The sequence below is a fragment of the Paenirhodobacter sp. CAU 1674 genome, assembly GCF_029222945.1.
In the GTDB taxonomy this organism is placed as follows: domain Bacteria; phylum Pseudomonadota; class Alphaproteobacteria; order Rhodobacterales; family Rhodobacteraceae; genus Rhodobacter.
Genome location: NZ_JARHUH010000006.1, coordinates 171,418 through 226,255 on the forward strand (window position 1 = coordinate 171,418; position 54,838 = coordinate 226,255).

At 65.4% G+C, this 54,838-nt stretch carries 56 protein-coding genes and 2 riboswitches (2 of these 58 running past the window's edge); of the genes, 34 read left to right on the top strand and 22 right to left on the bottom strand.

Annotated elements, in window-relative coordinates; translation table 11 throughout:
* The 3 genes in view from P2G62_RS10405 to P2G62_RS10415 are tightly spaced (each overlapping or abutting the next) and all read right to left on the bottom strand, a layout consistent with a single transcriptional unit that may run on beyond the window.
* On the bottom strand, window positions 1-200 hold the 5' portion of the coding sequence (locus P2G62_RS10405) for an ABC transporter ATP-binding protein (RefSeq protein WP_275734830.1). Its footprint begins 721 nt before the window's first position; only the first 200 of its 921 coding nucleotides appear in the window; it begins with the start codon at window positions 198-200; the stop codon falls past the left edge of the window.
* Window positions 190-1,149, bottom strand: a complete 960-nt coding sequence (locus P2G62_RS10410) for an HlyD family efflux transporter periplasmic adaptor subunit (protein WP_275734831.1) — start codon at window positions 1,147-1,149, stop codon at window positions 190-192. The genes P2G62_RS10405 and P2G62_RS10410 overlap by 11 nt, the downstream gene beginning before the upstream one ends.
* On the bottom strand, window positions 1,146-1,799 hold the full coding sequence (locus P2G62_RS10415; RefSeq protein WP_275734832.1) for a CerR family C-terminal domain-containing protein: 654 nt from the start codon (window positions 1,797-1,799) through the stop codon (window positions 1,146-1,148). Before P2G62_RS10415 ends, P2G62_RS10410 begins: the two co-directional genes overlap by 4 nt.
* 134 nt (window positions 1,800-1,933) lie before the next feature.
* On the opposite strand from P2G62_RS10415, the gene gpmI reads away from it, so the two are divergent.
* Genes gpmI through P2G62_RS10435 form a run of 4 tightly spaced genes read left to right on the top strand, consistent with a single transcriptional unit; the run spans window position 1,934 to window position 6,498 of the window.
* Window positions 1,934-3,454 (top strand): 2,3-bisphosphoglycerate-independent phosphoglycerate mutase, encoded by a 1,521-nt coding sequence (gpmI, locus tag P2G62_RS10420; RefSeq protein ID WP_275734833.1) that lies wholly within the window; start codon window positions 1,934-1,936, stop codon window positions 3,452-3,454.
* Window positions 3,454-4,584, top strand: coding sequence for a peptidoglycan DD-metalloendopeptidase family protein (locus P2G62_RS10425; protein WP_275734834.1), 1,131 nt, complete (start codon window positions 3,454-3,456; stop codon window positions 4,582-4,584). Before gpmI ends, P2G62_RS10425 begins: the two co-directional genes overlap by 1 nt.
* A gap of 18 nt (window positions 4,585-4,602) precedes the next feature.
* Entirely contained in the window at window positions 4,603-5,961 is a 1,359-nt protein-coding gene (locus P2G62_RS10430) for a S41 family peptidase (protein ID WP_275734835.1), read from the top strand.
* A gap of 51 nt (window positions 5,962-6,012) precedes the next feature.
* On the top strand, window positions 6,013-6,498 hold the full coding sequence (locus tag P2G62_RS10435; protein ID WP_275734836.1) for an RNA pyrophosphohydrolase: 486 nt from the start codon (window positions 6,013-6,015) through the stop codon (window positions 6,496-6,498).
* On the opposite strand, the gene cobS is transcribed toward P2G62_RS10435, so the two are convergent.
* From cobS to cobU, 3 genes are read right to left on the bottom strand one after another with little or no spacing between them, the layout of a single operon-like run.
* Window positions 6,495-7,241 (bottom strand): adenosylcobinamide-GDP ribazoletransferase, encoded by a 747-nt coding sequence (gene cobS, locus P2G62_RS10440; RefSeq protein WP_275734837.1) that lies wholly within the window; start codon window positions 7,239-7,241, stop codon window positions 6,495-6,497. The two genes, P2G62_RS10435 and cobS, sit on opposite strands and share 4 nt — an antisense overlap.
* Window positions 7,238-8,245, bottom strand: coding sequence for a nicotinate-nucleotide--dimethylbenzimidazole phosphoribosyltransferase (gene cobT, locus P2G62_RS10445; protein WP_275734838.1), 1,008 nt, complete (start codon window positions 8,243-8,245; stop codon window positions 7,238-7,240). Before cobT ends, cobS begins: the two co-directional genes overlap by 4 nt.
* A complete protein-coding gene (gene cobU, locus P2G62_RS10450; RefSeq protein WP_275734839.1) occupies window positions 8,242-8,745 on the bottom strand; it encodes a bifunctional adenosylcobinamide kinase/adenosylcobinamide-phosphate guanylyltransferase in 504 nt (167 codons plus the stop codon). Before cobU ends, cobT begins: the two co-directional genes overlap by 4 nt.
* A gap of 67 nt (window positions 8,746-8,812) precedes the next feature.
* Here cobU and P2G62_RS10455 point away from each other — a divergent pair, with 67 nt between their 5' ends.
* The 4 genes from P2G62_RS10455 to cobD are packed head-to-tail and all read left to right on the top strand — an operon-like array spanning window position 8,813 to window position 12,070.
* Window positions 8,813-9,388, top strand: a complete 576-nt coding sequence (locus P2G62_RS10455) for a histidine phosphatase family protein (RefSeq protein ID WP_275734840.1) — start codon at window positions 8,813-8,815, stop codon at window positions 9,386-9,388.
* The gene (locus P2G62_RS10460; protein WP_275734841.1) at window positions 9,385-10,170 is read left to right on the top strand and encodes a propanediol utilization protein; all 786 of its coding nucleotides are present in this window, start codon (window positions 9,385-9,387) and stop codon (window positions 10,168-10,170) included. Before P2G62_RS10455 ends, P2G62_RS10460 begins: the two co-directional genes overlap by 4 nt.
* Complete coding sequence (cbiB, locus tag P2G62_RS10465) at window positions 10,167-11,105, top strand: adenosylcobinamide-phosphate synthase CbiB (protein ID WP_275734842.1); 939 nt, start codon at window positions 10,167-10,169, stop codon at window positions 11,103-11,105. Before P2G62_RS10460 ends, cbiB begins: the two co-directional genes overlap by 4 nt.
* Entirely contained in the window at window positions 11,105-12,070 is a 966-nt protein-coding gene (cobD, locus tag P2G62_RS10470; RefSeq protein WP_275734843.1) for a threonine-phosphate decarboxylase CobD, read from the top strand. Before cbiB ends, cobD begins: the two co-directional genes overlap by 1 nt.
* On the opposite strand, the gene P2G62_RS10475 is transcribed toward cobD, so the two are convergent.
* Window positions 12,050-13,495 carry a cobyric acid synthase gene (locus tag P2G62_RS10475; RefSeq protein WP_275734844.1) on the bottom strand — a complete coding sequence of 482 codons (1,446 nt, stop codon included), beginning with the start codon at window positions 13,493-13,495 and terminating at the stop codon, window positions 12,050-12,052. The two genes, cobD and P2G62_RS10475, sit on opposite strands and share 21 nt — an antisense overlap.
* Window positions 13,496-13,767: 272 nt before the next feature.
* Window positions 13,768-14,397, bottom strand: a complete 630-nt coding sequence (cobO, locus tag P2G62_RS10480) for a cob(I)yrinic acid a,c-diamide adenosyltransferase (RefSeq protein WP_275734845.1) — start codon at window positions 14,395-14,397, stop codon at window positions 13,768-13,770.
* Between the two features lie 38 nt (window positions 14,398-14,435).
* Window positions 14,436-14,658, top strand: a riboswitch (cobalamin riboswitch).
* A gap of 94 nt (window positions 14,659-14,752) precedes the next feature.
* Here cobO and P2G62_RS10485 point away from each other — a divergent pair.
* From P2G62_RS10485 to cobJ, 7 genes are read left to right on the top strand one after another with little or no spacing between them, the layout of a single operon-like run.
* Entirely contained in the window at window positions 14,753-15,106 is a 354-nt protein-coding gene (locus P2G62_RS10485; protein ID WP_275734846.1) for a DUF1636 domain-containing protein, read from the top strand.
* A gap of 3 nt (window positions 15,107-15,109) precedes the next feature.
* Complete coding sequence (cobW, locus tag P2G62_RS10490) at window positions 15,110-16,144, top strand: cobalamin biosynthesis protein CobW (protein WP_275734847.1); 1,035 nt, start codon at window positions 15,110-15,112, stop codon at window positions 16,142-16,144.
* The gene (cobN, locus tag P2G62_RS10495; protein WP_275734848.1) at window positions 16,144-19,380 is read left to right on the top strand and encodes a cobaltochelatase subunit CobN; all 3,237 of its coding nucleotides are present in this window, start codon (window positions 16,144-16,146) and stop codon (window positions 19,378-19,380) included. Before cobW ends, cobN begins: the two co-directional genes overlap by 1 nt.
* Entirely contained in the window at window positions 19,377-20,510 is a 1,134-nt protein-coding gene (gene cobG / locus P2G62_RS10500) for a precorrin-3B synthase (RefSeq protein ID WP_275734849.1), read from the top strand. The genes cobN and cobG overlap by 4 nt, the downstream gene beginning before the upstream one ends.
* Entirely contained in the window at window positions 20,510-21,139 is a 630-nt protein-coding gene (locus tag P2G62_RS10505; RefSeq protein WP_275734850.1) for a precorrin-8X methylmutase, read from the top strand. Before cobG ends, P2G62_RS10505 begins: the two co-directional genes overlap by 1 nt.
* A 3-nt stretch (window positions 21,140-21,142) precedes the next feature.
* Entirely contained in the window at window positions 21,143-21,883 is a 741-nt protein-coding gene (locus P2G62_RS10510) for a precorrin-2 C(20)-methyltransferase (RefSeq protein ID WP_275734851.1), read from the top strand.
* On the top strand, window positions 21,880-22,620 hold the full coding sequence (gene cobJ, locus P2G62_RS10515; RefSeq protein WP_275734852.1) for a precorrin-3B C(17)-methyltransferase: 741 nt from the start codon (window positions 21,880-21,882) through the stop codon (window positions 22,618-22,620). The genes P2G62_RS10510 and cobJ overlap by 4 nt, the downstream gene beginning before the upstream one ends.
* On the opposite strand, the gene P2G62_RS10520 is transcribed toward cobJ, so the two are convergent.
* On the bottom strand, window positions 22,590-23,348 hold the full coding sequence (locus P2G62_RS10520) for a cobalt-precorrin-6A reductase (protein WP_275734853.1): 759 nt from the start codon (window positions 23,346-23,348) through the stop codon (window positions 22,590-22,592). The genes cobJ and P2G62_RS10520 overlap by 31 nt on opposite strands.
* Here P2G62_RS10520 and cbiE point away from each other — a divergent pair.
* The 7 genes from cbiE (at window position 23,347) to cobF (ending at window position 29,523) form a co-directional block, all read left to right on the top strand.
* The gene (gene cbiE, locus P2G62_RS10525) at window positions 23,347-24,537 is read left to right on the top strand and encodes a precorrin-6y C5,15-methyltransferase (decarboxylating) subunit CbiE (RefSeq protein WP_275734854.1); all 1,191 of its coding nucleotides are present in this window, start codon (window positions 23,347-23,349) and stop codon (window positions 24,535-24,537) included. The two genes, P2G62_RS10520 and cbiE, sit on opposite strands and share 2 nt — an antisense overlap.
* Window positions 24,534-24,911 carry a cobalamin biosynthesis protein gene (locus P2G62_RS10530; RefSeq protein WP_275734855.1) on the top strand — a complete coding sequence of 126 codons (378 nt, stop codon included), beginning with the start codon at window positions 24,534-24,536 and terminating at the stop codon, window positions 24,909-24,911. Before cbiE ends, P2G62_RS10530 begins: the two co-directional genes overlap by 4 nt.
* Window positions 24,908-25,696 carry a precorrin-4 C(11)-methyltransferase gene (gene cobM / locus P2G62_RS10535; RefSeq protein WP_275734856.1) on the top strand — a complete coding sequence of 263 codons (789 nt, stop codon included), beginning with the start codon at window positions 24,908-24,910 and terminating at the stop codon, window positions 25,694-25,696. The genes P2G62_RS10530 and cobM overlap by 4 nt, the downstream gene beginning before the upstream one ends.
* Entirely contained in the window at window positions 25,693-27,015 is a 1,323-nt protein-coding gene (locus tag P2G62_RS10540; RefSeq protein WP_275734857.1) for a cobyrinate a,c-diamide synthase, read from the top strand. Before cobM ends, P2G62_RS10540 begins: the two co-directional genes overlap by 4 nt.
* Window positions 27,012-27,758, top strand: a complete 747-nt coding sequence (gene cobA, locus P2G62_RS10545) for a uroporphyrinogen-III C-methyltransferase (protein WP_275734858.1) — start codon at window positions 27,012-27,014, stop codon at window positions 27,756-27,758. The genes P2G62_RS10540 and cobA overlap by 4 nt, the downstream gene beginning before the upstream one ends.
* A 20-nt stretch (window positions 27,759-27,778) precedes the next feature.
* A riboswitch (cobalamin riboswitch) is annotated at window positions 27,779-27,998 on the top strand.
* A 31-nt stretch (window positions 27,999-28,029) separates the two neighbouring features.
* Window positions 28,030-28,695 carry an energy-coupling factor ABC transporter permease gene (locus tag P2G62_RS10550; RefSeq protein WP_275734859.1) on the top strand — a complete coding sequence of 222 codons (666 nt, stop codon included), beginning with the start codon at window positions 28,030-28,032 and terminating at the stop codon, window positions 28,693-28,695.
* 63 nt (window positions 28,696-28,758) lie between these two features.
* Complete coding sequence (cobF, locus tag P2G62_RS10555; protein ID WP_275734860.1) at window positions 28,759-29,523, top strand: precorrin-6A synthase (deacetylating); 765 nt, start codon at window positions 28,759-28,761, stop codon at window positions 29,521-29,523.
* Here cobF and P2G62_RS10560 read toward each other — a convergent pair.
* Window positions 29,511-31,058, bottom strand: a complete 1,548-nt coding sequence (locus P2G62_RS10560; RefSeq protein ID WP_275734861.1) for a hypothetical protein — start codon at window positions 31,056-31,058, stop codon at window positions 29,511-29,513. The genes cobF and P2G62_RS10560 overlap by 13 nt on opposite strands.
* Window positions 31,059-31,235: 177 nt before the next feature.
* On the opposite strand from P2G62_RS10560, the gene P2G62_RS10565 reads away from it, so the two are divergent.
* Window positions 31,236-32,327: a GSCFA domain-containing protein gene (locus P2G62_RS10565; protein WP_275734862.1), complete on the top strand. Its 1,092-nt coding sequence runs from the start codon at window positions 31,236-31,238 to the stop codon at window positions 32,325-32,327.
* The gene (locus P2G62_RS10570; protein WP_275734863.1) at window positions 32,317-32,985 is read left to right on the top strand and encodes a hypothetical protein; all 669 of its coding nucleotides are present in this window, start codon (window positions 32,317-32,319) and stop codon (window positions 32,983-32,985) included. The genes P2G62_RS10565 and P2G62_RS10570 overlap by 11 nt, the downstream gene beginning before the upstream one ends.
* Here P2G62_RS10570 and nadC read toward each other — a convergent pair.
* The 7 genes from nadC to P2G62_RS10605 form a co-directional block, all read right to left on the bottom strand.
* A complete protein-coding gene (gene nadC, locus P2G62_RS10575) occupies window positions 32,982-33,827 on the bottom strand; it encodes a carboxylating nicotinate-nucleotide diphosphorylase (protein WP_275734864.1) in 846 nt (281 codons plus the stop codon). The genes P2G62_RS10570 and nadC overlap by 4 nt on opposite strands.
* Window positions 33,824-35,383, bottom strand: coding sequence for an L-aspartate oxidase (locus tag P2G62_RS10580; RefSeq protein WP_275734865.1), 1,560 nt, complete (start codon window positions 35,381-35,383; stop codon window positions 33,824-33,826). Before P2G62_RS10580 ends, nadC begins: the two co-directional genes overlap by 4 nt.
* The gene (gene nadA, locus P2G62_RS10585; RefSeq protein WP_275734866.1) at window positions 35,380-36,432 is read right to left on the bottom strand and encodes a quinolinate synthase NadA; all 1,053 of its coding nucleotides are present in this window, start codon (window positions 36,430-36,432) and stop codon (window positions 35,380-35,382) included. Before nadA ends, P2G62_RS10580 begins: the two co-directional genes overlap by 4 nt.
* Window positions 36,433-36,555: 123 nt before the next feature.
* Window positions 36,556-37,257 (bottom strand): DNA polymerase III subunit epsilon, encoded by a 702-nt coding sequence (gene dnaQ, locus P2G62_RS10590; protein WP_275734867.1) that lies wholly within the window; start codon window positions 37,255-37,257, stop codon window positions 36,556-36,558.
* A complete protein-coding gene (gene coaE, locus P2G62_RS10595) occupies window positions 37,250-37,846 on the bottom strand; it encodes a dephospho-CoA kinase (RefSeq protein WP_275734868.1) in 597 nt (198 codons plus the stop codon). The genes dnaQ and coaE overlap by 8 nt, the downstream gene beginning before the upstream one ends.
* A complete protein-coding gene (locus P2G62_RS10600) occupies window positions 37,843-38,682 on the bottom strand; it encodes a shikimate dehydrogenase (RefSeq protein WP_275734869.1) in 840 nt (279 codons plus the stop codon). Before P2G62_RS10600 ends, coaE begins: the two co-directional genes overlap by 4 nt.
* On the bottom strand, window positions 38,679-39,278 hold the full coding sequence (locus P2G62_RS10605) for a Maf family nucleotide pyrophosphatase (protein ID WP_275734870.1): 600 nt from the start codon (window positions 39,276-39,278) through the stop codon (window positions 38,679-38,681). Before P2G62_RS10605 ends, P2G62_RS10600 begins: the two co-directional genes overlap by 4 nt.
* Before the next feature lie 398 nt (window positions 39,279-39,676).
* On the opposite strand from P2G62_RS10605, the gene hemJ reads away from it, so the two are divergent.
* From hemJ to P2G62_RS10640, 7 genes are all read left to right on the top strand, one after another.
* A complete protein-coding gene (gene hemJ, locus P2G62_RS10610; RefSeq protein WP_275734871.1) occupies window positions 39,677-40,138 on the top strand; it encodes a protoporphyrinogen oxidase HemJ in 462 nt (153 codons plus the stop codon).
* Between the two features lie 124 nt (window positions 40,139-40,262).
* Window positions 40,263-41,534 carry a transcription termination factor Rho gene (gene rho / locus P2G62_RS10615; protein WP_275734872.1) on the top strand — a complete coding sequence of 424 codons (1,272 nt, stop codon included), beginning with the start codon at window positions 40,263-40,265 and terminating at the stop codon, window positions 41,532-41,534.
* 30 nt (window positions 41,535-41,564) lie between these two features.
* The gene (mnmE, locus tag P2G62_RS10620; protein WP_275734873.1) at window positions 41,565-42,848 is read left to right on the top strand and encodes a tRNA uridine-5-carboxymethylaminomethyl(34) synthesis GTPase MnmE; all 1,284 of its coding nucleotides are present in this window, start codon (window positions 41,565-41,567) and stop codon (window positions 42,846-42,848) included.
* Window positions 42,849-42,851: 3 nt separating this feature from the next.
* Window positions 42,852-44,723 (top strand): tRNA uridine-5-carboxymethylaminomethyl(34) synthesis enzyme MnmG, encoded by a 1,872-nt coding sequence (gene mnmG / locus P2G62_RS10625; protein WP_275734874.1) that lies wholly within the window; start codon window positions 42,852-42,854, stop codon window positions 44,721-44,723.
* Window positions 44,720-45,352 (top strand): 16S rRNA (guanine(527)-N(7))-methyltransferase RsmG, encoded by a 633-nt coding sequence (rsmG, locus tag P2G62_RS10630; RefSeq protein ID WP_275734875.1) that lies wholly within the window; start codon window positions 44,720-44,722, stop codon window positions 45,350-45,352. The genes mnmG and rsmG overlap by 4 nt, the downstream gene beginning before the upstream one ends.
* A complete protein-coding gene (locus P2G62_RS10635) occupies window positions 45,345-46,160 on the top strand; it encodes an AAA family ATPase (RefSeq protein ID WP_275734876.1) in 816 nt (271 codons plus the stop codon). Before rsmG ends, P2G62_RS10635 begins: the two co-directional genes overlap by 8 nt.
* Window positions 46,161-46,163: 3 nt before the next feature.
* Window positions 46,164-47,054, top strand: a complete 891-nt coding sequence (locus P2G62_RS10640; protein WP_275734877.1) for a ParB/RepB/Spo0J family partition protein — start codon at window positions 46,164-46,166, stop codon at window positions 47,052-47,054.
* Window positions 47,055-47,087: 33 nt separating this feature from the next.
* On the opposite strand, the gene hemW is transcribed toward P2G62_RS10640, so the two are convergent.
* Genes hemW through rph form a run of 4 tightly spaced genes read right to left on the bottom strand, consistent with a single transcriptional unit; the run spans window position 47,088 to window position 49,946 of the window.
* Window positions 47,088-48,245 carry a radical SAM family heme chaperone HemW gene (hemW, locus tag P2G62_RS10645; RefSeq protein ID WP_275734878.1) on the bottom strand — a complete coding sequence of 386 codons (1,158 nt, stop codon included), beginning with the start codon at window positions 48,243-48,245 and terminating at the stop codon, window positions 47,088-47,090.
* Window positions 48,242-48,628: a RidA family protein gene (locus P2G62_RS10650; protein WP_275734879.1), complete on the bottom strand. Its 387-nt coding sequence runs from the start codon at window positions 48,626-48,628 to the stop codon at window positions 48,242-48,244. The genes hemW and P2G62_RS10650 overlap by 4 nt, the downstream gene beginning before the upstream one ends.
* Complete coding sequence (gene rdgB, locus P2G62_RS10655; RefSeq protein WP_275734880.1) at window positions 48,628-49,236, bottom strand: RdgB/HAM1 family non-canonical purine NTP pyrophosphatase; 609 nt, start codon at window positions 49,234-49,236, stop codon at window positions 48,628-48,630. Before rdgB ends, P2G62_RS10650 begins: the two co-directional genes overlap by 1 nt.
* Entirely contained in the window at window positions 49,233-49,946 is a 714-nt protein-coding gene (rph, locus tag P2G62_RS10660; protein WP_275734881.1) for a ribonuclease PH, read from the bottom strand. The genes rdgB and rph overlap by 4 nt, the downstream gene beginning before the upstream one ends.
* Before the next feature lie 108 nt (window positions 49,947-50,054).
* On the opposite strand from rph, the gene hrcA reads away from it, so the two are divergent.
* Window positions 50,055-51,119, top strand: a complete 1,065-nt coding sequence (gene hrcA / locus P2G62_RS10665) for a heat-inducible transcriptional repressor HrcA (protein ID WP_275734882.1) — start codon at window positions 50,055-50,057, stop codon at window positions 51,117-51,119.
* 71 nt (window positions 51,120-51,190) lie between these two features.
* Window positions 51,191-51,673: a nucleotide exchange factor GrpE gene (locus P2G62_RS10670; protein WP_345799266.1), complete on the top strand. Its 483-nt coding sequence runs from the start codon at window positions 51,191-51,193 to the stop codon at window positions 51,671-51,673.
* A gap of 58 nt (window positions 51,674-51,731) precedes the next feature.
* Here P2G62_RS10670 and mutS read toward each other — a convergent pair whose 3' ends face one another.
* Window positions 51,732-54,377, bottom strand: a complete 2,646-nt coding sequence (mutS, locus tag P2G62_RS10675) for a DNA mismatch repair protein MutS (RefSeq protein WP_275734884.1) — start codon at window positions 54,375-54,377, stop codon at window positions 51,732-51,734.
* A gap of 112 nt (window positions 54,378-54,489) precedes the next feature.
* Here mutS and P2G62_RS10680 point away from each other — a divergent pair, with 112 nt between their 5' ends.
* On the top strand, window positions 54,490-54,838 hold the 5' portion of the coding sequence (locus P2G62_RS10680) for an NADP-dependent malic enzyme (protein ID WP_275734885.1). The gene runs 1,919 nt beyond the window's last position; only the first 349 of its 2,268 coding nucleotides appear in the window; it begins with the start codon at window positions 54,490-54,492; its stop codon lies beyond the right edge, outside the window.

A 54,838-nucleotide genomic window follows, 5' to 3' on the forward strand; every position in this document is an offset into this window, starting at 1 on the left:
CCCAGAACGCGGCCCTCGCCGCCATCGGGCGTCAGCAGCCCGCACATCATGCGGATCGTCGTGGTCTTGCCCGAACCGTTCGGCCCCAGAAAGCCCACGATTTCACCCTGTGCGACCGACAGCGAGACGTGATCGACCACGGTGCGGGTGCCGAACCGCTTGACCAGATCGGTGACGATGATCGCGGGTTCAGCGGCCATTGCCCGCGCCCGCAAAATCCACATCGACGATCTGCCCGGGCTTCAGCGCACTGTCGCCCACGGGCTGCGCCTCGACCAGATAGACCAGCTTCTGACGGTTCTGCAGTGAATAGATCACCGGCGGGGTGAACTCGGGACCATCCGCGATATAGGTGACCTGCGCGCGCAGCCCCGGCGCGCAACTGTCGCAGCGCACCGCAAGCTCGTCCCCCACCGCCAGCTCGGCCAGCCGGGCTTCGGGGATGTAAAGCCGCAGCTTGACCGCATGATCGGGCAGGATCGACAGCACCGGCGCCGAAGGCCCGGCAATCTCGCCCGGCTGTCGGATCACATCCGACACGATGCCATCGGCGGGCGCGGTCAACGTGCGTTCGTTCAGCGCCCAGATCGCCTGATCGAGCCCCGCCTGACCCGAGCGCAGCGCGGCCTCGGCCGCCGCGATCTGCTGCGCGCGGGCGGGCAGACGCGCCACCGCCAGATTGGCCTCGGTCTCGGCCACCTTGGCACGCGCGACCGATACCGCGGTTTGCGCATCCTCGCGCTGCGCCTCGGTCGCGGCACCGCGGGCAGTCAGGGTTTCCAGCCGCGCAAGCTGGCGTTCATATTCCGCCGCCTGCGCCTTGGCCGAGGTCAGCGCCGCCTCGATCACCAGGATCTCCTCGGGGCGCTTGCCTCCCCGCAGGTTGTCCAGCTCTCCCTGCGCCACGGCCACCGCAGCCTCGGCCTGCGCGCGGGCGATTTCGGCATCGCGATGCTCCAGCCGGGCCAGGACCTGATCCTTGGTGAAACGGTCGCCACGCGCCACCGACAGGCCCTCGATCTGGGCCACCGCAACCGGCGCGATCAGCACATAATCCCCCTCGACATAGCCAGTGGCCAGCGGCGCGGGGGCGGCACAGGCCGAAAACAGCGACGCGACAATCGGAACAGCACACAAGAACACGGTCACAGCCCTTTCTGAACAAGGATCATCGCGTCGATATTGGCCATAACGACCTCGGTGATCTGGGTGATTTCCGCCGGGCCGATCATCTGCCACCCCATGCGCCGCCGCACGATCGGGCCGCCAACGCGGAAATAAAGCGCCTGCCCGATCAGCGTGAACACCCGCAGCTGCAAGGCCGGGTCCTCGGCCGACTGGCCGCTGGCCGCCGCCATCAGCCCGCAGATCCTGCGATGCGCCGGGCCCACCAGATTGTCATACAGAACCTGCGCGCCTGCCCCGTCTTCGGCGATTTCACGCAGCACGAAGGCCACCGAAAGCTGCGTCTGCGGATCGCCCAGCAGCTGTGCCAGCATGTTGCGCGCGATCATCTGCATCAGATTGCGCGCCAGATCGGGGGTCAGATCGGGCGGGTCCGGGGCGGTTGCCAGCACTTTCGCCATCCGTTCGGCGAAGCTCAGCACACAGGCCTGACGCAACCCTTCCTTGCCGCCGAAATGATAGGCGATTGCGGCGATATTGGCGCCCGAGGCGGCGGCGATCTCGCGCGTCGAGGTCGCGGCAAAGCCCTTTTGCCCGAACAGCGCGGTGGCGGCGGCAATCAACGCCTGGCGCGTGGTCTCGGATGGGCTAGTGGAATCAGGAGGCTGGGTCATGCGCAACAAATTAATCAATCGTTTGATTTAATCAAGCGAAAACCCTGTTTCACCTCTGAGCGAGCGCGCAGGCGGACAGTTGCCGCGGGCGGTCTGGGGGCGTAAACAAGGGCCAACACTCGCAGGAGGCCCCGATGACCCGTCCGAAACCCGTCGTTCTTTGCATTTTGGATGGTTGGGGCGAGCGCGCCGAAACCGAAGGCAACGCGCCCGCGCTGGCCAACACCCCCAATATCGACCGGATCTGGGCAGACTGCCCGAAGGCCACGCTGATCACCCACGGCCCCGATGTCGGCCTGCCGACCGGGCAGATGGGCAATTCCGAAGTCGGCCACACCAATATCGGCGCGGGCCGGGTGGTGGCGATGGATCTGGGCGCGATCGACCTGGCGGTCGAAGACGGGTCGTTTTTCACCAACCAAGCGATTGTGGATTTTGCTGCCACGCTCAAGGCCTCGGGCGGGACTGCGCATCTGATGGGCGTGGTGTCGGATGGCGGCGTGCATGGCCATATCGTGCATGTGCTGGCGGCCTGCAAGGCGCTGGCCGATGCGGGCGTGCCCGTCGTTCTGCACGCAATCACCGATGGGCGCGACGTGGCGCCCGATTCCGCCGCGCGGTTCGTCGACGAGTTGATGGCGAAGCTGCCCGCGGGCTGCCGTGTCGGCACGGTGATCGGGCGCTATTGGGCGATGGACCGCGACAACCGCTGGGAGCGTGTGGGCCGCGCCTATACCGCGATGATCAACGCGCAAGGTGAGCATGCCGCCACCCCGGCCGAGGCTGTGGCACAATCCTACGCCAAATCCGAGATGGACGAATTCATCGCCCCCACGGTGATCGGCGATTACGCCGGCGCGCGCGATGGCGACGGATTTTTCTGCCTGAACTTCCGCGCCGACCGCGCGCGCGAAATCCTGGCAGCGCTGGGCGCGCCCGGGTTCGACGGGTTCGACACCGGCAAGCGCCCCGCCTGGGCCGCGATGCTGGGCATGGTCGAATATTCGACCGCGCATAACGCCTATATGCAGACCGCTTATCCCAAGCGCGAGATCAAGAACACGCTGGGAGAATGGGTGGCAAAGCAGGGGCTGACCCAGTTTCGTCTGGCCGAGACCGAGAAATACCCCCATGTCACCTTCTTCCTGAACGGCGGCAAGGAGGTGCCCGAAAAGGGCGAGGACCGCTTCATGCCGAAATCGCCGAAAGTGGCGACCTATGACCTGCAACCGGAAATGAGCGCGCCCGAGGTCACCGATCAGTTCATCGGCGCGATCGAGCATGGCTATGACCTGATCGTGGTGAACTACGCCAACCCCGACATGGTGGGTCACACCGGCAGCCTGCCTGCCGCCATCGCCGCCTGCGAGGAAATCGACCGCGATCTGGGCCGGGTGCTGGAGGCCTTGAAAAAGGCTGGCGGTGCGATGATCGTGACCGCCGACCACGGCAATTGCGAAACCATGATCGACCCGGAAACCGGCGGGCCCCACACGGCGCATACCACCAACCCGGTGCCGGTCGCGCTGATCGGCGGGCCTGCGGGCGTGCGGCTGCGCAAGGGGCGGCTGGCCGATCTGGCGCCCACGCTGCTGGATCTGATGCAACTGCCGGTGCCGCCCGAAATGACCGGCAAGACCCTGATCGAGCGGTGATGCGCGCAACGCTTCTGGCCTTTGTTCTGGGCACCGGGGCGGCCTTTGCCAGCTCCGAAGTCGACAGCGCGTTGCAGGCGGCCGACGATCTGCGCGCCTCGATCACCGCGCTTGATGCCGCGCGGACCAAGGCCGACCGGGTGTCCGCCCTGACCGAAACCATTGCCGCCTACGAGGCGGGGCTGGGCGCCCTGCGCGATGGCCTGCGCCGCGCGGCGATCCGGGAACGCGAGATCCGCGCGGGCTTCGACGCCAAGCGCGACCATATCGGGCGGCTTCTGGGCGTGATGAGCACGATGGAACGGTCCGAGGGGCCGCTGTTGCTGCTGCATCCGGCGGGGCCCGAAGGCTCTGCCCGGTCGGGGATGGTGCTGGGCGCGGTGACTCCGGCGCTGCAGGCCGAAGCCCAGGGCATGCAGGGCGAGCTGGAAGAAATCGCCACGCTGCGCGCATTGCAACAGAATGCCGCGCAGGTGCTGGAAGGTGGGCTTGCCTCGGCGCAGGCGGCGCGCACGGCGCTCAGCCAGGCGGTGGCCGAGCGCAGCGCCCTGCCCGGCCGCTATCTGGAAGACCCCGAAGACCTGCGCCATCTGGTCGAAAGCGCCGATACGCTGGAAGGCTTCGCCACCGGGCTGACCGATCTGGACAGCGACATCGGCCCCCCGATGGAAGATTTCGAAGGCGCCAAAGGCACGCTGCCGCTGCCGGTGATGGGGTCGGTCCTGCGCAAGTTCAACGAGGCCGACGCCGCCGGCATCCGCCGCCCCGGCCTGGTGATCGCCACCGCGCCCGCCGCGCTGGTCACCGCGCCCTGGCCCGCAACGATCCGCTATCGCGGCCCCTTGCTCGACTACGGAAATGTGATGATCGTAGAGCCCGCGGCGGGCTATCTTCTGGTTCTGGCCGGGCTTGGCACGGTCTATGGTGAAACAGGCGATGTGCTGGCACGCGGCGCGCCGATCGGTCTGATGGGCGGCACCGAACCCGGCGCACAGGAATTTGGCGCAGGTTTCGTGCAAGCCGCACAGATTGGCGGTGGCGCTGGGCGGACGGAAACGCTTTATATGGAACTCAGACAGGGCAACACGCCCGTGGACCCTGCCCAGTGGTTCACTCAGACACGCGACTAGCAGGACCAAAGGTTGAGTATGAAAAAATTCATGATGGCCGCGCTGGGCGGCACCGTTGCCGGGGCGCTGATCTCGACGCAGGTGGCGGCACCGCTGCTGGCACAGGAAGCCAGCAAGTCGTCCTCGGTGTATGAGCAACTCGATCTGTTCGGCGACATTTTCGAACGGATCCGCACCGATTACGTCGAACAGGTCGACGACAAGAAACTGATCGAGGCCGCAATCAACGGGATGCTCGGCTCGCTCGATCCGCATTCCAGCTATCTGCCCCCCGACGATTACGACGACATGCGGGTGCAGACGCGCGGCACCTTCGGCGGGCTCGGCATCGAGGTCACGCAGGAAGAGGGCTTCATCAAGGTTGTCTCGCCGATGGATGGCACCCCCGCCGCCGCCGCCGGGATCGAGGCGGGCGATTTCATCACGCATGTCGATGGTGAAAGCGTGCTGGGGCTGACGCTGGATCAGGCCGTCGACAAGATGCGCGGCCCGGTGGGCAGCGAGATCGTCATCACCGTGGTGCGCGAGGGCACGACCGAACCGTTCGACGTGTCGATCGTGCGCGACACGATCAAGCTGACCGCCGTGAAAGCCCGGACCGAGGGCCACACCGTCGTGCTGCGGATCACCACCTTCAACGACCAGACCTATCCCAATCTGGAAGAAAGCCTGAAAGAACAGGTCAAGGCCGCCGGCGGGATCGAGAATGTGAACGGCTTCGTCATCGACCTGCGCAACAACCCCGGCGGTCTGCTGACGCAGGCGATTGCGGTGTCGGATGCCTTCCTGAACGCTGGCGAGATCGTCTCGACCCGGGGGCGCAAGTCCGAAGACAGCGAACGCTTCAACGCAACGCCCGGCGATCTGGCCGAAGGCAAGCCGATCGTCGTGCTGATCAATGGCGGGTCCGCCTCGGCCTCGGAAATCGTGACCGGCGCGCTGCAGGATCACCGCCGCGCCATTGTGGTGGGCACGAAATCCTTCGGCAAGGGCTCGGTCCAGACGGTCATGCCGATCCGCGGAGATGGCGCGATGCGGCTGACCACCGCGCGCTACTACACGCCCTCGGGGCGGTCGATCCAGTCGCTGGGCATTGCGCCCGACATCGTGGTGCAGCAGCCCGAGCGCGCGCCCGAGCCGAGCGAAGAGGAAAGCGCCGCCAACAAGACCCGGTCCGAAGCCGATCTGCGCGGCGTTCTGAGCAACGACTCGATGACCGAGGATGAAAAGCGCCAGGCCGAGGAAGAACGCACCAAGGCCGAAGAGGCCGCGAAACTGCGGCTGGAGGATTACCAGCTCGCCTATGCGATCGACATCCTCAAGGGCCTGTCGGCGATCGCGCCCGAAACGGTGGCCGAGGCCGCCCCGGCGAACTGAACACCGGATCGGGGGCCTGCGGGCCCCCGTTTTACCCTTACGGAAACCAAGATGACCCCCGATCAGATTGCCGCCATGCCTTATCGCCCCTGTGTGGGCGTCGTTTTGATGAATCCGCAGGGGCTGGTGTTTGCCGGCCAGCGCATCGACAACCCCGGTGCAGCCTGGCAGATGCCGCAAGGCGGGATCGACGAAGGCGAAAAGCCCCGCAAGGCCGCCCTGCGCGAGTTGTGGGAAGAAACCGGGATCACCGAGGATCTGGTCGAATTCGTGACCAAGACCGAAGGCTGGGTCACCTATGATCTGCCCCCCGAACTGCTGGGCAAGGTCTGGAAAGGCAAATATCGCGGTCAGCGGCAGAAATGGTTCCTGTTCCGCTATCTGGGCGAGGATACGCAGGTCAATATCGCCACGGAACACCCCGAATTCTCGGTCTGGCAATGGATGGCCGCCGATGCGCTGATCCAGTCGATCGTGCCGTTCAAGCGCAACGTCTACGAGGCCGTGTTCGACGCGTTCCGCGACCGTCTGGGTTAAGCCGCGGCCAGCACCAGCAGCGCGGCAACCTCGGCCAGTTGCTGCGCGGCGCCCAACACATCGCCGGTCTGCCCGCCGATCCGCGCCAGGCTCAGCCGCGCCAGGGCGAATGCCAGCAGCGCCTGTACCGCCATCGCGGGTACCATCCCCGGCACCGCCAGCGCGGGCACGCCGGCCAGCAGGATCGCCGCGATAACCGCCCCGCCCGCTCCACCACTGGCCAGATGCCCCATGCCATCGGCGCGTGCAGGCGGCATCATCGCCAGCAGCACCGCCGGCACGGCACGGCTTGTCATCGCCACCGTCAGAACGGCCGCCACTGCCAGCATCGGCCCCTGTCCGGCCAGCACCGCCAGCGCCTGCCAGCGCAGCCCGACCGACACCACCAGCGCCAGCGTGCCATAAGATCCGATCCGGCTGTCGCGCATAATTTCCAGCCGCCGCGCGGCATCGCGCCCGCCCCAGAAGCCATCGGCCAGATCTGCCAGACCGTCTTCGTGCAGCGCGCCGGTCACGATGATCTGCGCCGCAAGCGCCAGCCCCGCCGCAAGCGCGGGCGGCAGGCCCAGCGTCAGCGCGGCCAGCAGAACCAGCCCCGCCACGCCCCCCACCGCAAGCCCCGCCAGCGGAAAGGCCCAGGTGGCGGCGGCGATACTTGGCGCGGGCTCGGGCAGGCGCCCGGCGGGCAGCCGGGTCAGCAGCATCAGCGCCAGCTGCGCCTGCGCAAACCGCGCGCGGATCATGCGTCGCTCACTCCGGCTTCGGCGAAGGTGGCCATGCCGTTGTGGCATTCCAGCGCCGCGCGCAGGATACCCAGCGCCAGCGCCGCACCGGAGCCTTCGCCCAGCCGCATGTCGAATTCGACCACCGCCTTCTTGCCGATCGCTGCCAGCAGCCGCCGGTGCCCCGGCTCTGCCGAGGCATGGCCGACCAGGCAATGATCCAGCAGCCGCGGGTCCGCCGCATAAAGCGCCGCTGCCGCCGCGGTGCAGATGAACCCATCCAGAATGACCGGAATCCGCGCCGCCCGGGCCGCCAGAACCGCGCCACAGATCGCCGCCTGTTCGCGCCCGCCCAGACAGGCCAGCGTGGCCATCGCATCCTGCCCGCCATGCCGCGCCAACCCCTTGTCAATGGCCGCGATCTTGCGCGCGATCCCGGCATCGTCCGATCCCGTCCCCGGCCCCACCCAATCGGTAGGCGTCGCGCCAAACAGCGCCGAGGCCAGCGCCGCCGCAATCGTCGAATTACCGATCCCCATCTCGCCCAGGATCAACACATCCGCCCCGGAATCCACCGCCGCAGCGCCCCGGTTCATCGCTTCCAGCGTTTCGGACTCGGTCATCGCGGGTCCGGCGGTGAAATCGGCGGTCGGCGTGTCCAGATCCAGCGCAATCACGCTCAGCTCGGCGCCGTTTGCCCGGCACAGCTGGTTGATCGCGGCGCCGCCATGTTCGAAATTCGCCACCATCTGCGCGGTCACTTCCTGCGGATAGGGGTTCACGCCCTGCGCACAGATCCCGTGATTGCCCGCAAAGACCAGCGCCTGCGCGCGGCCGATCCGCGGCCGGTCGGTGCCCCGCCATTCGGCCATGAACAGCGCCAGTTCCTCCAGCCGGCCCAACGACCCCGGCGGCTTGGTCAGGCTGTTCTGCCGGGCCAGCGCCGCGGCACGCGCGGCAGGGTCGGCCGCAGGCAGCGTGGTGGCAAGCGGGGCAATCGCGGACAGGGACTCGAAGCGCATCATTTCACTTTCAAAGGCAGGCCCGCGACGGCAAAGGTCACCTCGCAGGCGACCCCCGCGACCCATTGGTTCAGAAGACCCGCGGCATCGCGAAACTCGCGGGCAAGTTTGTTTTCCGGCACGATTCCGGCGCCGACCTCGTTGGTGACCAGCACCACGGGCGCGGATTGCTGCGGCAGGCAGGCGACCAGTTCACGCCCCGCTGCCTGCCAGTCGTGACCGCCCAGCATGAGGTTTGTCAGCCACAGCGTCAGGCAATCGACCAGCCGCGGCGCGCCGTCCGTGGCCCGCAACGCCCCGATCAGATCCAGCGGTTCGGCATGGGTGCGCCATTCTGCACCGCGCCGTTCCTGATGCAGCGCGATACGGTTTTCCATTTCAGTATCAAAGGCTTGTGCCGTTGCAATATACACTGCCGGGCGCCCGAACTGCAGCGTCCGCGCCTCGGCTATTGCGCTTTTGCCAGAACGGGCGCCGCCGGTGATGAGGATGGTTTGTGTCATCGTGCCTCTTGTTCCTTGCGCGCTGACAAAGCAGAAACGGCGCCAGCGCGAAAGGAGAAATGCGACGATGGGGCAAGGCAAGGCGACAGAGCTGTGGCTGATCCGGCATGCGCCCGCGCTGCATGGCGGGGCGCTGGCGGGGCGTCGCGATGTGGCGGCCGATTGCGCTGACGTGGCCGCGCTGGCCGGGATGCGCGCCGCAACCGCCGGGCTGACGCGCCATGTCTGCAGCCCCGCGCTGCGCTGCCGCCAGACCGCGCAGGCGCTGTGGCCGGGCGTTACGCCCGCGCAAGACCCGCGCCTGTGGGAGCAGGATTTCGGCGCGTGGGAGGGCGTGCCCTTTGCCGATCTGCCCGACCTGGGGCCGCTGTCTGCCCCCGATCTGGCCGCGCATGCACCGCCGGGCGGCGAAAGTTTCGCCCAGCTGTGCGCCCGTGCGACCCCGGCGCTGCACCTGCTTGCGCAGGGCGAGGCCGTGGCCGTCGTGGCCCATGCCGGCACGATCCGGGCCGCACTGGCGCTGGCGATCGGCTCTGCCTCTGCCGCGCTGGCCTTTCAGATCGCGCCGCTGTCGCTGACCCGGATCGTGGCCCTGCCCGGCGGCGGCTGGTCGGTGGCCGAGGTCAACCGGGTGTTCGCATGATCCATCAGCCCGGCCATTTCGGAGAGTTGCTGCAAGGCAGGCTGGGGCCCGGCGGGCCGGTGGTTCTGGTCACCCTGCCCTGTCCGGCGTTGGGCGTGCGGGCCACGCTGCGCCCCGGGCGCGGGCTGCGGCTGCATGGCGGGCTGCCGCTGGCGCAGGGGCGTGCCCTGCTGGCGCGGCTGGGCCTGCCGCTGCCCGGGCGGGTCATTTTGCACGCGCTGGCCGCACCCGGCACCGGAACCGGGGTCTCGACCGCCGGGCTGGTCGCGCTGGCGCGACTGTCGGGGTGGGAGGGTCCCCCCAACATACTGGCCCGCGCCTGCATCGCGATCGAGGGCGCCTCGGACCCGCTGATGTTTGCCGCGCCCGAACGGATCTTGTGGGCCTCGCGGCAGGGACAGGTTGTTGCACGAATGCCAGCCCTGCCCCGGTTCGAGGTTCTGGGCGGGTTCTTCGGCCCGGCCCAGCGCACCGACGCCGCCGACACCGCCTTTCCCGACATCGCCGATCTGATCGAAGACTGGCAGAAGACCCGCGATCTGGCGGGCTTCGCCGGTCTGGCATCGCAAAGCGCCACGCGCACACAGGCCCTGCGCGGCCCTGTGGATGACCCGACCCCAGATCTGGCGCGCGATCTGGGGGCGCTCGGCTGGTGCCGTGCCCATACCGGGGCCGCACGCGGCCTGATTTTTGCCCCCGGCACCGTGCCGCCGCAGGGGGCCGAGGCCCTGCGCGCCGCAGGCCTGCGCGGCGTGATGCGGTTCACGGGGGGCAGCGCATGAGCTTTGCCGCAATGATGCTGGTGGCGATCGGCTGCGATCTGGCATTCGGCTGGCCTGCGTGGATTTATGCGAAAATCGGTCATCCGGTGACCTGGCTTGGCGCGCTGATCGGCTGGCTTGACCGGCACTGGAACCGCGCAGGAACCGCCCGGCGCGCCCGCGGGATTGCTGCGGCGCTGGTGGTGATCGGTCTGAGCGCGGCGCTGGCCCTTGGCGTGCAGATCCTGCTGCCCGATGGCTGGCCGGGCATGGTGATCGGCGGCATTCTGGCCTGGCCGCTGGTCGCGCTGCGCTCGATGCATGACCATGTGGCGGCGGTGGCGCAACCGCTGGTGGCGGGCGATCTGCCAGCCGCGCGCCATGCCGTGTCGATGATCGTGGGGCGCGATCCGTCGCAGCTCGACGCGCCCGGGGTGACCCGCGCCGCATTGGAAAGCCTGGCCGAGAACAGCTCCGACGGGATCGTCGCGCCGCTGTTCTGGGGCGTGGTCGCGGGGCTGCCCGGGATCGCGGCCTATAAGGCGGTCAACACGCTTGATTCGATGATCGGCCACCGCACCCCGCGGCACGAGGCCTTCGGCTGGGCCTCGGCCCGGATCGACGATCTGGTGAACCTTGTGCCCGCGCGACTGACCGGGCTGGTCTTTGCGCTGGTCTCGCGCCGCCCGGGGGCCGCGCTGACCGCAATGGCGCGCGATGCCCGCCACCACCGCTCGCCCAATGCGGGCTGGCCCGAGGCGGCGATGGCCGGCGCGCTTGGCGTGCGGGTTTCGGGGCCGCGAATCTATGCCGACCGGATTGCCGACGAACCCTTCGTCAACGCCGCCTGCCCCGATCCGACGCCCGCCGATCTGCACCGGGGGCTTGCGCTTTACCGCCGTGCGATGTTGGCTCTGACCGCGCTGATCGGGGCGCTGGCGATACTGGGGATCTGATGCGCGATCACGGCGGAAATATCGATTGGGCGAAGGCGCATTTCGGCGGCGCGGACTGGATCGACCTGTCGACCGGCATCAACCGCGTACCCTATCCGGTGGGCGATCTGCCGCCCGAGGTCTGGACCATGCTGCCCACGATGGCCGCCAAGGCCGCGCTGATGCGTGCCGCGCGCCACGCTTTCGCGACCGACGCGCCGGGGCTGGCCCTGTCCGGGGCGCAGGGCGCGATCCAGATGATCCCCCGGCTTGGCCCGCCGGGGCAGGCGCGGGTGCTGGGCCCGACCTATAACGAACATGCCGCCGCCCTGCGCGCCGCCGGATGGGCGGTGACCGAGGTCGCCACGCTGACCGATCTGACAGGCGCGGATCTGGCGGTCGTGGTGAACCCGAACAACCCCGATGGCCGCATCACCCCGGCCGCAGCCCTGCTTGCACTGTCAACACAGGTCGGGCGGCTGGTGGTCGATGAAAGCTTCGGCGATGCGCAGCCCGAACTGTCGGTCGCCGCCCATGCGGGCGCGCGGCTGATCGTGCTGCGATCCTTTGGCAAGTTCTACGGTCTGGCCGGGCTGCGGCTCGGCTTTGCCTTTGCCGATGACCCAACCGTTGCGGCCCTGCAGGATATGGCCGGGCCCTGGCCCGTCAGCGGCGCCGCGATCGAGATCGGGCAACGGGCGCTGGCGGACACGGGTTGGCAGCAGGCGACGGTGGCCCGGTTGCGGGATGAGATGGCGCGGATCGACCGTCTGGCCACGCAGGGGGGCTGGCATCTGGTCGGCGGCTGCGAGCTGTTTCGAACCTACGCCACACCCGATGCCGCGACAGCACAAAATGCCCTGGCCCGCCATCGGATCTGGAGCCGGATCTTCCCCTATTCCGACCGCTGGATCAGGCTGGGCCTGCCCGGCAGCCCGGCCGAATGGGCAAGGCTGGAGACCGCGCTAACGGGCCAGCGCCAATAGACCCGGCACATCCAAATGCGCCTCCAGGTGATCGGCCAGCGCCTCGAGCGTATCTTCCACCCCCTGCGCATGGCTGTCGCCCGAGGCCGTAATCCCCAGCCCCGCCAGATAGGCCGCGCGAAACGCATCCGAGGTGAACAGCCCGTGCAGATAGCTGCCCGTCACCCGCCCACAGGCCGAAATCGCACCTTCGGGCGCACCCTCCACAAAGGCGAAGGGACGGCTGCGGTCGGCGCCCTCGGTTCGACCGATGTGAATTTCATAGCCCTCGACCTCCAACCCGCTGGCGGCATGCACCGCGCGGGTGCGGGTCAGACATTTGTCAGGGGTCATTTCGGTAACCAGATCCAGCAGGCCCAGCCCCCGGGTCTCGCCCGCCGATCCTTCAATTCCCTGCGGATCTGCGATCCGTGACCCCAACATCTGATAGCCGCCGCAAATCCCCAGCACATGCCCGCCGCGCCGGTAATGCGCCATCAGGTCGATGTCCCAGCCCTGCGCCCGCAAAAATTCCAGATCACCGCGCGTGGATTTCGAGCCTGGCACGATCACCAGCCGCGCATCGCCCGGGATCGGCTGGCCCGGCTGCACCATCACCAGATCGACGCCCGGCTCGGCCTTCAGCGGGTCGAGATCGTCGAAATTCGCGATGCGTGATAGCGTCAGGCAGGCAATCTTGATCCCCCCCGTCGCAGGGCCCGAAGCCAGATCCAGCGCATCCTCGGCCGGCAGCCGATGCGCCTGCGCAAACCACGGCACGACACCGAAGCCACGCCAGCCGGTGCGCGCCGCGATCAGATCGTAGCCATCGGCAAACAACCGCGGATCGCCGCGAAACTTGTTGATCAGGAACCCCGCGATCATCGTCGCATCGCCTGGGCCCAGCACCGCCTGCGTGCCGACGATCTGCGCGATCACCCCGCCGCGGTCGATATCACCCGCCAGAACGACGGGCACACCCGCCGCCCGGGCAAAGCCCATGTTGGCAATGTCATTTGCGCGCAGATTGACCTCGGCCGGACTGCCCGCGCCTTCGACGATGACCAGATCATGCGCGGCACGCAACCGCTGGAAACTGTCCAGCACATGACCCATCAGCGTGGGCTTGATCCGCGCATAATCCAGCGCCCGAACATTGGTCAGCCGCCGGCCCTGCACGATCACCTGGGCACCGGTTTCGGATTCGGGTTTCAGCAGGATCGGGTTCATATCTGTGTGCGGATCAAGCCCGCAGGCCAACGCCTGCAAGGCCTGCGCGCGCCCGATTTCGCCCCCATCTGCCGTCACCGCCGCGTTGTTCGACATGTTCTGCGGCTTGAACGGCGCCACCGACAGGCCGCGCCGCCGCGCCGCCCGGCACAGCCCCGCCACCAACATCGACTTGCCGACGTTCGACCCGGCACCCTGAATCATCAGTGCCGTCATCACACCCCCCCGGCGTTGCGCGGATGGCGCGTTCGGGAGCCTCCGGCGGGGATATTTGACACCAAGATGAAAGCCATAGCCCGCAGAGTTCGCATCGGTCGGCGCCATGCCTCGGGCCGCCTGGACGGGGGAGACATGGCGCTTTCACCTTGGGCGGTCATCGGGATCCCTCCCTGTACCGCAGGGCAAGAGTGGCACAGCATCCTTAATTTTTCCTTGCTTTCATCTTGGCCGAAATATCCCGGGGGCCCGGGGGCTGGCCCCCGGCGCGTTTAAAATTCGACCCCCGGCTGGCCCTTGATCCCGGACCGGAACGGATGCTTGACCAGCGTCATCTCGGTCACCAGATCGGCGGCCTCGATCAGCCCTTCGGCGGCATTGCGCCCGGTCAGCACGACATGGGTCAACGGCGGCTTTTCGGTGGCAAGGAATTCCAGAACCTCGGCAAGGTCGAGATAGTCATAGCGCAGCGCGATGTTGATTTCATCCAGCAGAACCATGCGGATCGACGGATCGCGGATCAGCTCCTTGGCCTTTTCCCAACCGGCACGGGCGGCGGCGATGTCGCGCTCGCGGTCCTGGGTTTCCCAAGTGAAGCCCTCGCCCATCGCGTGAAACTGGCACAGATCGCCGAAATTCTCGGTCAGCAGGCGCCGCTCGCCGGTGTCCCAGGCGCCCTTGATGAACTGCACCACCGCGCAGGGCATGCCATGCGCGATGCAGCGCAGGATCATTCCAAACCCCGACGAGGATTTTCCCTTGCCCGGCCCGGTGTGCACGATGATCAGGCCTTTTTCGCCCGATTTCGTTGCCATGATCTTGTCGCGCGCGGCTTTTTTCTTGGCCATCTTGCTGGCGTGGCGGGCGTCGGTTGCGCTGCTGGTGTCGGTATCGGTCGGCATTGCGGCGGTCCTTGTCTTGACAAAGGGGGTGCGCCTGCCTCAGGTGGGGGCGCGTTGGTTCCTGTCCTATGACAGGCGAAGAGGGAATGCGACAGGGTTTGCGACCGAAAGGTGCCTGAACCCGAAGCGCTGCCGCCCCCGCGACCGTGACCGGAAAGGTCGCCCCAAGCCACTGGCCCTCATGGCCGGGAAGGAGGGGGGACCGTTGGGGAAACCCTGAATCCGCAAGCCGGGAGACCTGCCAGCGCTGAGTTTCACGGGCGGACGGGGTGTTCCGCGACCGGATGGCATGTGCCGGCCGATCGCTTCGCACATCCTCTGGCCCTCGCCCCCGATGCCAACGCACGGAGGGGCCATGACGGCAACGCTGCACATCTGCACGACCTGCAAGGCAGGCGAGATCACCGAAGACGGCGCGGCCCTGCCCGGCGCGCGCCTGTTTGCCGCCCTGTCCGCCGAACCGCTGCCCGAAGGTGTGCGCATCGTGCCGGTCGAATGCCTGTCGGCCTGTTCGCAGGGATGTGCCGTCGCGCTGAGCGGGCCGGGCAAGTGGAGCTATGTCTACGGACGCCTCGGTGCCGACGATGCGGCCGCGATCCTGCAAGGGGCCGCCGCCTATGCCGCCACCGAAGACGGGCTGGTTCCCTGGCGCGAACGCCCCGAAATTTTCCGCAAGCAAAGCCTTGCCCGCATCCCCCCGCAGGAGTGAGACATGACCGATCTGACCAAAATCCCCGTGACTGTAATCACCGGCTTTCTGGGCGCCGGAAAGACCACGCTGATCCGCCACTTGATGGCCAATCCGCAGGGCAAACGGCTGGCCGTTCTGGTCAACGAATTCGGCTCGGTCGGGGTCGATGGCGACATCCTGCGCAGCTGTGCCGATGAAAACTGCCCTGTGGATAACATCGTCGAACTGGCCAACGGCTGCATCTGCTGCACGGTGGCCGACGATTTCATCCCGACGATCGAGGCGCTGATGGCGCGGCCCGAACGCCCCGACCATATCCTGATCGAAACCTCGGGGCTGGCACTGCCCAAACCTTTGCTGAAGGCGTTCGACTGGCCTGCGATCCGCTCGAAGATCACCGTCGACGGGGTGATCGCACTGGCCGATGCCGAGGCCGTGGCGGCGGGTCGGTTTGCGCCCGATGTGGCCGCAGTGGATGCCCAGCGCGCCGCCGATGACAGCATCGACCATGAAACGCCGCTGTCCGAGGTGTTCGAAGATCAGATCGCCTGCGCCGATATCGTGCTTCTGTCCAAGGCCGATCTGGCGGGCGAGGCCGGGCTGGCCGCGGCCCGTGCGGTGATCGAGGCCGAAGCGCCGCGCCAGCTGCCGATCCTGCCGCTGACCGAAGGGGTGATCGACCCGAAGGTCGTGCTGGGTCTGGGGGCCGCAGCCGAGGACGATCTGGCCGCGCGCCCCTCGCACCACGATGGCGCCGCCGATCACGAACATGACGATTTTGACACGGTAGTGATCGACCTGCCCGAGGTCAGCGACCCCGAGGCGTTGATCGCCGCGATCCAGCGTCTGGCACGCGAACAGCGGATCTTGCGGGTGAAGGGCCATGTGGCGGTAGCGGGCAAGCCGATGCGCCTGCTGATCCAGGCGGTGGGCGAACGTGTCCGGCATCAGTTCGACCGTCCCTGGGGCGCCGATCCGCGCCGCTCGGCGCTGGTGGTGATCGCCGAACATCACGATGTGGACGAGGCCGCGATCCGCGCGGTTCTGGGGGCCTGATGCACGTCACCTTCCGCGAAAGCCACGGCCTGGAAGAAACCGAAACGCCGACGGATCTAGGGCAGACGCCTGCGGATCTGGTGGTGTTGTCGTTTTCCGACAGCGACCTTGGGGCTTTCGCGGCGGGGTGGCGGCAGGCTGCGGGGGCGCTGCCGACGCTGCGTCTGGCCAATCTGGTGGCGCTGCGCCATCCGGTGTCCGTCGATACCTATGTCGAACAGACGCTGGCAGGCGCGAAGGCCGTTCTGGTGCGGCTGATCGGCGGCGAGGGGTATTGGCCCTACGGGCTGGCTTCGGTGCAGGATCTGGCGCGCCGGCGCGGGATTGCGCTGGCGGTGCTGCCTGCCGACGGGCGGCCCGATGCGCGGCTGGACGAGGTGTCGACCCTGCCTGTCCCCGTCTTGCGCCAGCTTTCGCAGCTGTGCGATGCCGGGGGCGCGATGGCCGCGCAGCAGGCGCTGGCCATTCTGGCGCGCGCGGCGAATCTGCCCGGCCCGGACGGCACCGGCGACACAGCCGTGCCGACAATGGGGTTTTACGACCCCGAGACAGGCGTGACCGACACGCCCCCCGCCGGGCCGCTGGTTCTGGTTGCCTTCTATCGCTCTTATCTGACGGCAGCCGATACCGACCCGGTGGATGCACTGATCCGCGCGCTGCGCGAAACGGGGCTGTCGGCCTGCGGGGTGTTTGCGCCGTCGCTGAAGGCGCCGGGTTTTACCGACTGGCTGGCGCCGCATTTGCGCGCCCGCCCCCCGGCGGCGGTCATCAATGCCACCGCCTTTTCGTCACAGGCCGATGATGGCACGACCCCATTTGACGCCACCGACTGCCCGGTGTTTCAGGTCGCGCTGTCCACCGCACGCAAACGCGACTGGGCCGAGGCCGAGCGCGGGCTTTCACCCGCCGATCTGGCGATGCATGTGGTCTTGCCCGAGGTGGATGGCCGTCTTTTCGCTGGAATAGTCTCTTTCAAGGCGCCGGAGCGTCGCGACCCCGATCTGCAATATTCCCGGTTTTCACACCGTGCCGACCCGGGTCGCGTGGCGGCAGTGGTGCGCCGTGTCCTGCGCTGGCATCGCCTGCGCCAGACCCCGGCGCAGGCCCGGCGTATGGCACTGGTGCTGTCCACCTACCCCGGGCGCGACTGGCAGATGGCGCATGCGGTGGGGCTCGATGCGCTGGAATCGGGCGCGGCGCTGCTGGGCGATTTGGGCGCGGCGGGCTATGACATTCCGGCACAGGGCGATCTGACTCGGGACTTGCAGGAACAGTCTCTGTTCTGGCCTGTTTCGGAGTATCTGAGCGCGCTGAGCACCCTGCCGGCAGCGCTGCAAAAGGATCTGGCCACGGTCTGGGGGCCCCCTGAAAACGACCCCGGCTTTGGCGATGGTGGGTTCCGGTTTCGCGCCGTGTGGCGGGGCAAGGCCCTGATCGCGCTGCAACCCGAACGCGGGGACAGGGCCGCCCGCGATTCCGATTATCACGATCTGGGCCGCACGCCCTGCCACGGCTATGTCGCGTTTTACCTGTGGCTGCGCGCACAGGGCTGCGATGCGCTGATCCACATGGGCGCGCATGGCACGCTCGAATGGCTGCCCGGCAAGGCGGTGGCGCTGTCCGCGCAGTGCTGGCCCGAGGCGCTGATCGGCGATCTGCCGGTGATCTACCCTTTCATCGTCAACGATCCGGGCGAGGCGGCGCAGGCCAAGCGCCGGATCGGCGCGGTCACGCTGGGCCATCTGCCGCCACCGATGATTGCGGCGGCGGTTCCCGAAAGGATGACCTGTCTGGAGCGGTTGCTGGATGAATATTCCACCGCCGACGGGCTCGACCCCGCGCGGCGCACGCGTCTGATCGGCGATATCCGCGACGAGGCCCGCGCTCTGGGGGTCGAGGCCGATCTGGGTCTTCCCGCCGATGCCTCGGCTGCCGAGGCGATCACCCGGATCGACCGTTTCGTCTGCGATATCAAGGAAAGCCAGTTCGGCGACGGGCTGCATGTGTTCGGGCGCGGCGCCTGTGGCGATGCCGAACGCGCGGGGCTGCTGGCGGCGCTGGACGGGCGGCGGGTGGCGCCCGGGCCGTCGGGATCACCCGCGCGGGGGCGCAGCGATGTGCTGCCCACCGGGCGCAACCTGTTTTCGGTCGATCCGCGCGCGCTGCCCAGCCGTGCGGCCCATGCGCAGGGGGTCAAGCTGGCCGAAGAGCTGCTGCGGCGGCATTTGCAGGATCATGGCGACTGGCCGCGCGGTCTGGTCGTCGATCTGTGGGGGTCTGCCACGATGCGCACCGCAGGCGAAGAATTCGCGATGGCGCTGCATCTGGCCGGTCTGGCGCCCGTATGGGATGCCGGATCGGGCCGCGTGACCGGGGTCGAGGTGGTACCGCTGGCACTGCTGGGCCGACCCCGGATTGACGTGACGCTGCGCGTTTCGGGCCTGTTCAGAGACGTTTTTCCAGGCCTTGCGCAACTGTTTGAAACCGGCGCCGCGGCGCTGGCGGCGCGCGATGAAAGCCCCGAAGACAACCCCTACCGTCAGGCCGCCCCGCGCGTGTTCGGGCCGCAGCCCGGACAATATGGCCTGGGCATGGGTGCCGCGATGGACGATTTCACGCCTCAGGCGCGTGCGGCGGCGGGCGAGGCCTGGATCGCGGCTTCCAGCTGGGCGATCGGGGCGGATGGTGTCGCGCGCGCGCAGCGGGATGCGCTGGAAGATCGGCTGTCGCGCGCCGACAGTTTCGTGCATGCGCAGGATCTGCCCGAATCCGACCTGCTGCTGGCCGCCGACTATGCCGCGCATGAGGCCGGATTCGCCGCCGCGATGGCCCGTCTGGGCCATGCCGCCCCTGCCCTTTACCATCTGGACGCGACCCGGCCCGACCGTCCCCGCGCCCGCAGTGTGACCGAGGAAATCGCCCGTGTCGTGCGGGCGCGTGCGGCAAACCCGGACTGGGCCGACGGCATGCGCCGCCACGGGTTTCGCGGGGCGGCCGAGATTGCAGCGACGCTCGATCATATGGCGGCTTTCGCACATCTGGCCGGGGTCGTGCCCGCGCATCTGTTCGATCTGTATCACGCCGCAACGCTGGAACGCCCCGAAGTCTATGCCTTTCTGAAAGCGGAAAATCCCGCGGCATTGGCGGCGATGCAGGATCTGTTTCACAGGCTGCGCGCGGCCGGGCTGTGGCAAAGCCTGCGCAACGCCAGCGTGGCATTGGGGGGCGAGGAATGAGCTTTACCGTGCAGGGATGGTGCCCCGGCGCGCTGCGGCCGATGCAGTCGGGCGACGGGTTGGTGGTGCGGGTGCGCCCGCCGCTGGGGCGGCTGACGCCCGAACAGGCGGCGGGCATCGCGACGGCAGCGCAACGCCATGGCAACGGGCGGATCGACCTGTCGGGCCGCGCGAATGTGCAATTGCGCGGCGTCACGGCCCAAACGCACCCCGCGCTGATCGCCGATCTGACGGCGCTTGGCCTGATTGACGCCGATGTCCGCGCCGAGACCCGGCGGAATATTCTGATCACCCCCTTTGCGGATGCGCCGACCCTGCGCCTTGCGGCAGAGCTGATGCGCAGGCTGGGTGAGCTGCCCGATTTGCCAGGGAAATTCGGGTTTGCGCTGGATTGCGCGGCGCAGCGGGTTCTGAACGACACCCCCGCCGACATCCGGCTGGAGCGGGCCGCGGACGGGCAGTTGATCCTGCGCGCCGAAGGGGCCGATCTGGGCGCGCAGGTGAGCGAAGACACCGCCATATCGGCGCTGATCGCGCTGGCGCAGTGGTTCGTCGCTGCGGGCGGCGTGCAGGACGGGCGGGGCCGGATGGCCCGGCTGATCGCGCGCGGGGTGCGGCCCGACGGGGGATTGACCGGAACCCACGCCCCTGCCCCGGCGCTGCCGCCGCCCTTCCCCGGCCTGACCGATCATGGCGCGCTGGTGGGCTTGGAGTTTGGGCAGATGCGCGCCGAACTGCTGGCCGTTCTGGCCAGCTTCGGGTCGCTGCGGATCACGCCCTGGCGGATGGTTCTGATCGAAGGCGCCCAGGTGATGCCCGATCTGCCCGGGCTGATTACCTCCAACACGCCCTTGCTGCGGGTCTATGCCTGCACCGGCGCGCCCGGCTGCCTGCAGGCGCTGCAACCGACCCGCGATCTGGCGCGGCAGTTGGCGCCGCATCTACCTGGGGGTGCGGTGCTGCATGTTTCGGGCTGCGCCAAGGGCTGCGCGCATCCCGCGCCCGCCGATCTGACGCTGGTCGCCACGCCAGATGGCTTCGACCTGATCGCCGCCGATACGGCACAGGGCGTGCCGCTGCGCCGTGCCGTGCCGCTTTCCGAAATCCCCAACCTGCCGGAGTTCCGCTGATGCCTTACGACTATGAAAAGGATGGCGCGCAGATCTATCTGCAATCCTTCCGCACGATCCGGGCCGAGGCAGATCTGGCACGTTTCACCCCCGAGGAAGAGATCGTCGTGGTGCGGATGATCCATGCCGCGGGTATGGTCGGGCTAGAGGCTTTCGCGCGGTTCTCGCCCGGCATGGCGATTGCGGCCCGCGCCGCGTTGGAGGCAGGCGCGCCGATCCTGTGCGATGCGCGGATGGTGTCCGAAGGGATCACCCGCGCGCGGCTGCCCGCCGATAACGCGGTGATCTGCACGCTGCAGGACCCGCGCGTGCCCGGGATGGCGCACGAGATGGGCAATACCCGGTCGGCCGCCGCGCTGGAACTGTGGCGCCCGCATCTGCACGGCGCAGTGGTGGCGATCGGCAATGCGCCCACCGCGCTGTTTCATCTGCTCAACATGCTGGAAGACCCGGCCTGCCCGCGCCCGGCGGCGATCATCGGCTGCCCGGTGGGGTTTATCGGTGCGGCGGAATCGAAGGCCGCGCTGATGCAGACGCAACCGGTGCCCTGCATGGCCATCGAAGGGCGGCTGGGTGGGTCGGCAATCACGGTGGCGGCGGTCAACGCGCTCGCCTCGCGGAAGGAGTAAGCGATGGGCAAGATCATCTGTGCAGGGCTGGGCCCGGGCGACCCCGATCTGATCTCGGTGCGGGCAGATCGGGCGATCCGGGGGGCGAAGCATGTCGCCTATTTCCGCAAGGCCGGGCGGCAGGGACAGGCGCGCCGGATCGTGCAGGGCATGCTGGCGCCAGACGTTCTGGAATACCCGATGGAATACCCGGTCACGACCGAGATTCCCTTCGACAGCCCCGAATACAACCGCATTCTGGCGGCGTTTTACGACGACTGGGCCGCGCGGCTGACCGATCTGTGCGAAAGCCGCGATGTGGTGGTTCTGTGCGAAGGCGACCCTTTCTTCTACGGATCGTTCATGCACCTTTATGTCCGGCTGCGCGACCGGATCAAAACCGAGGTGATCCCCGGCATCACCGGCATGACCGGCTGCTGGAACGCCACCGGCCAGCCGATCACCTGGGGCGACGATGTGATGAGCGTGCTGATGGGCACCTTGCCCGAGGCCGAGCTGCTGCGGCACATAGGCAGCTCGGATGCGCTGGTCATCATGAAGACCGGGCGCAACCTGCCCAAGGTGCGCCGCGCGCTGCAGGCGGCCGGTCGGCTACAGGACGCCTGGCTGATCGAACGTGGCACGATGCCTGGGCAACGCGTGGCCCGGCTGGCCGAGGTCGACGATGCCGATTGCCCCTATTTCGCAATCGTTCTGGTGCATGGGCATGGCCGGCGTCCGGTCGCAACCGAGGCCGCGGAATGAGCGGCTGGCTGGTTGTGGCGGGGCTTGGCCCCGGGGCGGATGCACTGGTCACCCCCGAGGTTCAGGCCGCGCTGGCCGAGGCCACCGATATTGTGGGCTATATTCCCTATGTCGCGCGGGTGGCGCCGCGCCCGGGCCTGCGGCTGCATGCCTCGGATAACCGTGTGGAACTGGACCGCGCGCGACATGCGCTGGACATGGCGGCGGCGGGGCATCGCGTTGTCGTGGTGTCCTCGGGCGATCCGGGGGTGTTTGCGATGGCTTCGGCCCTGTTCGAGGCGCTGGAGGCCGTGCCCGCCTATCACACGCTCGACATCCGCATCCTGCCCGGCATCACCGCGATGCTGGCGGCGGCCGCGCGGATCGGTGCGCCGCTGGGCCATGATTTCTGCGCGATCAACCTGAGCGACAATCTCAAACCCTTTGCCGTGGTAGAACACCGGCTGCGCCATGCCGCGCAGGGCGGCTTTGCGATGGCGTTCTACAACCCGCGTTCGGCCTCGCGCCCGCATCAATTCGCCCGCGTTCTGGAGATTTTGCGCGAGGAATGCGGCGACGATCGGCTGATCGCCTTTGCCCGCGCCGTCAGCACCCCCGAGGAGCGGATCACCACCGTTACGCTGGCCGAGGCGCACCCCGAAATGGCCGATATGCGCACCGTGGTGATCGTCGGCAATGCCGCCACCCGGCGCGTGGGCCCCTGGGTCTATACCCCGCGTTCCGCCGAGGCGCCGTGATGACGCAGCCAATCCAGAACCTGCGTGACCGATCCCACCGTCTTTCGCGGGGGCAAACCGGGCCGGTCGATCAGAATCACCGGCAAGCCAAGCCTGCGCGCGGCAATCAATTTGGCCTCGGCGCCGGTGCCGCCCGAATTCTTGGCTACGATATGCGTGATGTGATGGGCACGCAGCAGGGCCTCGTCGCCTTCGGGCGTGAATGGGCCGCGCGCGATCACGGCCTGCGCATCAGGCAGGGGCAGGGCGCCTTCGGGCGGATCGACCAGCCGCAGCAGATAATGGTGCTGCGGCTTGGCGGCGAAGGGTGCAAGATGCTGCTTGCCGATCGCCAGAAACACCCGGGCGGGCAGATCGGGCAGGGCGGTGATGGCGGCTTCCAGATCGGGCACATGCTGCCAATGGTCCCCGGAACCTGCCTGCCAGGCCGGACGTTCCAGCCCCAGAAGCGGTATTTTCGTCTCTATGCAGGCGGAAATCGCATTTTTGCTCATCCCGGCGGCAAAGGGATGCGTGGCGTCGATCACATGGCTGATCGCCTCGGCGCGCAGATAGTCGACCAGCCCGGGCACACCGCCAAACCCGCCGATCCGCGTTGGCAGCGGCTGGGCGACGGGGGCTGCGGTTCGGCCTGCATAGGAAAACACCGCATCGAACCCGGCCGCGTGCACCGCACGCGCCAATTGGCTTGCTTCGGTCGTGCCGCCCAGGATGAGGAGTCGCGTCATGTCTGATCCATGGCTGACCATCGTCGGTCTGGGCGAAGATGGCCTTGAAGGGCTGCCGGATGCAAGCCGTGCCGCGCTGCAGGCGGCGGCGGTGATTTTCGGCGGTCCGCGGCACCTGGATCTGGTCGCTGCGGGCGCGCGCGGTATCCCCTGGCCGGTGCCGTTCGATCTGGCGCCGGTGCTGGCCCGGCGCGGGCAGCGCGTTGTCGTGCTGACCTCGGGCGATCCGTTCTGGTTTGGGGCAGGTGGATCGCTGGCACAGCATCTTGCGCCCGAGGAATGGCGCGCCCTGCCGGTCGCCGGGGTGTTTTCGCTGGCCGCGGCGCGGCTGGGCTGGCGGCTGGATAACAGTCTCTGTTTCGGCCTACATGCGGCCTCTTTCGCGCGGCTGCGCCCGGTTTTGGCGCGGGGTGCGCATGTTATCTGCACGCTGCGCGATGCGCAGGCACCCGCCGATCTGGCGCAATGGCTCTGCCAAAGCGGTTTTGGCGCCGCCCGGATGATCGTGATGGAGGCTTTGGGCGGCCCGCGCGAACGCCTGCGCAGCACCCGCGCCGATGCGTTCGATCTGGCCGATATCGCAACGCCCGTCGCCGTTGCGCTGGACTGTGCGGACCTGCCCGCACATGTGGGCCAAAGCCGCGCCGCAGGCCTGCCCGACAATACCTTTGCGCATGACGGGCAGATTACCAAACGCCCGATCCGCGCGCTGACGCTTTCGGCGCTGGCGCCGCGCATGGGTGAATTGCTGTGGGACATAGGCGGCGGATCAGGCTCTATTTCGGCGGAATGGTGCCTTTTGGGGGGGCGCGCGATCACGGTTGAACGTCATACTGCGCGGTGCGCCAATATCGCCGCCAATATCGCGGCCTTTGGGCTGGAGGGTCGCATGACCCTGGTTGAAGGGGTTGCCCCCGCGGCACTGGCCGGGCTGCCTTTGCCCGATGCGGTGTTTGTGGGGGGTGGCGGGGATGCCGCGCTTTATCAGGCATTGCTGCCGATGTTGCCGCCCGGAACGCGGCTGGTGGCGAACGGGGTCACGCTGGAAACCGAAACCGTGCTTGCCGCCTGTCATGCCCGGCACGGCGGCAACCTGCTGCGGATCGAACTGGCGCAGGCCGAGCCCTTGGGCGGGATGCGTGGCTGGCAACCTGCCCGCCCGGTGGTGCAGTGGAGTGTGGTGCTATGAAGATCGCCGGCATGGGATGTCGTGGCAGTGCGACCCGGGCATCATTGCGGGCTGCGTTGTCGATGGCCGAGGCCGCAGGGGGCCGTGTCGATGCGCTGGCGACAAGCCCGCACAAGACGGCAGATCTGGCCGCTTTTGCGCGGGAACAGGGTCTGTTTCTGCATTCGGTTGATGTGTGTGACGTGGTCACGCCGACGCAATCCCCGCGCATCGTGCAGCACTATGGAACCGGGTCGCTGGCTGAAGCCGCCGCCCTTGCCGCAGCGGGGCCGGGCGCACGGATATTGGTGCCCCGCGTGACATCGCCCGATGGGCTGGCAACCGCGGCCATCGCTGTCAGTGCAGACGAAATCACGAAAGGAGCCGCAGAATGACGGTGCATTTTATCGGAGCGGGGCCCGGCGCGGCCGACCTGATTACCCTGCGCGGCCGTGACCTGATCGCGGCTTGCCCGGTTTGCCTCTATGCGGGCAGCCTGGTGCCCGCGGCGCTGCTGGCGCATTGCCCGCCCGGGGCGCGCATCGTGAATACCGCGCCGCTGAGCCTGGATCGGATCATCGAGGAAATTGCTGCCGCGCATGCCGCGGGGCAGGATGTGGCGCGGCTGCATTCCGGCGATCTGTCGATCTGGTCGGCGATGGGGGAACAGTTGCGGCGGCTGCGCGCGCTGGGGATTCCCTATGACGTGACGCCCGGCGTGCCGTCTTTTGCCGCCGCCGCCGCCGCGCTGGGGGCCGAACTGACCCTGCCCGGCGCCGCGCAATCGGTGGTGCTGACCCGCACCTCCGGGCGGGCCAGTGCGATGCCCGAGACCGAAGCCCTGGAAAATTTTGCCCGCACCGGAGCGGTTCTGGCGATTCACCTGTCGATCCATGTGCTGGACAAGGTGGTGGCCGAGCTGACCCCGCATTATGGCGCCGATTGCCCGGTGGCGGTGGTGTGGCGGGCCAGCTGGCCCGATCAACGGGTGGTTCGCGCGAGCCTCGGCACGCTGCAAACCGCGATTGGCGCGGAAATGGAGCGCACCGCGCTGATCCTTGTGGGGCATACGCTCGGGGCCGAGGATTTCGATGAAAGCCGGCTTTATGCAGGCGATTACGACCGCCGTTATCGCCCCGTGGGCACCGCCCCGCGCTTCCCCGACACGGCCCCCGAATGACGCCCGGCCTGATCATTTCGGCCCCCGCATCCGGGACCGGCAAGACCACGCTGACGCTTGGCCTGCTGGCGGCGCTGCGGGTGCGCGGGATGCAGGTGCAGCCGTTCAAGAGCGGGCCCGATTACATCGACCCGGCGTTTCACACAGCGGCGGCGGGGCGTGCTTCGGTCAACCTCGACGCCTGGGCGATGACCGCAGAACAGATCGCCGCGCTGGCGCAGACCCAGGCGGATCTGGTCGTGGCCGAAGGCTCGATGGGGTTGTTCGATGGCGTGGCCCGTCCGGGCGAAGCAGGGATCGGCGCCAGCGCGGATATTGCCGCGCTGATGGGCTGGCCCGTGGTGTTGGTGCTTGACGTATCGGGGCAGGCGCAATCCGCCGCCGCAGTGGCGCATGGCTTCGCCACGATGTGCCCGGGGGTGACGGTGGCGGGGGTCGTGCTGAACAAGGTCGCCTCACCGCGCCATGACGCGCTGGTGCGTGACGGGATGGCCCGTGCGGGGATTACGGTTTTCGGGTCACTGCCGCGCAAGACCGAAATCGCGCTGCCCGAGCGGCACCTGGGTCTTGTGCAGGCCGAAGAGCTGCCACGGCTGCAGTCGATTTTGGAACAGGCTGGCGCGTTCGTTACCGCGCATTGCGATCTGGATGCCTTAATTGCCGCGGCGGCTTCGGGCGGGCCTGAAACAGTCTCTGTTCCGCCTGTTTTGCCGCCACCGGGTCAGCGCATTGCACTGGCGCGCGATGCGGCGTTTTCCTTCGTCTACCCGCATCTGATTACCGAATGGCGGGCACAAGGCGCGACGATCCTGCCGTTTTCACCTTTGGCAGACGAGGCGCCCGACCCTTCGGCAGATGCCTGCTGGCTGCCCGGTGGCTACCCGGAACTGCACGCAGGGCGGCTTGGCTGCACGCAGAATTTTCGTGCAGGGTTGCGGGATTTCGCGCAAACGCGTCCGGTGCATGGCGAATGCGGTGGCTATATGGCACTGGGCACAGGGCTGATCGCGGCAGATGGCACACGGCACGAAATGGCGGGGCTTCTGGGGTTGGAAACATCTTTTGCGAAACGGCGGATGCATCTGGGCTATCGGCTGGCGACACTGGCAACACCGATGCCCGGGATCGCGGCCAGCACCCGGTTGCGCGGGCATGAATTCCACTATGCCACGATCCTGTCGCAGCCCGATGCCCCCCTGGCCGAGGTTCTGGATGCCACTGGCGCGCCGGTCCCCGAAACCGGATCGACCCGAAGCCTGCCCGGTGGCGGCCGGGTCAGCGGCACCTTTTTCCACATGATTGCAAAGGCAAGCGCATGAGCGGTTTTGTATCTTTCGTTTCTTCGGGGCCCGGCGACCCCGAGCTTTTGACGCTGAAGGCTGCCGACCGGCTGGCGCGCGCCGATGTGGTCTTGTTCGACGACCTGGCCTCGGGGCCGGTTCTGGGCCATGCGCGGCCCGGGGCCGAACTGATTGCGGTGGGCAAACGCGCGGGCAAACCCTCGGCCAAGCAGGACCATGTCAACCAGTTGCTGGTCGAACATGCGCAGCGCGGGCTGCGGGTTGTGCGGCTGAAGTCAGGCGATTGCGGGATTTTCGGCCGCCTGGAAGAGGAGCTGACCGCCCTTGCCGAAGCCCGGATCGCGCATGAGATCATCCCCGGCGTGCCCTCGGCCTGCGCGGCGGCGGCCGCGGCGGGGCTGCCGCTGACCCGGCGGCTGACGGCGCGGCGGGTGCAGTTCATCACCGGTGCCGATGTGACCGGCGATCTGCCCGAAGGGCTCAACTGGCCCGCGCTGGCCGATCCCGGCGCAACGACGGTCGTGTTCATGGGCAAGCGCACTTTCCCGCGGCTGGTTGCGGGGCTGATCGGGCAGGGGCTGTCGCCCGACACACCCGCACTGCTGGCCGAGGCGGTCGGGCATCCGGCACAACGGCTCTGTTCCAGCACGATCGCCGCCCTGGCCGCGGATCTTGCGCAAAGCCGGTCAGAGCAGCCAGCCCTGATCCTGTATGGGCCCTTGGCCGGTTTTGAGGCCCCCGATGCCGCGGATGATGCTTGACCCTAGCGCCGCCATGGCGTTTATCTGAACCTCTGTATGGTGCCCATCAACGCGCAAAGCGCAGGGCTTCATCGGGAATGGGGAGGGGCGGACCAAATTGCGGCGCCCGAAGCCCCAGCCGCCCCCGCGACTGTATGCGGTGAGCGCACTTCGACCACGCCACTGGGGCATCCCCCGGGAAGGCAGAAGCTGCGCTTCGACCCGCGAGCCAGGAGACCGGCCATCTGACATAACCCAACCGCCGTCGGGTGTGACGGCACAGGAGATTGATATGCATATCGAACCGGGCCTCGTCGACGGCACCAAAATTGCGCTGAGCTATGCCACCGCCGCGGCGGCTGGCACCTATACCCTGAAAACCGCTTATGGAGCGATCCGCGCGCAAGGCGTGGGGTCGCTGGTCGCGCGTTCGGCCATTGCCGCAGCGGCCGTTTTCACCTTTTTCGAAGTGCTGCCGCACATGCCGGTGGGCGTGTCCGAGGTTCACCTGATCCTTGGCTCGACGCTGTTCCTGATCCTGGGGGCCGCGCCCGCCGCGATCGGGCTGGCGCTGGGTCTGCTGATCCAGGGCGTGTTCTTTGCGCCCTTCGACCTGCCGCAATACGGGATGAACGTGACCACGCTGCTGGTGCCGCTGTTCGGGCTGCAGGTTCTGGCGAAGCGGCTGATCGCGCCGGGCACGGCCTATGTCGACCTGCGCTATGGTCAGGCGCTGGCGCTGTCGACGGCCTATCAGGGCGGGATCGTCGCCTGGGTGGCGTTCTGGGCCTTGTATGGTCAGGGCTTTGCCGCGGCTTCCTCGATCGCGACCTTCGGCGTGGCTTACATGAGCGTCATCCTGATCGAGCCGCTGGTCGATCTGGCGGTTCTGGCGGTGGCCAAGCGCATCCGCGGGCTGCAAGGCTCGGTGCTGGTCACCCCGCGTCTGTTTGCCTGAGCCAGACGCATCGCAAAGAAACGCAAGGGGGTCGCAAGGCCCCCTTTTTTCAAAGGACAGGACATGATCGAGCTTACCCTGATCGGCATCGGCACCGGCAATCCCGACCATCTGACGGTGCAGGCCGCGCAGGCGATGAATGCCGCCGATCTGATCCTGATTCCGTTCAAGGGCGGCGACAAATCCGATCTGGCGGGGCTGCGGCGGGCGATCTGTGCGCAGCACATCACCAACCCGGCCACGCGGATCGTGGAATTCGACCTGCCCAAGCGCGATGCCGCGCGGCCCAGCTATCACGCCGGGGTCGATGACTGGCACGACGCAATCACCGATGCCTGGGAGGCGCAGATCCGCGCAGCCCTGGGCGCAAGCGGCCGCGTGGCGCTGCTGGTCTGGGGCGATCCGTCGCTTTACGACAGCACGCTGCGGATTGCCGAACGGCTGCGCCGGCGGATGGCGGTGCAGACGCGGGTCATCCCCGGAATCACCGCGATTCAGGCACTCTGTGCCGCGCATGCGATCCCGCTAAACGACATCGGCGCGCCTGTTCTGATTACCACGGGGCGGCAATTGCGTGAAAATGGCTGGCCCGAGGCCGTAGATACGTTGGTGGTGATGCTGGATGGCGAGTGTTCCTTCACCACGCTGGCCACCGAGGGCGTGCAGATCTGGTGGGGCGCCTATGTCGGCATGGCCGAGCAGATCCTGCGCGCGGGGCCGCTGAGTGACGTCGCAGCCGACATCTGCACGACCCGCGCCCAGGCACGGGCCGAACATGGCTGGATCATGGATATCTACCTGCTGCGCCGGGCGCCTCAGGCCGCCTGACCGGCGCGCACCATCGTCTTGCCATACCAGTTCCCGCCGCGCCGGGCCGCCTTGGCCTGATAGCGGCGCAGGAAGGGAATATTGCTCAGTTCCGGCGCGGCCATAGCCAGCAGGTCGTCATTCGCCTTGTCGCTGATCCGATAGCGCAGCGGCAGCGAAATCGCCCGGTCGATCAGATAGCGGTCGTTGAAGGGCGAGATATAGAACTGATGCGTATAGCCCCAGAATTTGCCGCCCTGCGACGAGGCCAGGTAAAGCTCGTTCCAGATCATGTCATAGGGCTGCGATTTCAGCGGACCCAGGCTTTCGTACCATTCCAGATATTCGGGCATCCACCGGTCGGCCAGTTCTTCGGTATAATTGTCGCCCTCGGTGATCAGCAGCCGCTTGATCCCGTGACGCGGGTCATGCACCGCCGGGTTGCGCGCACCATTCCTCCAGCTGCTGGCCTGCAGAAGGTCCATCACATTGCCGCGGATATGCCATTGATGCCCGGGTTGTTTGGTATTCAGGCCCAGCAGAACCTCGTTCGGGGGGGCACCGGTAAAGCCGTTCGCAATCATCCAGTCGCGGGTGATCTGACGCTGCCGGAACCGGCCGGGCAGGGCGCCGCGCGGGTAATCGTCGGTATCGTAGATGCGATAGGGCAGGTTCATCCGTTCGGCCACGAGCGAGCCCACGGCGCTGTCGATCCGGCTGTTGTAGCTGTGCGCGAAGGCGAAGAATTCGCCGATCTTGTCCAGATGATCGCGCGCGCAGGCCACCAGATTGCGCGAATCCCGCCCTGCGGAAATCGGCATCACGGTGGGCCGGGCGGCAGCAATCGTGCCGATGGTGCGCGCCAGCCGGTCGCGGATCTCTTCCAGTGCGCCGGGGGCTTGTTCCAGCGGAATGTCGAACACCGCATCGGGTTTCGGCCAGTGCCGGGTCACCGTGAAATCGGTCAGGTTCAGATAGTGGTTCGGCAGCAGCCGTTTGACCTGCGCATCCGAGGTATGGGTCAGCGTGTAATTGCCCTTGCCTGCCAGGATCAGCTCTTCATCGAAGGCCGGGTTCGGTTCGCGCGCACGGTCCAGCGCCAGCAGAACGCTGGAGGCAATGGCGCGGGTTTTCGGATCGAAGACCACACCGAGCGCCGAAACCGGATCGACATAGATACGCACCCCGGCATCCCCGGCAAGGATGACCGCATAGCGCCCGGCCAGCCCTTCGATCAACGGCTCGCAGGCGTCGAAAAACCCCTTGTCGCTGCGGCTGGCGGGCAGGGGCAAAACCGTGTCGATCAGCCCGCCTTCAGGGTGCAGCGCGCCACCCAGAACATAGCCGCTGGGCAGGCCAGCCGCGTCGATCACCGGCGTGACCGGCAGCGCGGGCCCGTGCAACAGCGCCCAGGTATCGGTCACCGGCTTGCGTTGAAAACCGGGCACGCCAAGCGCCGGATTTTCGGTCAGAACAAACTGATAGCGAAACAGGCTTTCGAAGGGGCGCCCTTCCTCCGCGCAGATTTTCTCGGCGGCGGTTTGACCATGTAACATGCGATGAATCCGATCGGGTTATCGTTGCGGCACAAAAATACTTGGCCGAAAGTTATGTGATTGTTTTTCAACCCACAACGTTCAAATCAGGTTGTCAGCCTTCTGGCAGGGTGTAATCCTGCCGCAAAGGCGGGAAGAATGTGATGGCCGACATTTCCCTGCGGAAATGAGGGGACGATGAGCGACGAGCGTAAGAACGACAACCCCTATCGCCACATACCTGCCCGCGGGTTCTGGCGCAGTGCGGTGGCAGAGCCGGGGGTGTTCGGGTTCTCCGATCTGTGGAAATCCGCGTGGACCCTGCCGAAAGACGCGGTGTTCGCCACCTTCGGGTCGTGTTTCGCCCAGCATATCAGCCGGGCGCTGATGACCCGCAAGATGAACTGGCTGAATGCCGAGCCCGCGCCCGGGCGCACGCCACCCGATCTGGCCAAGCGTTACAATTACGGGGTGTTTTCGGCGCGCACCGGTAACATCTACACCGCTGCGCAACTGTTGATCTGGGCGCGGCTGGCGTCGGGCGAGCGCGGGGCGGAGAGTGTCGAGCTATGGACCGACGGCGATGGCCGGATGCATGACATGCTGCGCCCCAAGATCGAGCCGCAGGGATTTGAAAGCGTGGAAGAGGCGCAGGCCTCGCTGCTTTCCACCGCGCGGGCCTTTGCGCGCTGTATCACCGAGGCGGATGTCTTCGTCTTCACGCTGGGTTTGACCGAAGGCTGGGTGAATACCCGCAGCGGCCACAGCTATTCGATCTGCCCGGGCACCGGGGTCGGCACCTTCGACCCCGAGGTGCACGCCTTCCGCAACTATACCTATCCCGAAATCATGCGCGATCTGGATCTGGCGCTAGAGATCATGTGGCGCATGAACCCCAATCTGCGGGTGTTGCTGACCGTGTCGCCCGTGCCGCTGGTGGCGACCGCCTCGGGGGAACATGTTCTGGTCGCCACACAATATTCGAAATCGGTGCTGCGGGCGGTGGCGGGCGACATGGCACGCAGCCATGACGCTGTGGATTACTTCCCGTCCTACGAAATCATCGCGGCGCCGCCCACCCGCGCGGCATTTTTCGAGCCGAACATGCGGGGCATCGCGCAGGATGGCGTGGATCTGGTGATGCGGCATTTCTTTGCAGGGTTGGACCTGTCGGCACCCGCACACAGGCCTGACCGAACCTCCGCAACCGAATCCGAAAGCGAGGCAGAAATGGCGCGCGAGGATCTGGTTTGCGAAGAAATGATCCTGGAGAAATTCAATGACGCCTGAGCTGTTGATATTGGGTGACAGCCATTCGATCGCGCTGAAAGAAGGCGCCGATCTGCTGGGCATCCGGGCCGAGGCGCTGCATTTTTCCGGGTCGCAATGGCACGATCTGAAGTTCAGCTACGGCACCCACGGGTTCGAACCGCGCGGTGTGCGTGCGGGTGTGCAGCAGATGCGCGCGCTGCGCGAAAAACTGGGGGTCACGGATGTGTTCGGGATGGGGATTCCAGTGATTTCGACGCTGGGGTTCCATCTGGGCCGACTGGTGCCGCCCTTCGGCTGGAACAATCACCGCGTATTCGAGCCGGGCAAACCGATGGACAGCGGGTTGATCGCCTCGACCCGGTTCGCCGAGGATTACGTCGCGCTTTATCGCGCACGCCACATCCGCACGGCCCGGCGCCTGGCGCGCAATGCGAAACTGGTGATCGTGGCGCCGCCGCCCGCCTTCGACCGCCCGAATTACGATGCGATCCGCGGGATCGTGACGCGGCAATTGCAGGCGGCTGGCGTCACCGTCTACGACCCGAAGGACGATCTGCTTCCCAAAGGCGGCACGCTGCCTGCGGAATTGCTGATGCCGGACGGGGTGCATGCGACCGCAGAATGCGGCGCGATGATCTTGCAGGCGATGGCAGAGCGCGGGCTGCTCGCGGCCTAGAAATCCAGGCCCAGATCCAGCGTCCGGGCCGAGTGGGTCAGCGCCCCCGAAGAGATGTAATCGACGCCGGTTGCGGCCACCTCCGCGATACGGTCGAGTTTCATGTTTCCCGACGCTTCGAGCACGACGCGCCCGGCCGTCAGCTCGACCGCCGCCCGCAGGGTCGGCGTGTCCATATTGTCAAGCAGGATGACATCCGCGCCACCCACCGCCAGCGCCTCTTGCAGCTGGCTCAGGCTGTCCACCTCCAGCTCGATCCGCATCATGTGGCTGCGTACGGCCTTCGCCGCCTCCAGCACGGCGCGAATGCCGCCCGCCGCGGCGACGTGATTGTCCTTGATCAGGATCGCATCCGACAGGCCGAACCGGTGGTTCGAGCCGCCGCCATGCGCCACGGCCAGTTTTTCGACGACGCGCAGGCCCGGGGTGGTCTTGCGGGTGCAGGTGATGCGGGTCTTCGTGCCCTTGGTCTGGGCCACGAAAGCCGCGGTCAGGGTGGCGATTCCGGTCAGGCGCCCGGCGAAATTCAAGGCCACGCGTTCGCCCATCAGGATCGAGGCGGCCTCGCCCTCGATCACCATCAGGGTCTGGCCCGGGGCGCAGGGCTGGCCATCGGCGACCAGCGTTTCGATTTTCAGCGCCGGATCGACCAGCCGAAACGCGATCGCCGCAATCTGCATCCCCGAGACAACACCCTGTTCGCGCGCATTCAGCCGCGCGGTGTAACGGGTTCCCGGCGCAATCACGGCACGGGTGGTCACGTCGCCCATCGGCGACAGATCCTCGGTCAGAGCGGTGCGCACGAGGGGCTCAAGGATGAAATCGGGAAGCGTCGCGGTCATTGTTCCTCCAGAACGCGGGCACGGATGGCCAGCGCATCGGCAAGGGTCATGTGGGTTCGTTGGGCCATGGCCGGGTCAGATTTCGGAAAATCGGATCGGAAATGCCCGCCGCGGCTTTCTTCGCGGGCCAGGGCCGCTGCGGCGATCAGCGTGGCCGTCGCGGTCATGTTCAGCATGGCTTGGGCGGGATGGGCCGCCTCGATCCGGGCGATCGTCCGCAGGGCCCGTTTCAGCCCCTCGGCATTGCGCACAACGCCCACGCCATCCGTCATCGCGGCCCGAAGCTGCGCGACGGCACTTTCGTCAATCCCTTCGGCGCCCTCGGGGAAGTCGAATTCGATTTCGGGCGCATCGGCTGGCGCACCAAGCTGCGCATCAATTCCCAGCGCACAGATCCGCGCAAAGACCAGCGCTTCCAGCAAGCCGTTCGACGCCAGCCGGTTCGCCCCGTGCAAGCCCGTCGAAGATGCCTCGCCACAGACCCAGAGATTGCCGAGGCTGGCGTGCCCGGTCGCATCGGTGTCGATGCCACCCATATGGTAATGCGCCGCAGCGGCCACTGGAATCGGCTGCGCAACAGGGTCTATTCCGGCCCTTTTGCAGGCTTCGGCCACGGCCGGGAAACGTGTGATCACATCTGCGCCAAGGCAGGCGCGGGTATCGAGCGCGGGGGCGCGGCCCGCCTGACGTTCCAGATACACAGCGCGGGCGACAATGTCGCGCGGCGCCAGTTCGGCATCGGGGTGGACCGGCAGCATGAAGCGTTCACCCGTCGCGTTTATCAGCACCGCACCTTCGCCGCGCAGGGCCTCGGTTGCCAAAGGCGCCGGGTCTTCACCGCTGGCAATCGCGGTGGGGTGAAACTGCACGAATTCCGGGTCCGCAATCCGCGCGCCCGCACGCGCAGCCATGCCGATCACCTGCCCACGAATCCGCGGCGGATTGGTGGTGACGGCAAACAGCCCGCCCGAACCCCCACCCGCCAGCAGGATCGCCGGGCTGCGCAGCAGCGAACGGCCCGAGGACTGATCGGCTTTCTCGATCCAGACGCCGGTGACGACCCCATCCTGCACTTCAAGGCCCGAAGCCATGATCCCTTCGGCCACCTGCACCGAGGGCGTGTGTCGCACAGTGCCGATCAGCGCATGCATGATCTCGCGCCCGGCCTGATCGCCGCGCACCCGCACCACGCGGGCGGTCGAATGCGCCGCCTCGCGCGACATGACATAGCCGCCCGATGCATCGCGATCGAAGGGCGTGCCCAGATCCGTCAGGTCCAGAATATGCTGGCGTGCCTCGGCGGTGACCATCTGCGCAATCGCGGGGTCCACGGTGCCCGCGCCGGCCATCATCGTATCGGCGGCGTGCGATTCCGGGCTGTCGCCACGCGACATCGCCGCGGCAACACCGCCCTGCGCCCAGGCAGAAGAGGCCCCTTCGCCCAGCATTTCAGGAGAAATCACCAGAACCGGGCGCGGCGCCAGTTTCACCGCGGCATAAAGCGCCCCCAGCCCCGCGCCAACGATCACGACGCGTTGCGTGTCGATCGTGCTCACTTGGCGATCTTCCGCGACAACTCGATCATCCGCTCGACCGCGACGCGGGCGCGCGCGGCGATCTCGGGGTCGACGAACACCTCTTCGGTGCCGGTGTGCAGCGAGAACAGGATCTTTTCGAGCGTGATCTTCTTCATGTAGGGGCACATGTTGCAGGGCCCGACGAATTCCACCTCGGGCAAAGCGTCGGCAATATTCGAAGCCATCGAACATTCGGTGACCAGCATCGCGCGGCCCGGATGTTCACGCGTGACATAGTCGATGATGCCGCTGGTCGAACCCGAGAAATCGGCCTCTGCCACCACCGACGGCGGGCATTCCGGGTGTGCGATGATGCGGGTGTCGGGGTGCAGCGCGCGATAGTCGCGCAGATCCTGTGCGGTATATTGTTCATGCACGATGCACGAACCCGCCCACCAGACCACCTTTTTCTGCGGCACCTGCCGTGCCACGTTTTGCGCCAGATACTGATCCGGGGTCATAATGACCGTGTCGCCTTCCATCGCGGCAACGATCTGCGCGGCGTTGGAGGAGGTGCAGCAGACATCCGACGCCGCCTTCACCTCGGCGGTGGTATTCACATAGCTGACCACCGGCGCGCCCGGATATTTGGCACGCATCTGCGCGACACCCTCGGCGGTGATGCTTTCGGCCAGCGAACAGCCAGCCTCCATGTCGGGGATCAGAACCGTTTTCGAGGGGTTCAGGATTTTCGAGGTCTCTGCCATGAAATGCACGCCGCATTGCACGATCGTCTGCGCCTCGACCTTGGTTGCCTCGATCGCCAGCTGCAGGCTGTCGCCCACTACATCGGCTACCCCGTGATAGATCTCGGGGGTCATGTAGTTGTGCGCCAGAATGATCGCGTTCTTCTCGTGCTTCAGCCGGTTGATCGCACGGATATAGGGCGCGTAGCGGGCGAAATCGGGCAGGGTCACCACCCGCTCCATCCGGGCATGCACATCGCGCATCTCTTCGGCCAGCGTCAGCGAGGGCGCGAGGTCGTAGGCCTCGGCCAGGGTGGCGCGCATCGCAGCAAAGTCCAGCATGGGTATCCTCCCCCGAGCCTTAGAACGGATTGGATGTAAGGGCATTGGCCCCGAGGTTAAATGGGAAAAATGCGCCAGACCCCGCATTTATCGTGAATCTGTAGCGATTATGGCCTGGCCGGATCACGATTTCTGGCGGTTCCAGATCGCGTTTTCCCCCAGTTTCGCGACAAAGGCGGCGTGCGCCTCGGCCTCGGCTGCGGTGATCCGCGCGGGCAGGGGCACCGGACGCGGCTGCGAGCGCCAATCGCCGGCCGAATGGCTTTGCGCGGCGGATTTCGTGGGTTCGATGCTCAGCCCGAAGCCCGGCTGCCGCCCACCGATCAGCTCCAGATAGACCTCGGCCAGGATTTCGGAGTCGAGCAGTGCGCCGTGCAGCGTGCGCGAAGAGTTGTCGATGTTGAACCGCCGGCACAGCGCATCCAGCGAGGCGGGCGAGCCCGGAAACTTGCGCCGCGCGATCAGCAGCGTGTCGATGGCGCGTTCGTTGGCAATCAGAGGTTTCTTCACCCAGCCCAGTTCGGCATTCAGGAATTTCATGTCGAAGGCGGCGTTGTGGATCACCAGCTTCGCATCGTCGGCAATGAAATCGAGGAAATCCTGCGCGATCTGTGCGAATTTCGGCTTGTCACGCAGGAAGTCGTCGCCCAGCCCATGTACCTGAAACGCCTCTTGCGGCATCGCGCGCTCAGGGTTGATGTATTGATGGTAGGTGCGGCCCGTGGGCACATGGTTGAACAGCTCGACCGCGCCGATCTCGACGATGCGGTGGCCTTCCGAGGGCTCGAAACCCGTGGTTTCGGTATCCAGAACGATCTCACGCATGGCGACCTCTGATCTGCGCAATCAGGTTTTGCACCGCGGCGCGTGTGCTCTCAAACGAAATCGTTTCGATCACATGATCGGCCCGGGCCCGTTTTTCGGCATCGGGCATTTGCCGCGCCAGGATCATGTCCAGCTGCGCTTCTGTCATCTGACCCCGCGCCAGAACACGGGCGCGCTGCACCTCGGGGGCGGCGGTGACGACCAGCACCGCATCGCAGGCGGCATCGGCCCCGGTTTCGAACAGAAGCGGAATATCAAGAAGGATCAGATCGGCATCGCCATGGGCGGCGATGAAGGCTTCGCGCGCCGCCGTGGTCAGCGGATGAACGATGGATTCCAGCCGGGACAGCGCCTGTTTGTCACTGGACAAGATGGTTTTCAGCGCCGCGCGATCCACCGCACCATCCCGCACGGCGCCGGGAAAAGCCGCCGCAATCGGCGCAACCGCCGCACCGCCCGGGGCGTAAAGCGCATGCACCGTCGCGTCGGCATCCCAGACCGGCACGCCTGCGTCCGCAAACATCCCGGCAGCCGTGGATTTCCCCATGCCGATGGAGCCGGTCAGACCCAGAAGAAACGGCTTGCTCATGCCGCCAGCACCGCAGCACGCAGTTCGGGCGTCACCTCGGGGCGGCGGCCGAACCAGCGTTCGAACCCGGGCACCGCCTGATGCAGCAACATCCCCAGCCCATCGACCGTGGTGCAGCCCATTGCCTCGGCCTCGGTCAGGAGTTTGGTTTTCAGCGGCGCATAGACGATATCTGTCACCACCGCCTGCGGCGAAAGCGCATCGAGCGGCACGCGAAACTCGGGCTTGCCCTCCATCCCGAGCGAGGAGGTGTTCACCACCGTCATCGCGTCTTCCAGCATGTTTCCGGCCTGCACCCAGTCATAGATGACCACGCGCGCCCCGAATTCCGAACGCAACACCTCGGCCCGGGCGCGGGTGCGGTTGGAAATGCGGATCTCGGGGCAGCCGACCTCCAGCAACGAGGCAATGATCGCCCGCGCGGCGCCGCCAGCCCCGATCACCGCGGCAGAACCCGCCGCCGGCTGCCAGTGCGGCGCACCTTCACGCAGATTGGCGATGAACCCGTAACCATCTGTATTATCTGCGTGAATCTTTCCATCCGGGCGGAAAATCAGGGTGTTTGCCGCGCCGATCAGCGCGGCGCGGTCGGAAATCACATCGGCGAAGGCCAGAACCGCCTCTTTATGCGGGATCGTGACGTTACAGCCGACAAATCCCGCCTTGGGCAGGGCCCGCAGCACGGTTTCCAGATCATCCGCCGCCACATCCATCGGGATATAGTGCCCGCGAATGCCGTAGTGGCGCAGCCAATAACCATGCAGCGCAGGCGAACGCGAATGGGCAACCGGCGAGCCGATCACACCGGCCAACGGGATACGGGGATGATCGCTCATGTCGTCAGCTCTCCTCGGGCGCGCAACCAGTTCAGGAATTCGATCAGGGGAAGTCCCAGCACCGCAAAGTAATCGCCTTCGACGGCAGAGAAAAGGCAAACCCCCTCTTCCTCGAGCTTATAGCAGCCCACCGCATGACGAACGCTGTCCCAGTTGCGTGACAGATAGGCGTCGATGAAGTCATCCGAAAGCGGATGCATCGTCAGGCGCACCTCGGCGACATGACGCCAGATCGGCTGACCGTCGCGCAGCGCGACCAGTGCAGACAGCAAGCGATGCGTGCGCCCCGACAACGCGCGCAGCTGCTCGCGGGCCTGATCCATGTTTTCCGGTTTTCCGAAGATCCGCCCTTTGAGTTCAAGCACCTGATCGGCGCCCAGAACCAGTTGCCCCGGCGCCGCGCTGGAAAGCTTCGCGGCTTTCATCTCGGCCAGGGTGTCTGCGACATCGCGCGGGCTGGCACCTTCGGCCTCCAGCGCGCGGCGGATCATCTCTTCGTCGATGCGCGCGGGGCGCGTTTCGACCTGCAATCCGGCGTTGCGCAACAGCGTGGCCCGGATCTGCGATTGCGAAGCAAGAAGAAGAGGGGCGAGCATGTGGATAACCTTCGGGAGAAACGGGCGATGAAACCTGTGGGCAGGTCAGGGTTTTCGGATTCCTCGACAGTTCAGGGGAGGTTTGTCAAGAAACTGTTAGGCTTTTCCACTTGTGGAAAGCGAGCTCGCCCAGCTGTGAGCATTGGCCGCAGGGAAGCGGCTGCTCACAGGGTTTTACACAGGCGGCCAAATCTTCGAAATCCTTGCATTATATTGATCTGTAAAGATTAATTAGAACGACGACCAAAATATTCCACGGCGGCACCCGCTTCTTTCACCGCTCTGGATAACGTGTTTGCAAGCTGTTAATCCACATCGCCCACAGGGCTTAACATCATCATCATCTTTTCTTTTCTTTAATCTTTTATTTAAGAAGGAAGAGGAAACGTGAGGCTGCCATGACCATTCTGAGCGATGTCTACTACTGGGTGAAAGCGCTGCATGTGATGTCGGTGCTGGCCTGGATGGCCGGGCTGTTCTATCTGCCGCGGCTGTATGTCTATCACGTCGAGGGGCTGAAGAAGCAGGGCGTGGTGCGTGGATCGGACATGGACCTGCTGTTCCAGCATCAGGAACGCCTTCTGATGAAGGCGATCATGAATCCCGCGATGATCTCGACCTGGATTTTCGGGCTGCTGCTGGTGTTCACACCGGGCATTGTCGACTGGTCGATGGCCTGGTCCTGGGCGAAAGCCGGCGCTGTGCTGGGAATGACCTGGTTTCACATGTGGTGCGGCAAACAGCGCAAGGCGCTGGCGGATGGCAGCAATACGCTGACCGGGCGGCAATACCGGATGATGAACGAAGTGCCGACGCTGTTTATGATCGTCATCGTGATCGCTGTGATCGTCAAATTCTGATGTTTCATTGACTCAGACGGGGTTTGGACGTAAAGCATCGCCCAAGCCCCGGCCGTCCGGCTGACCGGTTTTTCTGACACATCTGATGAGTGCGCGCTGTGGCGTCGCGGAAAGTGGGTTTCCCATGACCAAGGAACGTTTGAATCTTGCGGATCTGAAGGCAAAAAGCCCCAAAGACCTGCTGTCGATGGCCGAAGAGTGGGAAATCGAGAACGCCTCGACCATGCGCAAGGGCGAGATGATGTTCTCGCTGCTGAAAGAGCATGCCGAAGATGACATCGAGATCGGTGGCGACGGCGTTCTGGAGGTTCTGCAGGACGGTTTCGGATTTCTGCGTTCGACCGAAGCCAACTATCTGCCCGGCCCCGATGACATTTATGTCAGCCCCGACATGATCCGTCAGTATTCGCTGCGCACAGGGGATACCGTTGAAGGCATCATTCGCGCCCCGGGTGAAAATGAACGCTATTTCGCGCTGACCACGGTTGAGCAGATCAACTTCGAAGATCCTGAAAAAGCGCGTCACAAGGTGGCCTTTGACAACCTCACGCCGCTGTATCCGACCGAGCGGCTGAAGATGGAGGTCGAAGACCCGACCATTCGCGACCGTTCCGCCCGGATCATCGACTTGGTGGCGCCAATCGGCAAAGGCCAGCGTAGCCTGATCGTCGCGCCGCCGCGCACGGGTAAGACCGTGCTGCTGCAAAATATCGCGCATTCGATCGCGACGAACCACCCGGAGTGCTATCTGATCGTTCTGCTGATCGACGAACGCCCCGAAGAGGTGACCGACATGCAGCGCAGCGTGAAGGGCGAGGTCGTGTCCTCGACCTTTGACGAACCGGCAACGCGCCACGTTGCGGTGGCGGAAATGGTCATCGAGAAGGCAAAACGTCTGGTCGAGCACAAGCGCGACGTCGTCATCCTGCTCGACTCGATTACCCGTCTGGGCCGCGCGTTCAACACGGTTGTGCCGTCGTCGGGCAAGGTTCTGACCGGCGGTGTGGATGCCAACGCGCTGCAACGTCCGAAGCGCTTCTTCGGTGCGGCGCGGAATATCGAAGAGGGCGGTTCGCTGACGATCATTGCGACCGCGCTGATCGACACCGGATCGCGCATGGATGAGGTGATCTTCGAGGAGTTCAAAGGCACCGGCAACAGCGAGATCGTTCTGGATCGGAAAGTCGCCGATAAGCGCGTGTTCCCGGCGATGGATATTCTGAAATCGGGCACCCGGAAAGAGGATCTGCTGGTCGAACAGAAGGACCTGCAAAAGACCTATCTGCTGCGCCGCATCCTGAACCCGATGGGCACCACCGATGCGATCGAGTTCCTGATTTCGAAGCTGAAACAAACCAAGACGAACGCGGAATTCTTCGATTCGATGAACGGGTAAATCCCGCTGATCGTTCCCAAAGGGGTTGCGATGGATACGATTTTTGCGTTGGCCACCGCCCGCGGCAAAGCGGGGGTGGCCGTTATTCGTATTTCCGGGCCACGCGCCTGGGAAGCGGCGGCTGAACTGGCCGGCGCCTTGCCGAAGCCACGGATGGCCGGGTTGCGCAAGTTGCGGCTTGGGGCTGACGATCTGGATGAGGCGGTGGTGCTGTGCTTTGAGGCGGGTGCGAGCTTTACCGGCGAAGCGGTGGCAGAGCTGCATATCCACGGTGCAGTGGCGACGGTTTCTGCAGTGTTGTGTGCCTTGGGGGATCTGCCCGGTTTGCGCCTGGCCGAGGCAGGCGAGTTCACCCGGCGGGCCCTGGAAAACGGGCGGCTCGATCTGGCTCAGGTCGAGGGGCTGTCCGATCTGATCGAGGCGGAAACCGAAGCGCAACGCAAACAGGCGCTGCGGGTCCTGTCCGGCGCGGTGGGGCAGGTGGTCGAGCAGTGGCGGGCGAAACTGGTGCGGGCTGCGGCGCTGATCGAAGCCACGATCGACTTTGCCGACGAAGAGGTGCCTGTTGACGTCAGCGGCGAGGTCATCGAACTGATCGAGGCCGTCCAGGCCGATATTCGTGCGGAACTGGGCAAACTGACGGCCGCAGAGCGCATTCGCGAAGGTTTTGAGGTGGCCATTGTCGGGCGTCCGAACGCCGGAAAATCAACGCTTTTGAACATGCTGGCCGGGCGCGAGGCGGCGATCACCTCGGAAATCGCGGGAACGACCCGGGATGTGATCGAGGTGCGAATGGATATGGGCGGTCTTGCGGTGACCTTGCTTGACACTGCCGGGCTGCGCGAAACCAGCGATGTTGTCGAGGCAATTGGCGTTGAGCGGGCCTTGCAGCGTGCGAAGGCTGCCGATCTGCGGCTGTTTTTGCTGGATGGCGAGGAATTGCCCTTGATCGCGCCGCAGGAGGGCGATCTGGTGGTGCATGGCAAGGCCGATCTGCGCCCGGTCGAGGGGTTGAGCATTTCGGGCAAGACCGGAGAGGGGGTCGATCAACTGGTCGCGACCCTGACCGAGCGCCTGCTGGCCCGGGCCAATGGCGCAGGTGTGATGTCGCGGGAACGGCATCGTGAAGCGCTGTTGCGTGCGTTTGAGGCTTTGGAATCGGCGCAAAATGAGGTATTGGCCGGGTCTGACAGGGCGGAACTGGCTGCGGAATCGCTGCGACAAGCGGCACGCGCGCTGGAATCTCTGTTGGGCCGGGTGGATGTCGAGCATCTGCTTGGCGAGATTTTTGCGAGTTTCTGCATCGGGAAGTAGGGAGTGTTTCACGTGAAACATTTTGACGTCATCGTTGTTGGCGGCGGTCATGCCGGCACCGAGGCTGCACATGCGGCGGCCCGGATGGGTGCGCGCACTGCTCTGGTGACCCTGCGTGCCGATGCAATTGGTGTGATGTCCTGCAACCCCGCGATTGGCGGGCTGGGCAAGGGTCATCTGGTTCGCGAGATTGACGCGTTCGACGGGGTGATGGGCCGTGCGGCGGACCGGGCTGGCATCCAGTTTCGGCTTTTGAATCGCCGCAAGGGCCCGGCGGTTCAGGGGCCGCGCACCCAGGCAGACCGCAAGCTTTATCGTCTGGCGATGGCCGAGTTTGTGGCCGCGCAGCCGAATCTAGATGTGATTGAGGCGGAAGTTTCTGACCTGATGACGCAGGAGGGCCGGGTATCGGGCGTGGTGCTGGCCGACGGCTCTGAAATTTCGGCGCATGCGGTTGTTCTGACTGCGGGGACCTTCCTGCGCGGCCTTATCCATATTGGCGATCAAAAGCGGCCGGGGGGGCGGATGGGGGATCAGCCCTCTGTTGCCCTGGCCGAGCGCCTGCAAGCCATGGACCTGCCGTTGGGGCGTCTGAAAACCGGGACGCCCCCCCGCCTGGATGGCAAGACGATCAACTGGGACATTCTGGAATTTCAGCCGGGCGACGATGAGCCCGAGCTGTTTTCTTTCCTGCATGATTCGGTTTTTGCCCGGCAGATTTCTTGCGGCATTACCCATACAAATGAGCGGACGCACGATCTGATCCGGGAAAACCTTGGTCGTTCGGCCATGTATGGCGGGCATATCGAAGGTGTGGGGCCGCGCTATTGCCCGTCGATCGAGGACAAGATCGTTCGCTTCTCGGACAAGTCCTCTCATCAGGTTTTCCTGGAGCCGGAAGGCCTGGATGACGACACGGTCTATCCGAACGGGATTTCCACATCGCTTCCGGTGGATGTTCAGGATGCCTATGTCCGGTCGATCCGTGGCCTTGAAGAGGTGCGCATCCTTCAGCCCGGCTATGCGATCGAATATGATTTCGTCGATCCGCGCGCGCTGCGGGCCACATTGGAACTTCGGGCGCAGCCTGGGCTATATCTTGCCGGACAGATCAACGGCACAACCGGTTATGAAGAGGCCGCCGCACAGGGGTTGGCGGCAGGGCTGAACGCGGCGCTGTCGGCGCAGGGGCGCGAGCCGATGATCTTCAGCCGGACAAACAGCTACATCGGGGTGATGATCGACGATCTGATTACGCGCGGGGTTTCAGAGCCGTACCGCATGTTTACCTCGCGGGCAGAGTTCCGGCTGTCGCTGCGTGCCGATAATGCAGACCAGCGGTTGACCGGGATTGGCATCGACCTAGGCTGTGTTTCCGATCATCGCCGCGCGCTGTTCGGGGAAAAAATGGAAAAGCTGTCAGCAGGTCGCGAATTGATGGGGGCGCTGACGCTGACGCCAAAGCAGGCGCTTGCGCATGGCCTCAAGGTCAATCAGGATGGCAGCCGCCGCACCGCGCTGGAACTGCTGTCTTTTCCGGACATTACCTTTGATGCGCTTACCGTGGCACTGCCAGAGCTTTCCGGTGTGGCGCCCGAAATTGCCGCGCAGCTCGGCAAGGATGCGCTTTATCAAAACTACATGCAGCGGCAAGATATGGACGTTGCCGCAATGCGCCGCGATGAGCATTGGGAAATCCCGGAAGACTTCGATTATTCGGCGCTTTCCGGCCTTTCAACCGAATTGAAGATCAAGCTGACGCGCGCCCGCCCGGAAACCCTGGCTCAAGCGGGGCGTGTGGATGGTGTGACGCCGGCCGCGTTGACCCTGCTGTTGATGCGCTTGCGGCAGATGAACAAGGCGCGTTCAGCGTGACGGGCGCGAATGAGGCGAGCTTCGCCGAGGATTTCAATGTTTCACGTGAAACAATAGAGCGCCTTCATCGCTATGAGGTGCTCTTGCGGAAATGGAATCCGGCCATCAATCTGGTGTCGCCTCAAACGCTGACGGACGTATGGGGGCGTCATTTCCGTGATTCCGCGCAGATCTTTGATCTGGCGAAGACGCCTGACGCAAAAATCTGGGCGGACCTTGGGGCAGGTGGCGGATTCCCCGGGCTTGTCGTGGCGATTCTGGCGGCTGAAAAGCAGCCGTCTCTGAGTGTGACATTGGTAGAAAGCGACCAGCGAAAAGCCGCGTTTCTTATGACGGTCGGTCGCGAGCTTGGCCTGCATACGCGCGTTCTGTCCCAGCGGATCGAGGCGATCCCGCCTCTTGGCGCCGATATCCTGAGCGCGCGCGCCCTTGCGCCCCTGTCAAAGCTGCTGGAGTTCGCAGAGCGACATTTGAAGCCCGGCGGGACGGCCTTGTTCCCGAAAGGGGCGAAATGGCGCGAAGAGCTTTCAGAGGCGCAAAAATCCTGGTCTTTTGATGTGGCCTGTCATGCCAGCGTCACCGATTCCGAGGCAACCGTGCTTGAAATCTCAGGAGTGTCCCGTGTCTGACCCCACGCGTCCCGCTGCCCCCAAGATCATTGCGATTGCCAACCAAAAGGGTGGGGTTGGCAAGACGACAACCGCGATCAATCTGGCCGCTGCCCTGGTCGAACAGGGGCGGCGCGTCCTGCTGGTCGACCTGGACCCGCAGGGAAATGCTTCCACCGGGCTTGGCATCGAGCCTGAAGATCGGAAGCTCAGCACCTACGATCTGTTGATCGAAGATGCGCCGCTGGGCGCCATCATCGTTCCGACGGCAATTCAGGGGCTGTGGCTGTGCCCGGCGACAACCGACCTGTCCTCGGCGGATATGGAACTGGTCTCGACGGAAAAGCGCAGCTTTCTTCTGCATGACGCGCTGCGTCAGCCCGATATCGACGCCTATGCGCTCGATTATGTTCTGATCGACTGCCCGCCCTCGCTCAGCCTGCTCACGGTCAACGCGATGGTTGCGGCGCAGGCCGTTTTGGTGCCGCTGCAGGCCGAATTCTTCGCGCTTGAAGGGTTGTCGCAGCTGATGCTGACGATCCGCGAAGTTCGTCAGAGTGCAAATCCCACGCTGCGGATCGAAGGTGTTGTGCTTACGATGTATGATGTGCGCAATAATTTGTCACAGCAGGTCGAGGCCGACGCGCGCGGGACGCTGGGCGAAATCGTGTTTCGTACCATGATTCCACGCAATGTACGGGTATCCGAGGCGCCCTCTTACGCGATGCCGGTTCTCAGCTATGATAGCAATTCGCGCGGCTCCGAAGCCTATCGGGCGCTGGCGTTGGAACTGCTGGCGCGGCACGGTGTTGCGGTCGGAAAAGGATAAGCGATGAGCGAGAAAAAAATCGAACGGCGCGGGCTTGGACGCGGTCTTTCCGCGCTGATGGCCGATGTGAACATCACCGCGGGCGAGGCCGAAGCCGCGCCGCGTCGTGCAGATTCGATGATTCCGGTTGAAAAAATCGAACCGAACCCGAATCAGCCGCGTCGGGACTTCACCCCAGAGGCGTTGGAAGATCTGGCGGCGTCGATCCGGGAAAAGGGCGTAATCCAACCGCTGATCGTGCGCAAACATCCGACCAAGCCCGATTTCTATGAAATCGTGGCGGGCGAACGGCGCTGGCGGGCCGCGCAAATGGCGCAACTGCATCAACTGCCGGTCATCGTGCGTGAATTCAGCGACACCGAGGTGCTGGAAGTCGCGATCATCGAGAATATTCAGCGCGAAAACCTCAATCCCCTGGAGGAAGCGCTCAGTTATCGTCAGCTGATGGATCGCTTCGGCCACACCCAGGAAAAGGTTGCCGAGGCGCTGTCAAAAAGCCGCAGTCACATCGCGAATCTGCTGCGTTTGCTGCATTTGCCCGAAGAAGTGCAGGGGATGCTGCGGGATGGGCAGCTTACCGCAGGCCATGCGCGTGCGATGATAACCGCGGAAAATCCGGTCAAGCTTGCCCGCGAAGCCGTGGCCAAGGGCCTGTCTGTGCGCGAAGTGGAGCGTTTGGCCAAGAAACCCGACGCCAAACCCGCCCGCGAACGTCAGCCGCGGATTTCGGAAAAGGACGCCGATACACGCGCGCTTGAAGCCGACTTGAGCGCTACGATCGGGATGAAGGTCAGTATCGACCACAAGGATCTTGGGGGTGGGGCGCTGACCATCACCTATACAAGCCTGGATCAGCTTGACGAAATTTGCCAACTGCTGAGCGCGATGCGCTGAAACAAACGCCGGGGATCAACCCCGGCGTTTTCATTATGGCATCAGCTCTCGCAGAATGGCGTTCAGCACTGGCATGCCGGCCTTTGTTGCTGAAATTCGACCCTGTTCCACCTGAATCATGCCTAAATCCGACAGATACTCCAGGCGATCCTGCGGCAGATCGTGACCCCAAAGCGCGCGATAGCGGTCTGCAGAAATGCCTTCTGCAAGGCGCAGGCCGAACAGCAGATATTCTATCGCCTGTTCATCGCGTGGCAGGGCCGCACGCGGTAACTCGCCGGTTCCGCGGGATTCGACGGCCTCCAACCAGGCATTCGGGGCTTTTGGCGTATCGGTTGCCTGGCGAGCGCCGTTCAGCGTTAGCCGGCCGTGGGCGCCGGGGCCGATCCCGGCGTAATCGCCATAGCGCCAGTAAATCAGGTTGTGCCGGCTTTCGGCACCGGCCCGCGCATGGTTCGAAACCTCGTAGGCGGGCATCCCATGCGCATCACAAATTTCCTGCGTTAACAGGTACATATCGGCTGCGGCCTCGTCTTCGGGAAGGCCGCGCAACTTTCCTGCGGCGTGACGCGCGCCAAAGGCCGTGCCCTCCTCGATTGTCAGCTGATACAGCGACAGGTGGTCTATCGCCATCGACAGCGCTTCGGTCAGTTCCGCGCGCCAGGCGTCGAGCGTCTGATCCTGCCGCGCATAGATCAGGTCAAAGCTGACCCGGTCGAAAACCGAGCGCGCGATGTCAAAGGCGCGTCGCCCCTCGGCCACCGAATGCATCCGCCCGAGCCGCCGTAGATCGGCATCATTCAGCGCCTGCATGCCCATCGAAACCCGGTTCACCCCAGCCTCGGAATAGGCTCTGAACCGCCCGGATTCGATGCTCGACGGGTTTGCCTCCAGGGTAATTTCGATGTCATTGGCAAAGCGCCAGGTCGTCCGCACCTTGTCTAGAATGGCGGCCACAAGGTCGGGGTCCATCAGCGAGGGCGTGCCCCCGCCGAAAAACACCGAATTCAAAACCCGGTCTTTGGTTTCGGCGCCGACACGCTCGATCTCGGCCAGATAGGCTCTGTTCCAGCGGTTTTGGTCGATTTCCGCGGCCACATGGCTGTTGAAATCGCAATAGGGGCACTTCGAGGCGCAGAATGGCCAGTGCAGATACAGCCCGAACCCGCCGTTGCGCCAGTCTTCGGTCATCCCTTGAAGGCCGTGACTTCGATTTCGATCTTCATCGCGGGGTTTACCAGACCGGCAATGATCATCGTGGCCGCCGGGCGGATCTCGCCGAAGGTTTCCGACAGGGCTGGGATGATCTGCTCCATATAGGCGGCGTCGGTGATGATGTAATTCGCCCGCACGACATGCTCCATCCCGAAGCCCGCGCCTTCCAGCACGGCCTTGATCGTGGCGAGTGTGTTGCGCGCCTGATCCAGAACACTGTCAGGGAAGGCCTTGCTGACCGGATCGGCGCCGGTCGTGCCCGCGACGAAACACCAATCGCCCTGCACCACGGCGCGCGAATAGCCCAGCTTGGGCTCGTAGGGCGATCCGCCCGAAATGTTCTTCCGATCGCTCATCATCAAACCTCGAAACAGGTGACCAGCTTGCGGAATGCATCCGCGCGGTGGCTGATTTCATTTTTCTTCGCCGGGTCCATTTCGGCAAAGGTGATGTCGTATCCTTCGGGCTGGAACATCGGGTCGTAGCCATGGCCCAGTGCGCCGCGCATCGGCCAGACAAGATGTCCCTCGACTTTGCCTTCGAACACTTCGTCGTGCCCATCCGGCCAGGCCAGCACCAGGGTCGAGCGGAAGCGGGCGCTGCGCGGCTCGGGCGCTGCGATCTTGTCGCAGGCCTCCCAGGTCTTGGTCATCGCCATGGTGAAATCGCGCCCGGTGGGGGTTTCAGCCCAGTCGGCGGTATAAACGCCCGGCGCGCCACCCAGACAATCGACCTCGATCCCGCTGTCGTCCGACAGGGCGGGCAGGCCGGTGGCCTTGGCGGCGGCATGGGCCTTGATCCGGGCGTTTCCGACGAAACTCGTCTCTGTTTCGGCGGGTTCGGGCAGGTTCATCTCGGCTGCGCCGACACATTCGATCCCGAAAGGCGCCAGCAATGCGGCGATTTCGGCCAGTTTGCCTTTGTTGTGCGTCGCGACCAGCAGGCGCTTTTCGGTGAATTTTCTCATGCCACAGCGGCCTTTTGCGCGGCCACCAGCTCGGCCACGCCGGCTTCGGCCAGATCCATCAGCTCGTTCATCTGCGCACGGCTGAAGGTGGCGCCCTCGGCGGACATCTGCACTTCGATCAGCTTGCCAGAGCCGGTCATAATGAAATTGCCGTCAGTTCCGGCTTCGCTATCTTCGGCATAATCCAGATCGCAGACCGGTTGACCGGCATAGATCCCGCAGCTGAGGGCGGCGACATGATCGGGCAGCGGGTCCGAGGTGCAGATCCCGGCTTTCATCAGCTTGTTCATCGCCAGACGCAGCGCGACCCAGCCCCCGGTGATCGAGGCGCAGCGCGTGCCGCCGTCGGCCTGGATCACGTCGCAATCGACCACGATCTGCCGCTCGCCCAGGGCCACGCGGTCAACGCCTGCGCGCAGGGACCGCCCGATCAGGCGCTGGATTTCCTGCGTGCGGCCCGATTGCTTGCCTGCGGCGGCCTCGCGCCGGTTGCGCGAATTGGTGGCGCGCGGCAGCATGCCGTATTCCGCCGTAACCCAGCCCAGACCCGAGCCTTTCAGGAACGACGGCGCGCGATCCTCGATGGTGGCGGTGCACAGCACATGGGTATCCCCCATCTTGATCAGGCACGATCCCTCGGCATGTTTCGTGACCCCAGTTTCAATTGAAATCGGGCGCATTTCGCTTAGCTTACGGCCAGAGGGGCGCATGTTCGGTCCTTTCCTGAATTTGTGATCCATTTGAGGCCGCGGCCCGGCTGATGCAACCCCGAAGGCGCAATTGACGCGCCGTGGCTTTCGCGCCAGTTTGATACTGCAATGAGCACCGACCAAACGAAAATTCTGTCCGAACTGAATGATCGGTCGCGCGAGGTATTTCGGCGCGTCGTCGAAGGCTATCTGGAAACCGGCGATCCGGTGGGCTCGCGCACCCTGACCCGCGCGATGAGTGAAAAGCTCTCGGCTGCGACGATCCGCAATGTGATGCAGGATCTGGAATATCTGGGTTTGCTGGGCAGCCCGCATATCTCGGCCGGGCGGGTGCCGACGCAGCTGGGCCTGCGCATGTTCGTTGACGGGCTGATGGAGGTCAGTCAGCTGAATGTCGCGGATCGTCAGGCGCTCGAGGCGACGATGGGCACGAACGAGCCCGACGTCGGCTCTCTGCTCGATCGGGTGGGCTCGGCGCTTTCGGGGATCACCCAGGGCGCCAGTCTGGTGCTGACGCCGAAACACGAGGCGCCGATCCGGCATATCGAATTTGTCTCGCTCGGGCCTGATCGCGCGCTGGTGGTTCTGGTTTTCGCCGATGGTCAGGTGGAAAACCGGGTGTTCACGCCGCCTTTGGGGCAAACGCCCTCGTCGATGCGCGAAGCGGCCAATTTTCTCAATGCCCTGGCCGAGGGGCGCACGCTGAGCGAATTGCGCAGTCATATGGCCAGCGAAATCGCGCTGCGGCGGCAGGAACTGGACGGTCTGGCCGCCGATCTGGTCGAAAGCGGTCTGGCGCAATGGGAAGACAAGGGCGAACCCTATGAACGGCTGATCGTGCGCGGGCGCGCAAATCTGATCGGCGGCGAGGTTGATCTGGAGCGGATCCGCAGCCTGTTCGATGACCTCGAACGCAAGCGCGACATCGCCGAGTTTCTGGATCTGACCGAAGAAGGCGACGGTGTGCGCATTTTTATCGGTTCCGAGAACAAGCTTTTCTCACTTTCGGGTTCCTCTCTGGTCGTCTCTCCCTATATGAACGCTGACCGAAAGATTATCGGTGCGGTTGGTGTGATCGGCCCTACACGGCTCAACTACGGGCGGATCGTGCCGATCGTGGATTATACAGCGCAACTGGTCGGGCGGATGCTGTCGGGCCGGGGCAAAGGATGAGACGCATGAGCGAGAAGAAAGACGAAATTGCCGCGGATCAATCGCAGGTGAATGAGGTGTTCGAGGATTTGATGGCCGAAGGTCTCGATGAGATCGAGCAACTGCGCGCCGAGCGTGACGAGATGAAGGATCGTTTCATGCGGGCGCTGGCGGACGCGGAAAACATCCGCAAGCGCGGCGAACGCGACCGTCGCGAGGCCGAGCAATACGGCGGCTCCAAGCTGGCGCGCGACATGCTGCCGGTTTATGACGCGCTGCGCCGGGCGCTGGAGGCGGCCTCGGACGAGGTGCGCGCGCAGGCCGGTGCGCTGATCGAGGGCGTGGAGCTGACCCAACGCGAGTTGCTCAACGTCTTTGCGCGCCACGGAATCAAGGCGATCACCCCGCAGCTGGGCGACAAGTTCGATCCGCAAAATCACGAGGCGATGTTCGAGGCCCCCGTGCCCGGGACCGTTGCGGGCGATATCATCCAGGTGATGGACGAAGGCTTCCTGCTGCACGACCGGCTGCTGCGCCCTGCCAAGGTCGGTGTGTCGTCGACGCCGAAATCCTGAGGACCAAGGCCGGGGGCGCCGCCCCCGGACCCCCGGGATATTTCGGCCAAGGTGAAGATCACTCCGCCAGGAGCGATCTGAGTTCGTAAAGCGCGGCAATCGCGTCTTTCGGGGTCATTTCATCGGGATGCAACGCCTTGAGGCGTTCTTCGACGGGCGAGGGACCCTTGGTCGCAGGGGGCGTCGGCGCGGCGACGGCCACGGAAAACAGCGGCAGATCGTCGATGATCGTCTGTTTCTTGACGCCGCCCTCACGTTCCCCTTTTTCCAGCGCATCCAGAACCACGCGCGCGCGCGCCACGACCGAGTCGGGCAGACCCGCCAGCCGCGCCACCTGCACGCCATAGGACCGGTCGGCCGCGCCCTTGCGGACCTCGTGCAGGAAGATGACCTCGCCATCCCATTCCTTGACGGTCACGGTGGCGTTTTCAACCCCCGGCAGCTTGGCCGACAGTGCGGTCATTTCGTGGTAATGCGTGGCAAACAGCGCGCGGCAGCGGTTGCTGGCGTGCAGATGTTCCAGCACCGCCCAGGCAATCGACAGCCCGTCATAGGTTGCCGTGCCGCGGCCGATTTCATCCAGGATCACCAGCGCGCGGTCATCGGCCTGATTGAGGATCGCCGCGGTTTCGACCATTTCCACCATGAAGGTCGACCGTCCGCGCGCCAGATCGTCGGCGGCGCCGACGCGGCTGAACAGCTGACTGACCAGCCCGATATGGGCGCGCGCGGCGGGGACGAAACTGCCAGCCTGCGCCAGCAGTGCGATGATCGCGTTTTGCCGCAGGAAGGTCGACTTACCCGCCATGTTCGGGCCGGTCAGCAGCCAGATCGCGGGCGTGTCGCCGCCGGTCAGGGCGCAGTCATTGGCGATGAAGGGCTCTCCCGCGCGTTTGAGCGCGGCTTCGACAACCGGATGACGCCCGGCCTCGATCTCGAAGGCGCGCGAGCTGTCGATTACCGGCTCCACCCAGTTTTCGCCCGCCGCCAGATCGGCAAAAGCGGTGGCCAGGTCGATTTCGGCAAGGCCCCGCGCGGCCTCTCCGATCGGGCCGGAATGAGCCAGAATTGCCCCTTTCAAGGTGTCGTAGAGACGTTTTTCAATTTCCAGCGCATGGTTTCCGGCGTTCAGGATCCTTGTTTCCAGCTCGCTCAGCGGGACGGTGGTGAAGCGCACCTGATTGGCCGTGGTCTGACGATGGATGAAGGTTTCCGACAGCGGGGGCGCCAGCATCTTTTCGGCATGGGTCGAGGTGCATTCGATGAAATAGCCCAGCACGTTGTTGTGCTTGATCTTCAGGCTCGGGATGCCCGTCTGGGTGATATATTCCGCCTGCATTCGGGCGATCACGCCGCGCCCTTCGTCGCGCAGCTGCCGGGTCTGGTCCAGCTCCTCGTCGTAACCGGGCGCGATGAAGCCGCCATCGCGCGCCAGCAGCGGCGGTTCGGCCACCAGCGCGGCGCCCAGCAGGGCGACCAGATCGTCATGGCCGCCAAGCGCGCGGGCCGCATCGCGCAGCAGCGGCGGCACCTCGGGCGTGGCCAGCCGGTCCGACAGGATCAGCGCCTGTTCCAGCCCGTTGCGGATCGCCGCCATATCGCGCGGCCCGCCACGGTCCAGCGCCAGACGGCTGAGCGCGCGGTCCATATCGGGACAGCGTTTCAGATCGGCACGCAGATCTTGTGAAAAACGGCTCTGTTCCATCAGAAAACGCACGGATTCATGGCGTGCGTGGATCTGCGCCAGATCGCGCGAGGGGGCCGAGATCCGGCGTTCCAGCAGCCGCCCGCCGCCTGCCGTCACGGTGCGGTCGATCGTGTTCAGAAGCGATCCTTCGCGCCCGCCCGACAGCGCCTGCGTCAGTTCCAGATTGCGCCGGGTGGCAGCGTCGATCTGCATCAGGCTGCCTGCCTTTTCCCGCACGGGGCGGCGCAGCAGCGGCAGCTTGCCGCGTTGGGTCAGGTCTAGATAGTCGACAATCCCGCCCATGGCCGAGATTTCAGCGCGTGAAAACGTGCCGAAGGCATCCAGCGAACCCACGGCATACAAATCGCACAGTCGTTTCTCGGCGCTCTGGCTGTCGAAACTGGCACGGGCCAGCGGTGTCATCGCGGCGCGCAAATCCGTGACTATTTCGGCACAATCTGCCTCTTTTGCCTCGCTGACCAGTACTTCGCGCGGGGCAAGGCGCGCCAGTTCCGGGCCCAGCCGGGTCAGCGGGCAGGGCATCACGCGAAACTCTCCGGTGGAAATATCGACCCAGGCCAGCGCCGCCTCGTCGCGCACCTCGGCCCAGGCGGCCAGGAAGTTGTGCCGCCGCGCCTCAAGCAGGCTTTCCTCGGTCAGCGTGCCCGGCGTGACCAGCCGCACCACATCGCGTTTGACCACCGATTTCGCGCCGCGTTTCTTGGCCTCGGCGGGGTCTTCCAGCTGTTCGGCGATCGCCACGCGAAACCCCTTGCGGATCAGCTGCAGCAGATAGCCCTCGGCGGCATGGACCGGCACGCCGCACATCGGGATCTCTTCGCCCAGATGCAGGCCGCGCTTCGTCAGCGCAATGTCCAGCGCCGCCGCCGCCGCCACGGCATCGTCGAAGAACATTTCGTAGAAATCGCCCATCCGGTAGAACAGCAGCGCCCCGGGGTTGGCCTGCTTGATACCCAGATACTGCGCCATCATCGGCGTCACGCTATGTTCCGACATGTGTCCCCCTGTTTGGCGCGACCCTACAAAAGCCCGTAATCGGGTGCAAATCCATTGAGGCGCGCGGGGGTTGTGGGTAAGAGGGGCTGGCTTGCAGGAGGAACCTGGCCAAATGTCCACCAAGAACCGCATCACGCCCGAAGAGGCGCTGGCTTATCACCTCGACCCGCGCCCGGGAAAATACGAAATCACGGCTTCGAAGCCGATGACGACCCAGCGCGACCTGAGCCTGGCCTATAGCCCCGGTGTTGCGGTTCCCGTCGAGGCGATCGCCGAGCGGCCGGAAACCGCCTATGACTACACCGTCAAGGGCAACATGGTTGCGGTGATCTCGAACGGCACGGCCATTCTGGGGATGGGCAATCTGGGGGCGCTGGCCTCGAAGCCGGTGATGGAAGGCAAGGCGGTGCTGTTCAAGCGCTTTGCCGATGTGAACGCCATCGACATCGAGCTGGACACCG

Bases quoted from the DNA above. Each gene is read 5' to 3' on its own strand.
- P2G62_RS10415 (WP_275734832.1), bottom strand. From the start codon at position 1,799: ATGACCCAGCCTCCTGATTCCACTAGCCCATCCGAGACCACGCGCCAG.
- gpmI (WP_275734833.1), top strand. From the start codon at position 1,934: ATGACCCGTCCGAAACCCGTCGTTCTTTGCATTTTGGATGGTTGGGGC.
- P2G62_RS10425 (WP_275734834.1), top strand. From the start codon at position 3,454: ATGCGCGCAACGCTTCTGGCCTTTGTTCTGGGCACCGGGGCGGCCTTT.
- P2G62_RS10430 (WP_275734835.1), top strand. From the start codon at position 4,603: ATGAAAAAATTCATGATGGCCGCGCTGGGCGGCACCGTTGCCGGGGCG.
- P2G62_RS10435 (WP_275734836.1), top strand. From the start codon at position 6,013: ATGACCCCCGATCAGATTGCCGCCATGCCTTATCGCCCCTGTGTGGGC.
- cobS (WP_275734837.1), bottom strand. From the start codon at position 7,241: ATGATCCGCGCGCGGTTTGCGCAGGCGCAGCTGGCGCTGATGCTGCTG.
- cobT (WP_275734838.1), bottom strand. From the start codon at position 8,245: ATGATGCGCTTCGAGTCCCTGTCCGCGATTGCCCCGCTTGCCACCACG.
- cobU (WP_275734839.1), bottom strand. From the start codon at position 8,745: ATGACACAAACCATCCTCATCACCGGCGGCGCCCGTTCTGGCAAAAGC.
- P2G62_RS10455 (WP_275734840.1), top strand. From the start codon at position 8,813: ATGGGGCAAGGCAAGGCGACAGAGCTGTGGCTGATCCGGCATGCGCCC.
- P2G62_RS10460 (WP_275734841.1), top strand. From the start codon at position 9,385: ATGATCCATCAGCCCGGCCATTTCGGAGAGTTGCTGCAAGGCAGGCTG.
- cbiB (WP_275734842.1), top strand. From the start codon at position 10,167: ATGAGCTTTGCCGCAATGATGCTGGTGGCGATCGGCTGCGATCTGGCA.
- cobD (WP_275734843.1), top strand. From the start codon at position 11,105: ATGCGCGATCACGGCGGAAATATCGATTGGGCGAAGGCGCATTTCGGC.
- P2G62_RS10475 (WP_275734844.1), bottom strand. From the start codon at position 13,495: ATGACGGCACTGATGATTCAGGGTGCCGGGTCGAACGTCGGCAAGTCG.
- cobO (WP_275734845.1), bottom strand. From the start codon at position 14,397: ATGCCGACCGATACCGACACCAGCAGCGCAACCGACGCCCGCCACGCC.
- P2G62_RS10485 (WP_275734846.1), top strand. From the start codon at position 14,753: ATGACGGCAACGCTGCACATCTGCACGACCTGCAAGGCAGGCGAGATC.
- cobW (WP_275734847.1), top strand. From the start codon at position 15,110: ATGACCGATCTGACCAAAATCCCCGTGACTGTAATCACCGGCTTTCTG.
- cobN (WP_275734848.1), top strand. From the start codon at position 16,144: ATGCACGTCACCTTCCGCGAAAGCCACGGCCTGGAAGAAACCGAAACG.
- cobG (WP_275734849.1), top strand. From the start codon at position 19,377: ATGAGCTTTACCGTGCAGGGATGGTGCCCCGGCGCGCTGCGGCCGATG.
- P2G62_RS10505 (WP_275734850.1), top strand. From the start codon at position 20,510: ATGCCTTACGACTATGAAAAGGATGGCGCGCAGATCTATCTGCAATCC.
- P2G62_RS10510 (WP_275734851.1), top strand. From the start codon at position 21,143: ATGGGCAAGATCATCTGTGCAGGGCTGGGCCCGGGCGACCCCGATCTG.
- cobJ (WP_275734852.1), top strand. From the start codon at position 21,880: ATGAGCGGCTGGCTGGTTGTGGCGGGGCTTGGCCCCGGGGCGGATGCA.
- cbiE (WP_275734854.1), top strand. From the start codon at position 23,347: ATGTCTGATCCATGGCTGACCATCGTCGGTCTGGGCGAAGATGGCCTT.
- P2G62_RS10520 (WP_275734853.1), bottom strand. From the start codon at position 23,348: ATGACGCGACTCCTCATCCTGGGCGGCACGACCGAAGCAAGCCAATTG.
- P2G62_RS10530 (WP_275734855.1), top strand. From the start codon at position 24,534: ATGAAGATCGCCGGCATGGGATGTCGTGGCAGTGCGACCCGGGCATCA.
- cobM (WP_275734856.1), top strand. From the start codon at position 24,908: ATGACGGTGCATTTTATCGGAGCGGGGCCCGGCGCGGCCGACCTGATT.
- P2G62_RS10540 (WP_275734857.1), top strand. From the start codon at position 25,693: ATGACGCCCGGCCTGATCATTTCGGCCCCCGCATCCGGGACCGGCAAG.
- cobA (WP_275734858.1), top strand. From the start codon at position 27,012: ATGAGCGGTTTTGTATCTTTCGTTTCTTCGGGGCCCGGCGACCCCGAG.
- P2G62_RS10550 (WP_275734859.1), top strand. From the start codon at position 28,030: ATGCATATCGAACCGGGCCTCGTCGACGGCACCAAAATTGCGCTGAGC.
- cobF (WP_275734860.1), top strand. From the start codon at position 28,759: ATGATCGAGCTTACCCTGATCGGCATCGGCACCGGCAATCCCGACCAT.
- P2G62_RS10560 (WP_275734861.1), bottom strand. From the start codon at position 31,058: ATGTTACATGGTCAAACCGCCGCCGAGAAAATCTGCGCGGAGGAAGGG.
- P2G62_RS10565 (WP_275734862.1), top strand. From the start codon at position 31,236: ATGAGCGACGAGCGTAAGAACGACAACCCCTATCGCCACATACCTGCC.
- P2G62_RS10570 (WP_275734863.1), top strand. From the start codon at position 32,317: ATGACGCCTGAGCTGTTGATATTGGGTGACAGCCATTCGATCGCGCTG.
- nadC (WP_275734864.1), bottom strand. From the start codon at position 33,827: ATGACCGCGACGCTTCCCGATTTCATCCTTGAGCCCCTCGTGCGCACC.
- nadA (WP_275734866.1), bottom strand. From the start codon at position 36,432: ATGCTGGACTTTGCTGCGATGCGCGCCACCCTGGCCGAGGCCTACGAC.
- dnaQ (WP_275734867.1), bottom strand. From the start codon at position 37,257: ATGCGTGAGATCGTTCTGGATACCGAAACCACGGGTTTCGAGCCCTCG.
- coaE (WP_275734868.1), bottom strand. From the start codon at position 37,846: ATGAGCAAGCCGTTTCTTCTGGGTCTGACCGGCTCCATCGGCATGGGG.
- P2G62_RS10600 (WP_275734869.1), bottom strand. From the start codon at position 38,682: ATGAGCGATCATCCCCGTATCCCGTTGGCCGGTGTGATCGGCTCGCCG.
- P2G62_RS10605 (WP_275734870.1), bottom strand. From the start codon at position 39,278: ATGCTCGCCCCTCTTCTTCTTGCTTCGCAATCGCAGATCCGGGCCACG.
- hemJ (WP_275734871.1), top strand. From the start codon at position 39,677: ATGACCATTCTGAGCGATGTCTACTACTGGGTGAAAGCGCTGCATGTG.
- rho (WP_275734872.1), top strand. From the start codon at position 40,263: ATGACCAAGGAACGTTTGAATCTTGCGGATCTGAAGGCAAAAAGCCCC.
- mnmE (WP_275734873.1), top strand. From the start codon at position 41,565: ATGGATACGATTTTTGCGTTGGCCACCGCCCGCGGCAAAGCGGGGGTG.
- P2G62_RS10640 (WP_275734877.1), top strand. From the start codon at position 46,164: ATGAGCGAGAAAAAAATCGAACGGCGCGGGCTTGGACGCGGTCTTTCC.
- hemW (WP_275734878.1), bottom strand. From the start codon at position 48,245: ATGACCGAAGACTGGCGCAACGGCGGGTTCGGGCTGTATCTGCACTGG.
- P2G62_RS10650 (WP_275734879.1), bottom strand. From the start codon at position 48,628: ATGATGAGCGATCGGAAGAACATTTCGGGCGGATCGCCCTACGAGCCC.
- rdgB (WP_275734880.1), bottom strand. From the start codon at position 49,236: ATGAGAAAATTCACCGAAAAGCGCCTGCTGGTCGCGACGCACAACAAA.
- rph (WP_275734881.1), bottom strand. From the start codon at position 49,946: ATGCGCCCCTCTGGCCGTAAGCTAAGCGAAATGCGCCCGATTTCAATT.
- hrcA (WP_275734882.1), top strand. From the start codon at position 50,055: ATGAGCACCGACCAAACGAAAATTCTGTCCGAACTGAATGATCGGTCG.
- P2G62_RS10670 (WP_345799266.1), top strand. From the start codon at position 51,191: ATGGCCGAAGGTCTCGATGAGATCGAGCAACTGCGCGCCGAGCGTGAC.
- mutS (WP_275734884.1), bottom strand. From the start codon at position 54,377: ATGTCGGAACATAGCGTGACGCCGATGATGGCGCAGTATCTGGGTATC.